Origin of the sequence: Pseudonocardia sp. (assembly GCF_050246655.1) — a bacterium.
GTDB lineage: Bacteria > Actinomycetota > Actinomycetes > Mycobacteriales > Pseudonocardiaceae > Pseudonocardia.
The window spans coordinates 1-56869 of the sequence record NZ_JBFWVQ010000013.1 but is presented as its reverse complement, the minus strand read 5'-3'; the positions used below and the strand labels follow the sequence as shown (position 1 = coordinate 56869).

Genomic DNA, 56869 nt, shown 5'->3' with positions numbered 1-56869 from the left:
GACGGCCGCGGCGGCCGCAGCGGCGGGGGTGGCGGACCGGGTGGCGGTGGAGCGCCACGACCTGGACGCCACGTTCCCGGCCGGCGGGTTCGACCTGGTGTCGGCGCAGTTCCTGCAGTCGCCGCTCGCATTCGGCCGGGAGGAGGTACTGCGCCGCGCGGCCCGCGCCGTCGCGCCGGGCGGGTCGTTGCTGGTGGTGGCACACGCCGAGCCGCCGCCGTGGGCGTGGCGCCACCACGACGCCCCGCACCCGATGCCCGCATTCCCCACCCCGGAGGGCGACCTCGCCGCGCTCCACCTCGACGGCCCGAGCGCGGCCTGGACGGTGTTGCGCTGCGGGACCGCCCGCCGCGAGGGCACCGGCCCGGACGGGCACCCGGGGGTCCTCGTCGACTCCGTGGTGCTGGTCCGCCGCAGCTGACCCGTCAGGGCGTGGGGAACACGAACCGGTAGCCCTGCTGGCCGAGCCACGGCAACAGCTGCTCCAGCGCGGCCATCGTCTGGTCGCGGTTGCCGCCGCCGTCGTGCAGCAGGATCACCGCGCCGGGTCGCATCTTCTGCTGCACCTCCGTGACGATCGCGGCGGCACCGGGGCGGCGCCAGTCCCGCGGGTCGATCGTCCAGCCCAGGGGTTGCATGCCGCCGTCGGCGGCGATGCGGGCCACCTCGGGCGACCAGTTCCCGGCAGGCGCGCGGAAGTAGGGGACGTGCACGTCGGCGACCGCCCACATCGCGTTGCGGGTGCCCAGGACGTCCTCGCTGATCTGCGCGGGCGCGCGGGTGCGCAGCTCCTCGTCGTGCGCGCGGGTGTGGTCGCACAGCCGCATCCCCGCGGCGGCGACGGCACGCACGAGGTCCGGATGCGCGGTCACCTGCCTTCCGACCACGCAGAAGGTGGCGATGGCGCCGTGCTGTCGCAGGAGCTCCAGCACGCGCGGCGTGTAGCGCGGATCGGGGCCGTCGTCGAAGGTCAGCGCGACGACGCGGTCGCCGGGGGCCACACCGGCGACCTCGGTGAGCACCGTGGCCGTGACGGGCGCGATCGGCGTGGGTGCGATGACCGGCGTCGCCGGTGGCGCCGCGGACGGCAGGAAGAACCCGAGCACGCCGAGCATCGCGGCGGCCAGGTAGATGCCGGGTAACGAGCGCCGGTCGAACCGGTGCGGTGCGGTGCGCAGCACATCTGCCTTCCTAGCCGGTCGACACGCCGAGGCGGCAGTGACACGCCCGGGTGAAACGGGCAGGTCACCGCCGCCGCGGGATCCGTCACGCCTGGCTGCGTTCCGAAGGCGTCCCGGTCGGTACATCGGTCGGTACCTCGGTCGGTACCTCGGCCGGTACCTCGGTCGGTGTCTCGGCCGTCATCTCGGCCTTCTGCCCGTTGCCGGGATGCTCGCGCACCCCCGTCGTGGGATGCGGCTTGACCGGGAGGAAGAAGCGGTCGCCGTACGTGCGGGTGCCGAAGTCGATCGAGGCCTCGACGGCCTCGACCGACCGGGCTCCCCGGCGGATGATCGGGTCGTTGCGCAGGTCCTTCGCCAGCGCGACGCAGAGCAGCACCATGATCAGGGCGAACGGTGCCGCCATGATGATCGTGATGTTCTGGATGCCGGTGAGTGCGGTGCCCTCGCCACCGCCCACGATGAGCATGATGGCCGCGATCGCGCCCATCACGGATCCCCAGAAGATCACCACGCCGCGGCTGGGGAAGATCGAGCCGCGGTGCGACAGCGTCCCCATCACCATGGACGCGGCGTCCGCGCCGGAGACGAAGAAGATGGCGACGAGCAGCATCGCGACGATGCTGAGGAACCCGCCGACCGGCAGCGTGTCCAGCAGCCCGAACAGCTGCCCCTCCGTGGACAGCGCCGCGAGGTCGGTGCCGGTGCGCTGGGCGTTGATCGCGGCCCCGCCGAAGATGCAGAACCACAGCAGGCTGACCAGGCTCGGGATGAGCAGCACGCCGACGACGAACTGCCGGATCGTGCGGCCGCGGCTGATCCGCGCGATGAACATGCCGACGAACGGCGTCCAGGAGATCCACCACGCCCAGTAGAAGACCGTCCAGCCGGCCAGCCACTCGGCGGTGGCGTCCCCACCGGTGGCGGCGGTACGGGCCGCCATCTCGGCGAGATCACCGAAGTAGGCGCCGATCGACGACGGGATCAGGTTGAGGATCAGCACCGTCGGGCCGAAGACGAACACGAACACGGCCAGGATGGCGGCGAGCACCATGTTGATGTTCGACAGCCACTGGATGCCCTTCGCGACACCGGTGACCGCGGAGAGGATGAAGGCGATCGTCAGCACGACGATGATCGTGACGAGCAGGATCTCCCCGACGTTCTCCATGAACCCGCCCGCCATGAGCCCGCCCCCGATCTGCAGGGCGCCGAGGCCGAGCGAGGCCGCCGAGCCGAAGAGGGTCGCGAAGATCGCGAGGACGTCGATGGTCCGGCCGAGCGGACCCTCCGTGCGGCGCTCGCCGAGCAGCGGCACGAAGGCCGCGCTGATGAGCTGGCGGCGCCCGCGCCGGAACGTGCCGTAGGCAATGGCCAGCCCGACCACCGCGTAGATCGCCCACGGGTGCAGCGTCCAGTGGAAGAGGGTCGTCGCCATGGCGACGTCCAGGGCCTCCGGGGAGTTGGCGGGGACGGTGCCGGGCGGCGGGTCGGTGTAGTGCGCGAGCGGTTCGGCGACCCCCCAGAACATCAACCCGATGCCCATGCCGGCGCTGAACATCATCGCGATCCACGACACCGTCCGGAACTCCGGCAGCTCGTCGTCGCGTCCCAGGGGCACGCGACCGTACTTCGAGAACGCGAGCCACAAAGCGAAGATCACGAAGCCGCTGGCGGCGAGCACGAACGCCCAGCCGCCCCCGGTCATCACGGCGCCGAGCACGCTCGAGGCGACAGCACCGAGCGACGCGGCGCTGACCACGCCCCACACGATGAAGGCGAGGACGAGTACCGCGGAGACGCCGAAGACGACGCGGTCCACGGGGTATCGCTGCTCGCAGAGGGCCTGGCCCTCCGGCACGGGTTCCGCCGATGGTGTGTCCGTTGGCCGGTCCTGGATGCTCATCGCTCCCCCAAGGAGTGCCGAGGTCGATGACGGGTCGTCATCGACCGACAAGGACGCGCCGCGACCGGGTGACCGGCCGCCGGTTCCGATCACCATGAGCGCGCGCCAGGGCGCCGTCAACCGGGAGATGCGGAATTGGAACTCCGGGTCCGGGGGATGATCGCCGCCAGCGCCCGCGCCAGCCCGCCGTCCCCGACGGGCACGACGACCAGCGGAAGATCCATGAAGGACGCCGCGGCCTGCGCCGCGGCCCGCCGGTGCGGCGTGGGGTCCTGGGCGAGCCAGACGACGCGGCGGTAGTGGCCGAAGTAGTCCGCCTTCAGCTCGGGGAAGCGGTCCAGCCCGAGCTCCGCCACCACCGACCGTTCGAACGTGACGGCCAGATAGTCCGTGAGCAGGTACGTGCCCGGCTCCTCGGCGAGCAGCGCCCGCACCCGCCGTTCACCGGCGAACACGTCGTAGCAGTGGGCACCGGGCAGCCGGGCGACGCCGAGCCGGGCGCAGACCTCGTCCAGGGCGCCGTAGGTTCCACAGTCCGCGTAGGCGACGGCGACGGCGCCGTACCCCGCGAGTCGCACCACCAGCTCCTCGACGGCGGGGGCGATCCGCTCGGGCCGGTTGTGCAGCAGGGGCGGCAGCGGGTGCACGTCGACGGGCCAGCCGAACCGCTCGGCGAGGTGGTGCACGTGCCGGGCGAGCGCCCCGCACGCCACCACCGCGACCCGGTCAGACCGGGAAGGAGAGCTGGTCGATGAACCGGTCGTTGAAGTCGGCACGGTCGGAGAGCTCGACATAGTGCACCCCCTCCACCAGGGCGGTGGCCGCCGCGCGCTCGCGCACGGACAGCAGCGCCATCTTCGCGCCCTCGCCCGCGACGTTGCCCGCGCTCACGATCCGCAGCACCGACACGTCCGGGACCAGGCCGATCCGGACGGCGCTCGCGGGCGAGAGGTAGCTGCCGAAGGACCCGGCGAGCAGCACCTGGGCGACGTCGGCGTCGACGAGGCCGTGTTCCTCCAGCAGCAGCCGCCAGCCGGTGGCGATGGCGGCCTTGGCGAACTGCAGCTCGCGGACGTCGCGCTGGGAGAGGTAGACCGCGCCCTCCATCGCCTTGTCGCCGGAGCCGCCGGAGCCGACGGAGCCGCCGGAGCCGTCCGGCCCGAAGGCGAGCACGAACACCCGCTCCTGGCCGACCTGGCGCAGCCGGTCGGCCAGCCCGGGCGACACCCCGGGGGCATCCGCAGCGAGCAACCGGCCCGACGGGTCCAGCAGTCCGGCCGCCACCAGCGACGCGACGGCGTCGACCAGCCCCGACCCGCACAGCCCCAGGGGGGCGACGTCCCCGATGACCTGCAGCGCGACGTCGTCGTCGCTGATCTTCACGCCCTCGATGGCGCCCGGCGCGGCGCGCATTCCGCACCGGATCGCCGCGCCCTCGAACGCGGGACCGGCGGGGGCGGCCGTGGCGAGCAGGCGCTCACCCGCCGCCAGGACGATCTCGCAGTTCGTGCCGACGTCGATGAACAGCCGGATCCGCCGGTCGCGGTCCATCCCCGAGGCGAGCGCGCCGGCGACGATGTCGCCGCCCACGTACGCGCCGAGCGCCGGGAACACGAACGCCGGGGCGCCGGGGTGCACGCCCACGCCGAGATCGACGGCGGTGAGCCCCTCGAACGTGCGGGAGGCCATCACGAACGGGGCGACGCCCAGCGGCTCCGGGTCGATGCCCAGCGCGAGGTGCACCATCGTGGCGTTGCCGGCGAGGGCGATCTCGTAGACCTCGCCGCGGTCGACGTCGGCCCCGGCGCACACCTCGGCGGCGAGGTCGTCGAGGCAGCCGTGCGCCAGCGCCGAGAGGCGTTCCAGTGCCGCCTCGTCGAGCATCGTGGCGCTGATCCGGGTGATGACGTCCGCGCCGAAGGGCTGCTGCGGGTTGAGCACGGACGCCACCGCCACCGGCGTGCCCGTGGCGAGGTCGAGCAGGGTGGCGACGACGGTGGTGGTGCCGAGGTCGTAGGCGATGCCGAAGCGCCGGGCGCTGGTGTCGCCCGGTTCGACGTCGATCAGCCGCTGCCCGTCGGTGGAGTCGACCACGACCGCCGTGACCTCGCCGTCCCCGTCGAGCAGGGCGGCGCGCATCGCCCGGGTGAGGTTGCGGACCGCGCGCAGGTCGGCCACGAGCTCCAGGTCCGGCAGGGCGTCGCGCAGCCTCTGGAGATCCGAGCGCTGGTCGGCGAGCGTCGGCTCGGTGAGCGTGACGCACCGCTTCTGGACGGCCGGGCGCAGGATCACCTGCCGCCCGACGCCGACGGTGGCGGCCTTGGGGCGGGTGACGAGCGGTGGCACCTCGACGGTGAGGTCGCAGGTGGCCGCGGCCGTGCACGCCAGCCGCCAGCCCGCCCGCAGCTCGTCCGGCGTGTAGGCCCGCGGGTCCAGCCGCGAGACCGCCATCTCGCCCTCGGTGACGCGCATCCGGCACTTGCGGCAGGTGCCGTGCCCGCCGCAGGTGGAGTCCACGGCGATGCCGTTCCAGCTCGCCGCGTCGAACAGCGTGACGCCGGTGGGCACCCGCACCTCGCGCGGCTGCCCGCCATCGGGATGGAAGGTGATCCGGACCCGGTCCGGGGTGGGCGGGCTCGTGCCGCCGTCGGGTGTCCCGCTCATCTCACGGGACCCTTCTCACGACGCCACGGCGGTTTGGGCGGCCTGGGCGGCCTGGGCCGCACGGTAGGCCGCGATCCAGTTCGCCCCCCAGTCGTCGTTGCCCATCAGCAGGTCGGCGGCCTTCACCGCCTCGACGATCTGCGCTGCCCGCACGTCCATGACGGCGCTGGTGAGCCCGGCGTGCATCGCCATCGGCAGGAACGCCGCCCCGAGCGCGTGCCGTCCGGGCATGCCGAAGGACACGTTGGACGCGCCGAGGGTCATGTTGAGGCCGAACTCGTCGCGGATCAGCTCGATGGTGCGCAACGTCGTCCGTACCAGCGTGGTGTCGGCCCCGACCGGCATGGCCAGCGGGTCGACGACGATGTCCTCCAGCGGGATGCCGTACTCGCCGGTGGCGATGTCGACGATCTTGCGGGTGATCTCCAGGCGCTTCTCGGGCTCCTCGGGGATCTCGTCCTCCTCGTTGGGCAGCGCGATCACCGCCGCCCCGTACCGCGCGACGAGCGGCAGGATCGCGTCGAGCCGCTCCCGTTCGCCCGTGACGGAGTTGACCAGCGCCTTGCCCTTGTAGGCCGCGAGGCCCGCCTCCAGCGCCTCGACGACGGAGGAGTCGATGCACAGCGGCAGGTCCGTGAGCTCCTGGATCATGGTGACGGCCCGGGAGAGCAGCTCGGCCTCGTCGGCGAGCGGGACGCCCATGTTCACGTCGAGCATCGTGGCGCCGCCCGCCACCTGCTGCTCGACGTCGATCGCGATGCGCGAGAGGTCCCCGCCGCGCAGCTGCTCGGCGAAGATCCGCCGGCCGGTGGGGTTGATCCGCTCGCCGATGAGGCAGAACGGCCGGTCCGAGCCGATGACGACCTCGCGGGTCTCCGAACTGATCACGGTGTGCATCACGCCACCCCCTCCGAGATGGTCACGGCTGCGCGGCGCACCGCGAGCAGCTCCTTCGCCTTGCGGACGGCCGTGGCGGCGTCGGCGGCGTAGCCGTCCGCGCCCACCGCGTCCGCGTACTCCTGGGTGACCGGCGCCCCGCCGACCATCACGATGACGTCGTCGCGCAGCCCGGCCTTCTGCAGCGCGTTGATGTTGGCCTTGAACATCGGCATCGTCGTGGTGAGGAACGCGGAGAAGCCGACGATGTCGGGGCGGTACTCCTTGATGCCCGCGATCACCTTCTCCGGCGAGACCTGCACGCCCAGGTCGATCACGTGGAAGCCCGCGCCCTCCAACATGATGTTGACCAGGTTCTTGCCGATGTCGTGCACGTCGCCCTTCACGGTGCTCATGAGGAAGGTGCCGACGGTCTGGGCGCCGGTCTCGGCCAGCAGCGGGCGCAGGAGGTCCAGCGCCCCTGCCATCGCCTTGCCGGCGACGAGCATCTCGGGGACGAAGAAGTCGCCGCGCTCGAACCGCGCCCCGACCTCCTCCAGCGCCGGGATGAGCGCGTCGAAGAGCATCGTCTCGGGCGCCAGGCCCACGTCGAGCCCCTCCCGGGTCAGCTCCAGCACGCGCGGGCCGTTGCCGACGAGAGTCTCGTCGTAGAGGCCGCGCAGGATGTGTTCGGTCATGATCAGGCCACGCCTTCCTTCCGGGGCTGGTGTCCCAAGAGCGCGGCGAGCCCGCGCAGCTCAGTCACCAGGAGGTCGCCGAGCTTGGTGATGCCGAGGTCGTTGATGCGGTTGGTGGGCCCCGACACCGAGATCGCGGCCACGACACCCCCGTCCACGGCGCGTACGGGTGCGCCCACGGCGGCGAGCCCCACCTCGAGCTCGTCGAGCGAGGCGGCCCAGCCGCGGCGGCGCACCTCCACGAGCATGTGGTCGAGCTGGGCGCGGTCCATGGGGGAGTGCGCGGTGCGGCGCTCCAGGTTGCCCCGGGGCGGGGTGAGCGCGCCGTAGGCGTAGAGCACCTTGCCCAGCGCGGTGCAGTGCGCTGGGGCGTCCACGCCCACCCAGTTCGTGGCGCCGACCACGTAGCGGCTGTCGACCTGGCCGATCTGCACGACCTGGCTGCCGCGGGGGACGGCGATGTTCACGGTCTCGCGGCAGACGTCGGAGAGGTGCTCCATGGTGGGGCGGGCCAGCTCCGAGAGGTCGTGCAGCGCGCTCGGCCGAGCTGCGTAGAGCGAGAAGAGCGCGCCGGGCCGAAACGCTCCCGCGCGGTCGCGCTGAACGAGGCGGCGGCGCTCCATCGCCTGCAGCAGCCGCGACGTCGTGGACTTCGCGAGCCCCAGCTCGTCGACGAGGGAGGTGAACGTGCGGGGCCCGCCGGATTCCACGATCAGCGCGAGCAGGGCGCTCGCGCGGTCGACGGCCTGGCTGCCCACTGGTGTCGTCATTGTTCCGCGCCTGTCTCCTCGGAAGAGTTTCATATTGTGGAACCTGTGTTCCGCGAATTGCCGTTACTGTGACGCCGGCCGGACATCGAGTCAAGAGGCCCGGCCGGCGGACCCCCGTAGAAAGTGACGAAGCATGTTCCGCAACGCCATGCCCCACTACGAGATCCTCTCCGAGGACGCGCTGGAGACGCTGGACCGTGGGTGGCGCAGGATCGTCTCCGAGATCGGCGTGGAGTTCCTGTCCCCCCGCGCGCTGGAGCTGTTCCGCCAGGCGGGCCAGAAGGTCGAGGACGACTGCGTCCGGTTCGACCCGGACTTCATCCTCGAACAGGTCGCCAAGGCTCCCCGCTCGTTCGACGTGCAGGCCCGCAACCCCGCGCGCAGCGTCCACATCGGCGACGACGCCATGGTCTTCGGCGGCGTCTACGGCCCGCCGTTCGTCCGCGAGGGGGACGTCCGCCGCGACGCGTCGATGGCCGACTTCCGCAACTTCACCAAGCTCGCGCAGTCCTTCGACGCCCTGGACAGCGCGGGTGGCGTCATCTGCGAGCCCGAGGACGCGCCGCTGGACTCGCGCCACCTCGACATGACCTACGCGCTCCAGACGCTCACCGACAAGATCTACATGGGCAACGTCGTGTCGGGGGAGAACGCCCGCGACACCATCGCCATGAGCGAGATCCTCTTCGGCGGCCGGGCGGCGATCGAGGCCACCCCGGCGACGATCTCGCTCATCAACTGCAATTCCCCGCTGCGCTGGGACGACCGCATGCTCGACGCCCAGTTCGAGTACTCCGCGGCCAACCAGGCCGTGGTGATCACACCGTTCCTGTTGATGGGCGCGATGTCCCCGGTGTCCATTCCGGCGTCGCTCGCGCAGCAGATCGCCGAGGCGCTCACCGGAATCACCCTGTCGCAATTGATCAGACCCGGTTGTCCCGTGATCTTCGGGTCGTTCCTGTCGAACATCGACATGCAGTCCGGCTCCCCCTGCTTCGGTACGCCGGAATCCGCAATCGGGCTGCTCTGTACGGGCCAGATCGCGCGCCGGTTCGGCCTTCCCGTGCGTTCCGGTGGCGGGATGACGTCCAGCCAGATGCCCGACGCGCAGGCCGGCTACGAGGGCCTGATGACGATGCTCCCGACCTTCCTCGCGGGCATCAACTGGGTCATGCACTCCGCAGGCTGGCTGGAGGGCGGCCTGGTGGCGAGCTACGAGAAGTTCGTCATCGACGTGCAGGTGCTGGAGATGCTGCAGCACGAGTTCACGCCGCTGGAGATCGACGAGGCGTCGCTCGCGTTCGAGGCCCACGACGAGGTCCGCCACGGCGGGCACTTCCTGGGTGCGGCCCACACCATGGAACGGTTCCGCACCTGCTTCTACCGGCCCTTCCTGTCCAGCTCGCAGAACTACGACCGCTGGTTGCGCGGGGGCGGGAGCGACGCCGCCGCCCGCGCCGGGGAGATCGCGCGCCGCACGCTCGACGAGTACGAGCAGCCGCCGCTGGACGACGCGGTGCGCGCCGAGCTGGAGGAGTACGTCACCCGCCGCCGCCGCGAGCTCGGCGACTAGCGGCCCCAGAGGACGATCAAGAGGACAAGGAGACCTCATGGCATCGGTACCGGCCTCCGCCCGCTGCGTCGTCATCGGCGCCGGCATCGTCGGCAACAGCCTCGTGTACCACCTGGCCCGCCTGGGCTGGCGCGAGATCGTGCAGATCGACAAGGGCCCGCTGCCCAACCCGGGCGGCTCGACGGGGCACGCGTCGAACTTCATCTTCCCCGTCGACCACTCCCGCGAGCTGGCCGACCTCACCCTGGACTCGATGCGCCAGTACAAGGAGCTGGGCGTGTTCACCGAGTCCGGCGGCTACGAGGTGGCGCGGACCGAGGAGCGGATGGAGGAGTTGCGCCGGCGCATGTCCTCGGCGAAGGCCTGGGGCATCGAGTCCGCGCTCGTCACCCCCGACGAGGTCGTCGAGAAGGTGCCGTTCCTCGACAAGGAACGGATCATCGGCGCGTTCTGGACCCCGTCGGTCGGCGTGGTGGACTCGCTGCGTGCGGGCACCCTGATGCGCGAGTCCGCGATCGACGCGGGCGCGCTCACCATCGTGCCGAACGTCGAGGTGCTCGGGATGGACGTCGAGCGCGGCCGCATCCGCCGCGTCCGCACCGACAAGGGCGACATCGAGGCCGACTACGTCGTCGTCGCCTGCGGCGTGTGGAGCCCGAAGCTCGCGCGCATGGCGGGGGCGGCGATCCCGCTCACCCCGGCCGTCCACCAGATGATCTCGGTGGGCCCGATCCCGCAGCTCGCGGAGCGCCCTGGCGAGATCAGCTTCCCGATCATCCGGGACATGGACACCTTCTGCTACGAACGCCAGCACGGCGCCGACATGGAGGTCGGCTCCTACGCCCACCGGGCGATCCTCTACGACCCCGAGGAGATCCCCTCGATCGAGCAGGCGAAGCTCTCGCCGACCGAGCTGCCGTTCACGGAGGACGACTTCGACCCGCAGCTAGAGCAGGCGCTGGAGCTCATGCCGGAGGCGCTGGGCGCGGACGGTGCGGAGATCCGCTACGCGATCAACGGCCTGCTCTCCCTCACCCCGGACGGCGCGCCGATCCTCGGCGAGACCCCCGAGGTGAAGGGCCTCTGGTCGGCCGCGGCCGTCTGGGTCAAGGAGGGGCCGGGTGTCGGGCGCGCGGTCGCGGAGTGGATGACCCACGGGCACTCCGAGATCGACCTGCACCACTCCGACATCGCCCGCTTCTACCCCCACCAGCGCACCCGCGAGCACGTCCGGTCGCGGACGTCGGAGGCGTTCAACAAGACCTACGGCATCGTGCACCCCGGCGAGCAGTGGGAGGGGGAGCGCGGCAAGCGCCTCGCCCCGATGCACGCCGCGCAGCGCGCGGCCGGGGCCGTCTTCTTCGAGACGGCCGGCTGGGAGCGCCCGTTCTGGTACGCCTCCAACGAGGCGCTGCTGGGTGAGTACGGCGAGCGGGTCATGCCGCGCGAGCACGAGTGGGACGCCCGCTGGTGGTCGCCGATCATCAACGCCGAGCACCTCGCCATGCGCGAGCGGGCCGGCATCGTCGACCTGTCGGCGTTCGCGATCTTCGACGTGGTCGGGCCGAAGGCGGCCGACGCCGTGCAGGGGATCGTCGTCGCGCAGGCGGACGTGCCCGAGGGGCGCGTGATCTACACGCCCGTCCTGGACGGCAACGGCGGGTTCCGCTCGGACCTCACCGTGATGCGCCTGGCCCACGACCGCTACCGCGTCGTCACCGGCGGCGCACACGGCATGGCCGACCTCAAGTGGTTCGCCGACCACGCGGGCGGGACCGCCGTCGTCGACCTCACCTCGGCGTACACGACCATCGGGCTGTGGGGGCCGAAGGCCCGCGACATCCTCGGCCGGCTCACCGACGACGACGTCTCCGATGCCGGGTTCCGGTTCCTGACCTGCCGCGAGATCACGATCGGCAACGTGGCGGTGCTCGCGTCGCGGATCTCCTACGTCGGCGAGCTCGGGTGGGAGCTGTACGTGCCCATGGAACAGGGCGCGCGGCTGTGGGAGCTCCTGCACTCGTGCGGCGCGCAGGACGGCGCGGTGCCCGTCGGGATCGGCGTGTACGGCACCACCGGCCGGCTGGAGAAGGGCTACCGGGCCTTCGGGTTCGAGCTCGACGCGGAGCGCACGATCATCGAGGCCGGGATGGCCCGGCCGAAGGTCAAGGCCGCGGAGTTCGTCGGGCGCGAGGCCTACCTCGCGCAGCGCGCGAGCGCACCCGCAGCCGTCCTCGCCACCCTGACGGTCGACGACCACACCTCGTCGTCGGGGATCAAGCGCTACATGCTCGGCGGCGAGCCGATCCTCGCCCGCGACGGCGGCCCGCTGGTCGACGGCCACGGCCACCACCCGTACGTCACGTCCGCGGGTTCGGCGCCCTCGCTCGGGAAGCACGTCCTGCTGGCCTACCTGCCGCCCGACCAGGCGAAGGTCGGCAACCAGCTCGCCGTGTCCTACATGGAGGAGCTGTACCCCGTGACGGTCGGCTCCGCCGACGCCACGTCCCTGTTCGACCCCACCAACGCGAGGCTGAAGTGACCGATGTTCTGGTCTGTGTCAAGCGCGTCCCGGACGTCGGTTCCGAGGTGACGCTGACACCGGATGCACAGGGCGTGGACGCCCGCCATATCGGCTTCACCACGAGCGCGCACGAGGCGTGCGCGGTGGAGCTGGCCGTCCGGATCGCCGGTGACACCGGCGGCACCGCGACGGTGCTCACTGTCGGCGACGCGGACGCGGTGGAGCAGCTGCGCACCGCGCTCGGCGTCGGCTGTACGGCCGCGACGCTGGTGGAGGCGGACGCGGCGGCGCTCGGCCCGGCCGACGTCGCCCGCGAGATCGCGGCGGTGGTGCGCGCCCACGAGGGTGAGGGGCGGCGTCACGACCTGGTCCTGCTCGGCAACGACGCGGCGGACTCCGGCGACTTCCAGGTGGGCATCCGCCTGGCGTACCTGCTGGAACGTCCCGTGGTGAACGGCGTGAAGACGGTCTCGGTGGACGGTGACACGGTCACCGCCGTCGGTGACGGCCCGGACGGGGTCGAGACGTTCCGGGTGCCGCTGCCCGCGGTGGTCACGGTGCTGGAGGGCGGCGTCGAGCCGCGCTACCCGACGATCACCGGCCGGATGAAGGCCAAGAAGACGCCGATCGAGACGCGCGAGCCGGCGGGTGCGCCTGCCGGCGCGGGACGGGTCCGGCTCACGCTGCCACCCGCCCAGCCGAGCACCGTCGAGATCCTCGGGCGTGGCCCGGAGGCGGCTCCGGCCGTCGTGGACCTGCTGGAGTCGCTGGGGGTGACCCGATGACCGTGCTCGTGTTCGTCGAGGCAGGTGCCGGAGGCGTCACCGAGGTCTCCCTGGAGGCGCTGACGTTCGCGCGTGGCACCGGGGCACCGGTGCACGCGGTGCTGATCGGCGCCCAGCCGGACGGGGTGCTCGCCGAGCTGGGCGCCTACGGCGCCGAGGAGGTCCACCACGTCACCGGGTCCGCTTTCGACGCCTACGGCGGCGCGACCTGGGCCTCCGGGCTGGAAGCGGCGCTCGCCGCGTCCGGCGCGGACACCGTCACCGCGGCGGGCACGCCGCGTGGCATGGAGATCCTCGCCCACCTCGCGGCGCGCTGCGGCGTGGCGATGGCGGCGAACGTCGTGGCGCTCGTGTCGGCGGACGGCGACACCGTCGCCCGACAGGTCGTCGGCGGCGCGGTGCTGGAGGAGATGCGCCTGCCGGAGCGGCCCGCGCTGTTCACTGTCGCCGGGCACGCCGTGGAGGCGCAGCCCGCGGCCGCGCCGACCGCGCCGCCCGTCACCGTGCTGGAGCCCGAGGTGGCGCCGCAGGACCTGGTGGCCCGGGTCGTCGCCACCGAGCCCGCAGGCCCGGACCGCTCCGGGGCGCTCACCTCGGCCCGCGTCGTCGTCGGCGCCGGGCGCGGCGCGGGCGGGCCCAACGGCTTCGACGGCGTCGTCGAGCTGACCGAGGTGCTCGGCGGGGCGCTCGGCGTCTCCCGGGTCGTGACGAGCCTGGGCTGGCGTCCGCACCACGAGCAGGTGGGCCAGACCGGCAGCCGGATCGCTCCCGAGGTCTACATCCCGTGCGGGATCAGCGGCGCGATCCAGCACTGGGCGGGCTGTGCGAGCTCCAAGACCATCGTCGCGATCAACACCGACGAGGAGGCGCCGATGGTCACCAAGGCCACCTACGCCGTGGTCGGCGACATGCACGAGATCGTCCCGGCGATCACGGCGGAGATCAGGCGGAGGGGAAGGCACGGGTGAGCATCGCAGCGAGCGTCAGCGAGCGAGGAGCGGAGCCCGTGCGGGACCCGACCATTCACGCGGAGGGGAAGGCACGGGTGAGCATCGCAGCGAGCGTCAGCGAGCGAGGAGCGGAGCCCGTGCCGGACCCGACCATTGAAGCGACCATCAGCAAGTGCAGGAGGGTGTGATGGGGTTTCCCTCGGATCTGGAGATCGCGCAGGGCGCGCATCTCAAGCCGCTCGGCGATGTCGCCGAGTCGATGGGGATCGGGTCGCATCTGCTGGAGGCCTATGGGGAGCATGTCGCGAAGATCAAGCTGTCGGCGATTGAGGAACTGCAGTCGCGGCCGAAGGCGAAGTACGTGGTCGTCTCCGCGGTGACGCCCACCCCGCTCGGCGAGGGCAAGACCACCACGACCGTCGGCCTGGGCCAGGCGATGGCCCGGACCGGCCGGCGGGCGACCATCGCGATCCGTCAGCCGTCGATGGGGCCGACGTTCGGGATCAAGGGCGGCGCTGCGGGTGGTGGCTACAGCCAGGTGGTGCCGATGGAGACGTTGAACCTGCACCTGACCGGTGACTTCCATGCGGTGACGGCGGCGCACAACATGTTGTCGGCGGTGTTGGACAACCACCTGTTCCAGGGCAACACCAGCGGCCTGGACCAGCATTCGATCACCTGGCGCCGGGTGTTGGATGTCAATGATCGGGTGTTGCGCAACGTGATCGTGGGGTTGGGCTCGCACATCGACGGGATCCCGCGCCAGACCGGGTTCGACATCACCGCCGCGTCGGAGGTGATGGCGATCTTCGCGTTGGCCCGGTCGCTTCGGGAGATGCGCGAGCGGTTGGGGCGGATCGTGGTCGGCTACACCGGGCACGGCACCCCGGTCACGGCGGAGGACATCGGCGGGGCGGGCGCAATGGCCGTGATCATGAAGGAAGCCCTGAAGCCGAACCTGTTGCAGACGTTGGAGAACACGCCGGTGCTGGTGCACGCCGGGCCGTTCGGCAACATCGCGCACGGCAACTCCTCGGTGGTGGCCGACCTGATCGGTATCCGGGGTGGGGACTACCTGGTGACCGAGGCCGGGTTCGGTGCGGACATGGGCGCGGAGCGGTTCTTCAACATCAAGTGCCGGGCATCGGGTTTGGTCCCGGATGCGGCGGTGGTGGTCACCACGGTGCGGGCGTTGAAGGCGCACTCCGGGCGGCATCGGATCGTGGCGGGGAAGCCGTTGCCGGAGGCGTTGTTCGCGGAGAACCCGGACGAGGTGCATCTGGGTGGGGCGAACCTGCGTAAGCAGATCGAGAACATCCGGTTGCACGGGGTGTCGCCGGTGGTGGCGATCAACGCGTTCCCCGGTGATTACCCGTCCGAGCATGCGGCGATCGCCGAGATCGCCGAGTCGATGGGGGCGCGGTGGGCGGTGTGCACCCACTTCGCGGACGGTGGGGCGGGCGCGACCGACCTGGCCGAGGCGGTGGCGGAGGCGGCGGAGGAGCCGTCGGATTTCCGGTTCCTGTATCCGGACTCTGCGTCGCTGCGGGAGAAGATCGAGACGGTGGCGACGCGGGTGTACGGCGCGGCGGGGGTGGACTACGACCTGAAGGCGGCCCGGCAGCTGGACTCTTACGAGCGTAACGGGTTCGGGCGTCTGCCGGTGTGTATCGCGAAGACGCACCTGTCGATTTCTTCGGATGCGTCGTTGAAGGGTGCGCCGACGGGGTGGCGGCTGCCGGTGCGTGAGGTGCGCGCCTCGGTGGGGGCGGGGTTCGTCTACCCGATCTGCGGTGACATGCGCACCATGCCCGGCCTGGGCGCCGACCCGGCCGCACACCGCATCGACCTCGACGCCGACGGCAACGTCGTCAACCTCTCCTAGACGGGGGTCGCCATGGCCCGTGAACTGTGGCCGCGTCCGAAGCGGCCCGCGCTCACACCAGCAGCCGCGTACCGGGTCCAGCCGATCGTGGCGCCCAACGGCGTCAACCGGCGGCTCGCCCGCTGGCTGGAACGCTCGCCGCGGGTGCGGCGCTGGTTCACCGCTGCCGAGCGGCGCGGCAAGGAGGCGCTGTTCGGGTGCCGGATGTGCGGGCAGTGCGCGCTGCCCGCCACCGGCTACGCCTGCCCCATGACGTGCCCGAAGCAGCTGCGCAACGGCCCGTGCGGCGGCGTCGGACCGGCGGGGGAGTGCGAGGTGCACCCCGACCTCACCTGCGTGTGGGTGGTCGCCCACGAGCGCGCGGGTGCCGCCGGCCGCGGGAGCGACCTCACCGCGCTGCAGCGGCCGGTCGACCACCGGCTGCGCGACACCAGCTCGTGGATCAACTACTGGCTGGGCCGCGACGACGACCTGTGGACGGCACCGGCGGACCCGGTGGCCGAGCCGCGCCCGTCGATCCACCGGTCGCCCGTGGACCTCGGGGTGCCGGCCGTCCCGACGACTCGGCAAGGTGTCCCGTGAGCCTGCGCGGGGCGCTGGCGACGGGCCGGTTCGCCGTGACCGCCGAGATCGGTCCGCCCCGGGGCGCCGACCCGGACGCGATCGCCCGCTCGGCCGCGCACCTGCGCGGCTGGGTGGACGCGGCGAACATCACGGACAACCAGAGCGCGCACGTGCGCCTGTCGAGCCTCGCGGGTGCCGTGCTGGCCCTCCGCGCGGGGATCGAGCCCGTCATGCAGCTGACGTGCCGGGACCGCAACCGCATCGCGTTGCAGTCCGACCTCATCTCGGCCGCGGCGCTGGGCGTCCCGAACGTCCTGCTCCTCTCCGGTGACCACCCCGTGCACGGCGACCACGCCGACGCCAAGCCCGTGTTCGACCTGGACAGCGTCCAGCTCGTGTGGACGGCCCGCACCCTGCGCGACGAGGGCAAGCTGCTCACCGGACGGACCGTGGACCCGCCGCCGCGTTACCTGATCGGGGCGGTGGAGAACCCGTTCGCCCCACCCGTGGGGTTCCGGGCTGCGCGTTTGGCCAAGAAGGTCGCGGCGGGCGCGGAGTTCTGCCAGACCCAGTTCGTGTTCGATCTCGAGGTGTTCGCCCGCTTCATGGGTGAGCTCGTCGACCGCGGGGTCACCGAGCGCTGCAAGGTGATCGCCGGTGTGGGACCGGTGCGGTCGCTGCGCGCGTACGAGTTCATCCGCACGAAGGTGCCCGGCGTCGTCGTCCCGGAGTCGCTGGGACGGCGGCTGCGGGGCGTCCCGGCCGACCTCGTCGCCGCGGAGGGGGTCACGGCGTGCGTCGAGACGATCCAGGCGCTGCGGGAGATCCCCGGGGTGGCCGGGGTGCACGTCATGGCGTTCGGCTACGAGCGCGGCATCCCGGACATCCTGGAACGGGCCGGCCTGGGTCGCCGGGTGCAGGCCCAGGCGGGCTGACCGTCGTGAACGACGTTGCGCTGATCATCCGGGCCTCCGGAGCAGCACAACGTCGTTCTCGACGGGGGGTCAGAGCCCGGCGGCCGCCCGCAGCTCGTCCGCCTTGTCCGTGCGCTCCCACGTGAAATCCTCGTCGTCGCGCCCGAAGTGCCCGTACGCGGCCGTCTTGGAGAAGATCGGCCGGTTCAGCCGGAGGTGGCGGCGGAACGCAGCCGGGCGCAGGTCGAAGTGGTCGTCCACCAGCTTGCGGATCGTCGAGAGCGGCACCTGCTCGGTACCGAACGTCTCCACCAGCAGCGACAGCGGGTGCGCCACCCCGATCGCGTAGGCGACCTGCACCTCGACCTTGTCCGCCAGCCCGGCCGCGACGATGTTCTTCGCGACGTACCGGGCGGCGTACGCGGCCGACCGGTCGACCTTCGAGGAGTCCTTGCCCGAGAACGCGCCGCCGCCGTGGCGGGCGAACCCGCCGTAGGTGTCGACGATGATCTTGCGACCGGTGAGGCCGGCGTCGCCGACCGGGCCGCCGATGACGAACCGGCCCGTCGGGTTGACGTAGAAGTTCTCCGCGAGTTCGTCGATCGAGTACAGCTCGGCCGGGATCTCGCGCGTGACGACGTGCTCCCACAGGTCCGCGCGGATCTGCTCGGTCTCGACCTCCTCCGCGTGCTGCGTCGAGATCAGGACCTTCTCCACCGACACCGGCACGCCGTCGCGGTAGCGCACCGTGACCTGGGTCTTCCCGTCCGGGCGCAGGTAGGGCAGCGTGCCGTCCTTGCGGACCGTCGACAGCCGCCGCGACAGCCGGTGCGCCAGCGCGATCGGCAGCGGCATGAGCTCCGGGGTCTCGCGGCACGCGAAGCCGAACATCATGCCCTGGTCGCCCGCGCCCGCGGCGTCCAGCTCGTCCTCGGAGAGCCTGCGGCGGGTCTCGAACGCCGCGTCCACGCCCTGCGCGATGTCGGGCGACTGCTTGTCGAGCGTGATCATCACGGCGCAGTGGTTGCCGTCGAAGCCGTACTCGCCGCGGTCGTAGCCGATCCGGTTCACCGTCTCGCGGACCACCGCGGCGAAGTCGATCTGCGCCGTCGTGGTGATCTCGCCTGCCACCACGACGAGCCCCGTGGTGATCAGGGTCTCGCACGCGACCCGGGACGACGGATCCTGCGTCAGCGCCGCGTCGAGGATCGCGTCGGAGATCTGGTCGGCCATCTTGTCGGGGTGGCCTTCCGTCACCGACTCGGAGGTGAACAGGTGCTCGTTGTCGGCCAGCGGCCTCATGGATGCTTCTCCTTCTCCGGGAGCGGTCGCTGCGGAACGCGTTCGGACGACCCTTTCACATCCTCCACGGCTCCCGCGCCGGTCCGTCCAGGTGGTCGCCCGGTGGGGCCAGGGTCACACGTGAGTGTCCGGTCCTGATGGGCGGGTCTCCCCGGCCTTCCCGCGCGACGCGGCGGCAGGGTCTACTGGCCCCATGCGGCGACCCGGCACGGCGATCGGTGCGGGGGAGCCCCTGGCGCTCACCGGCGGAGCCGACGCGTACCGCAGGGAGAACGCGCTCCTGCGTGAGCTCGTCGCCGCCTACAGCCACCTCTCCGCCCTCGCGGCACAGGACGGCGGGGTCGACGGCCCCGACTCGACACCCGACTCCGGGACCGAGTCGGGTGTTGCGGGGGTGATCGAGCTCGTGGCCCGCCGCACGGGGGCGGCCGTGGCCGTCCTGGGCCCCCGGCTGGAGGCGCTCGCCGCCGACCCACCCGACGCCGCCCGCCGGGTACGCGAGGCCGTCGGGGCGCCGCTGGCGACGGTGCTGGAGGCCGCGGCGGACACCCGCAGGCCCACCGCCGTCCCCGGCCTCGGACCCGGTGACGCCCCCGCCACCGTGCTGGTGGCGCCGATCCTCGTCGGTGACGGCGTCGCGGCGCACCTCGTCACCCTGACGGGCGGGGGGTCCGAGCTGGGGGAGGACCTCGCGCTGCTGCTCACCGAGCACGCCGCGACGATCTGCGGCCTGCTCCTGGGCCGCGAGCGGGTCGTCGCGGCCGCCGCGGGCCGCGCCCGCACGCACCTCGTCGAAGGGCTCCTGCACGCCCGCGACCGCGACGCGGCGGAGCTGGACCGCTGGGCCCGCCACCTGGGGTTCGTCCGCGGAACGCCGCACCACGTCCTCGCCGCGCGCGTTTCCGGGGCGGGCCCCGGCGCCGTCCTCGACACCGTCGAGCAGGCGGTGCACCGCCGCCTGGCCGGGGCGATCGTCGCCGCCCGGGAGACGGAGGTGGTCGCGATCGTGCCCGGCGGGCCGGACGTGGCGCGCGGGCTCGCCGAGGCCTGCCTCGCCGCGGTCGTGCAGTGCCATCCCGCGGCGGCAGGCGTCATCGGGATCGGCGGCGCGTGCGCCGAGCCCGCCGAGCTCGCCCGCTCCTACGCGCAGGCCCGCGGCGCGGTGGACGCGGCCGCCCGCATGGGCCCCGGACCGCGGGTCGTCGCCTTCGACGACCTCGGCGTGCACCGCCTGCTCTTCCAGATCCCCGATCCCGCACGGCTGCGCGCCTTCGCCGCCGAGGTCCTCGGCGCGCTGGAGGGACAGCCCGACCTCCTCGACACCCTGACGGTGTGGTTCCGCTGCACCGCGAGCCCGCAGCGCACCGCCCGCGCGCTGGAGGTGCATCCCAACACCGTCACCTACCGGCTGCGGCGGGTCGAGGAGCTCACCGGCCTGCGCCTGGACGACCACCGGGACCGCCTGATGGCGCAGGTCGCCTGCGAGATCCTCGGGGTGCTCGGATGACGGCCCGATGACGCGGTCGACGCCGTGACACTTCGGGAGCTGCTCGGCGCCCGCGTCGTCCTCGCGGACGGTGCGATGGGCACCGTCCTGCACGCCGCCGGGAACCCGCTGGAACGGGCGCTGCCGGAGCTGAACCTCTCCGATCCCGACCTCGTCCGCGGCGTCCATGCCTCCTACCTCGCCGCGGGCGTCGACCTGGTCCAGACCAACACGTTCGGCGCCGGTCGGCTGCGCCTGGACGAGCACGGGCTCGGGGAGCGCACGGTGGAGATCAACGCGGCGGGCGTGGCGCTCGCCCGGGAGGCCGTCACCGCCGCCGGCTCGCCCGCGCTGGTGGTGGGGTCGGTGTCGCCCGCGGTGGCCGTCCGCCAACGGGGACGCGTCGGGGCGCGGGAGCGGCAGGCCGCCCTGCGCGAGCAGGTCGGGGCGCTCGCCGGCGTGGATCTTCTCGTGTGCGAGACGTTCGGGCATCTCGACGAGCTGGTGGAGGCGGTCGGGGTCGCGGCTGAGGCGGGCCGGTTGCCGGTGATCGCCCAGGCGACGTTCGCCGCGGACGGCCGGACGCTCTCCGGGCACACCCCGATGGACGTGTGCCGGGCGCTGGCGGGCCTGCCGGTCGCGGTGCTCGGGACGAACTGCACCCTCGGGCCGCAGGGGGTGCTCGCCGTCGTCGAGCAGCTCGTCGCGCACACCGACCTGCCCGTGTCCGCGCTGCCCAACGCGGGTCTGGCCCGCCGGCGCGGGCCGTCGTACTCCTACGACGTCGACACCGACTACCTCGCCCGCTACGCCGAGCGCCTCGTCGCGGCGGGAGCGGCCGTCGTGGGCGGGTGCTGCGGGACGACGCCGACGCACCTCGCGGCCATCGCCGCGGCCGTGCGACCGCCGGACGGCGGCCCGGCACCGGTCCCGCCGGACGTGGGCCGTGCCGTTCCCGGCGGGGCGGCCGACCGTGCATCGGCTGCCGCCGGTGGTGCGGCGGGCGACGCGATCGGGAGTGGTGCGCCCGCACGCAAGGGCGTGCCCGGCAGCGCCACCCGGGCCGCCCGGCGGGAGCCCGCGGGTGTGGCGCCCGTCCCGGGCGGTGCGGACCGCCTCCGGCCCGATCCCGCCCGCACCCCCGCACTCCCGCGCGTCCTCGCCGAGGTCGAGCCGCCGCTCGCCGGCGGTGTGGCGGACACCGTGGCCCGGGTCGCGCAGGTCCGGGCGCTGGGCGTCGGTGCCGTGTGGGTGCCGCCGGGCGACGGGCCGCGAGCGCGGCTCAGCCCCGTCAACCTGGCCGTGCACCTGCAGAACCAGCTCGGCGTGGCGGCGATCGCGTGCCTCACCACCTGGGACCGCACGATCATGGCGCTGCAGGCCGACCTGCTCGGCGCGCACGCCCTCGGCGTGCGCCGGGTGGTGTGCGAGACCGGCAGCCCCCCGCTGCTCGGCGACTACCCGCACGCGGACGGCGTGTGGGACGTCGACTCGCTCGGCCTCGTCGAGCTGCTCGCCCACCTCAACGACGGCCGCGACCGCAACGGACTGCCCTTGGCGGGGCGGACGGCGTTCGAGATCGGGGCGCGTGTCGCGCCCGGCGGCGACGTCGATCTCGAGGCTGCGCGGGCGCTGCGCAAGGTGGCGGCGGGCGCGGAGTTCCTCGTCACCCGGCCCGTGTACGACGCGACGTCCGTGCGCCGGTTGCGGGAAGCGCTGGGTGGGCCGGTCCCGCTGCTCGCGGTCGTCCGGCCGCTCGGGTCCTTCGCCGAGGCCGAGTTCCTCGCCCACGAGGTGCCGGACGTGACCGTGCCGCCGTCGACGCTGGCGGCGCTCGCGGACGCCGAGCCCCAGGCCGTGGGGCAGGAGCTCGCCGCCGAGCTGGTGGCCGAGCTGGTGGCCGGCCCTCAGCCGCTGGTGGACGGCGTCGTGCTCGCCCTGCCGGCCGACCGGGCCGCCGCCGCGACGCTGCTCGCGGCGGCCCGCGGCGCGGAGGTGAGCGGATAGATCCGGTCAGACGTGACCGCCATCATCGTGGCGGCCTCGGCCGGTCGGCTAGGTTCCCCGCAGGGGCGGGCCGCACCGTCGCGCGGCCCCGGGGACGACGGAGGAACGCTCGTGACCCAGCGTGTGGCGATCGTGACCGGAGCGGCCCGCGGCATCGGTGCCGCCACGGCCCAGCGGCTGGCGGGCGACGGCCTGGCCGTCGCGGTGCTGGACCTGGACGAGGCCGCGACCAAGGCCACCGTGGACGCGATCGAGTCGGCCGGTGGGAATGCGCTCGGCGTGGGCGCGGACGTGTCGTCGCCCGAGGCGGTCGAGGCGGCCGTCGAGCGGGTGGTCGAGGGTCTCGGCGCGCCGACGGTGCTCGTCAACAACGCCGGGATCACCCGCGACAACCTGCTGTTCAAGATGACCGAGTCGGACTGGGACATGGTCATGAACGTGCACCTGCGCGGCTCGTTCCTCATGTCGCGCGCCGTGCAGAAGCACATGGTCGCCGCCGGGTGGGGCCGGATCGTCAACCTGTCCAGCACCTCGGCGCTCGGCAACCGCGGCCAGGCCAACTACTCCGCGGCCAAGGCCGGCCTGCAGGGCTTCACGAAGACGCTCGCGATCGAGCTGGGCAAGTTCGGCGTCACGGTCAACTGCGTCGCCCCGGGCTTCATCGTGAGCGATATGACGAAGGCCACCGCCGAGCGCATCGGCCAGGACTGGGAGGTCTACGTCGCGGCCCGCGCCGCCGAGATCCCGGTGGCCCGCGCGGGGCAGGTCGAGGACATCGCGAACACCGTGGCGTTCTTCGTCGGCGAGGGCGCGGGCTTCGTCTCCGGCCAGGTCATCTACGTGGCGGGCGGCCCGAGGACCTGAGCGGCAATCGTGGCGTCCTGGACCCTGCCGAGCTGCGCGCGTACCAGCTCGGCCGTCCGGGCCGGGGCCTCGAGCATCATCATGTGCCCGACGCCGGGTTCCTCGACGCGGCGGACGTCGGGGAGCGCGGCCTCCAGTTGCCCTGCGACCGTGTGCAGCCACCCGATCTCCAGCTCGCCGACCACCACCAGCGTCGGTGGGGTGATCTCCGCGGCGCGCTCCCGGACGTCGTACCAGAGCTGGCGGCCGGTGGCGGTGTGGTGCGCCGCCACGGTGGCCGTCGCCATCGCGCGGCAGCGTTCCCGCACCGCCGGGTCGACGTCGGCGGGCTCGCGGCGCGGACCGTCCACGCCGTAGCGCAGGAGGGCTTCCACCCAGCCCTGCGCGTCCCGCGCCGCGATCGCCGCCTCCTGCACCGCGTACCAGCGCGCGACGAAGGGGTCCTCGTGCGCCCGCGGCTCGGAGACGTCGCCTCCCAGCAGCACCAGTGCGGCGACCCGCTCGGGGTGGCGCCACGCCACGTCGGCGGAGGTCACCGCGCCCATCGAGCTGCCGACGAGGGTGGCCCGCTCGATGCCGAGCGCGTCCATGACGGCGACAAGGTCCTCGGCGGGGTGGTGGTCGCGGTGCGCGGTGGAGGAGCGGCCGTGCGAGCGGGCGTCGTAGCGGACGACGAGGTGGTCGCGTTCGAGGTCGGCGGCGAGCTCGTCCCACATCGTGAGGTCGAGCGCACCGGAGTGGGCGAGGACTCGTCCGCAGGCGCCAGCGCGTCCAGTATCTGCCGCAGCACCTTGAGGCAGGCGTCCACCTCCTCGCGGCGCAACCCGGCCGCCGCCACCGCGAGCCGTGCGTGCTCCCGTGCCACCACCGCGTCGATCGCCGCGCGGCCCCGCTCGGTGAGCCGGATCAGCGACGAGCGCCGATGGGCCGGGTTCTCCAGGCTCTCCAGGTGCCCCGCCGCGGCCGCCGAGTTGACCATCCGCTGCACGAACTGGCGGCTCAGGTCCTGCTCGCGGGCCATCTGCGGCACCGTCATCGGCCCGCTGCGGCGCAGCATGTCCAGCACCGCGCGCTCGCCTGCCGTCACCCCGGAGTTCGCCCGGTCCTCCTCGACCTCGCGCAGCACCCGCCGGTAGATCGGCCCGAGCACGAGGTAGACGTCGGCGAGACGGGCCGCGCCCTCCTCGGGCGTCATCGGCTCGGCGGGCCGGGTCGCCGCGCTCGCCGGTGCCGTCGACGAGGGGTGGGGCACGGACGGATCGGGCACGGCGCCGATCGTCCCACCCGCGCCGGGGGTTCTCCGGGCGGGAGGTGATCGCCGGTTGCGTGACTCGAGCTGCACCCGTGCACGTCATGTCACAGGGACGGCGATCACCTCAGGCGGGGAGCGACACGAACTCCCGGCCCGCCTCGTTCGCCACGACCACCGCCGCCACGTCGGTCGGCGCCACCGACGCGGACCCGCTGAGCGTCGTCCCCGCCGTCTCACCCTGGGCCGAGACGACCCACCCGGCCGCGATCTCCCGACGCCCGTCCCGGCTCACGACGATCACCTGGCAGCGTTCGTCCCTCGGGATCCCCACGACGGACACGGCCACGCGCACCCACCCGGCGGCCGGGGTGAGCGTCGCCGTCATCGCGACGGGCCCGTTGCCGCCCGAGAGCACCCGGCCGCCGGTGGGCGGCGGGGCGGGCTGGGCCAGCACCGTCTGCGGCGGAGCCGTGGCCCGGCCGACCAGCACCCCGCCCGCGAGAACCGCGCCCAGCGCGATCGCGGCCACCGCCACGATCCCGGCGAGGCGACGCCGTCGGCGCGCCGCATGCTCGTCGCGGATCCGGTGCAGGGCCCGCTGGAGCACGAGATCGGCGTCCGGGGGGCCGTCGAGGAACGCCTCGGGGGGGACCTCGCCGAGCAGGTCGGTCATCTCGCGCAGTTCCTCCATCTCGCGGCGGTAGGCCGCGTCGGCGGCGAGCCGGTGTTCGACCCGCCGCCGCTCGTCGGCGTCGGCGAGGTCCAGGAGGTAGGCACCGAGCAGCTCACGGTCCCGGGAGACGTCGAAGCCGTCGGGCAGCGCGTGCCGCGCGTTCATGCGGGCACCTCCAGCCCGTCGCGACTCCCGTCCCGTGGAGTGAGCTTCTCCCGCAGCGCCCGCAGGGCGTAGTAGGACCGCGACTTCACCGTCCCCGCGGGGATCCCCAGCGCCGCCGCCGCCTCGCCGAGGCTGCGGCCCTGGAAGTAGATCTGGTCGAGGACGCCGCGGTGGTCCTCGGAGAGGTCCTCCAGCGCGGTGAGCACGGTGACGGACGCGACGACGGCCTCGGCGTGGTCGCGTTCCACCGGCGGGTTCTCCGGAGCCTCCGGCACCTCCTGGGGGCGGGCTGCGCGGGCCCGGATCCGGTCCGTGACGAGGTTGCGGGTCACGGTGAGCAGCCAGCCCCGGGTGGAGCCGCGGCCGTTGGTGAGCACCTGGGGGTTGCGCCAGGCACGGACGAGCGTCTCCTGCACGATGTCCTCGGCAGCGACGCGGTCTCCGCCGAGCAGCCGGGTGGCGTAGGTGAGCAGCGCGCGGCCGTGCTCGGAGTAGATCGCCCGCACGAGCGCCTCGTCGGCGGGGTCGGGCATCCGCGGAACCTGCCCTTCGGTCGGTTCGGCAAGGAGTTCGGCAAGGAACCGTCACCGTAGCGAGCCGCTCTCACACCATTCGCACGGACGGGTGATGCGAACGGTTCGATCCCGGTGAACCGTTACGTGCCGCGGTTCGTGAGCGAGACAGAACACGCCGGCCCCGGCCCGCACCCCACCACACCCTTCGGGGGAGACGATGAAGCGGTACGCACCACTGCTGACCCTCGTGGCCGTCGTGATCCTCGGCGCCGCGCTGTTCACGCTGAGCTCGATCAACAACCCGGCGAACCAGGCCGCCGAGCAGGCTCAGGCCGCCGCGCCACCACCGCCCGCCGAGGCCGCGCCCCCGGCACCCGCCGTCGAGCCCCCCGTGGTGGTGGAGAAGGCCTACGCGGGCCGCTCGGCCGACCGGCGGATGACGATCGCGATCGCGGTCAAGGACGGCAAGGCCATCGCCTACGTCTGCGACGGCAAGAAGATCGAGGCGTGGCTCGACGGCACGCTGCAGGGCGACACGCTCGCGCTGACCGGCAAGGACGGGGCGAGCGTCACCGGGATCGCGAACGAGCAGTCCTCCGAGGGCGAGATCGTCGTCGCGGGCAAGACCTGGAAGTACACGGCGAAGGGCGTGGAGGCCCCGGCCGGGCTCTACGAAGGCCGCGCGGACGTGCGCGGCGTGGCCACCCGCATCGGCTGGGTCGTCGAGCCCGACGGGCAGGTCACGGGCATCCAGCAGGCCGCAGGCGAGACCAGCCCGGCGCCGCCGCTCAACCCCGCCGACCCCGCCGACGTGACCATCGACGGCGTGACCGTCACCGTGACCAGCCTCGACGGATCGACCCCGGTGGTGACCCGATGAGCGCACCGTTCGACGCCTACGACCCGAACCGCCCCACCGCCCGCATCGAGCTGCCGCGCGACCTCCAGCCACCGCCCCCGCCGCCGTCCCGGCAGCCCGCCCCGCCACCCGGTGCGGAACCCGAGCCGGAACCTGCCAAGAAGAAGGACTCCGACGGGCGGGGCACGTTCCTCGCGATCGCGATCGGCATCTCGGTCACCGTCGTCCTCGGGGTGTACGGCCGCGTGCACGAGCCGCAGCACTTCGGGTTCAACGTGGCGGGCTTCACCAACGGGGTCTCGGCGAAGGCGTGGATCGCGACGATCGCGTTCGCGTTCGCACTGGTCCAGCTCGTCTCGGCGTTGATCATGTACGGCAAGCTGCCGATCAAGAGCCCGTCCTGGATCGGGACACTGCATCGCTGGTCCGGCCGGGCCGCGGTGCTGGCGTCCGTGCCCGTGGCGGTGCACTGCCTCTACGCGCTGGGCTTCTCCAGCGGCTCGACGCGCGCGCTGGTCCACTCGATCTTCGGCACGCTGCTCTACGGCGCGTTCGTAGCGAAGATGATTGTGCTGCAACGGCCGAAGTCGCCCTGGTGGGCGCTGCCGGTGCTCGGGGGCACGGTGTTCACCAGCCTGACGGTCCTCTGGCTCACCGCGTCGCTGTGGTTCTTCACCACCAAGGGATTCGTCATCTAGCCGTCCCGCCACCGCCCGCCCCGACAGGAGCCCGACGCGCATGACCCACCACCCGAGCGTCACCCGCAGATCGGTCCTCGCCGGCGCCTGTGCGGCCGGCACCGCCCTCGTCGCCGGCTGCGCCGGCTACGGCAGCGGGCCCGCCGCGCCCCCGCCCCCGCCCCCGCCCGCCGGGGCCGCGCCGGGTGCCCTGGTCGCCACCGGGGACGTCCCGGTCGGCGGGGGAGTGATCCTCGCCGCGCAGAAGGTCGTCGTCACGCAGCCGACCGCCGGCACGTTCAAGGCGTTCGACACCACCTGCACCCATCAGGGCTGCACGGTCAACGCCGTCGCGAACGGCACGATCGACTGCCCGTGCCACGGCAGCAGGTACGCAGTGGCGGACGGCTCGGTCGTCGACGGGCCCGCGCCCGCCCCGTTGCCGGAGCAGAAGATCACCGTCGAGGGGACCACGATCAGCCTCGCCTGAGCCGGCAGGCGGCCCGGTGAATCGTGCCGGGCCTCACGTCGGCCGCGCGTCACAGGAGAGGCACCCCGCCACGCTGCGTCACTAGACTCCCCCGCACCGAGGGGAGTGGTCGATGGGCACGGTCAAGGACGACGAGGCGGCGGCTCGGGCGGTGCCGCCGGAGCCGGAGCACCTGTCGCTCGCGGCGGACTTCCCGGCCGCCGAGCGCGGCCGGTGGGTGGCGATGGTCGACCAGGTGCTGCGCAAGGCGCGCCGGATCGGCGAGGACGCCCCCGTGGGCGCCGGGGTCGACACGCTCACCCGCACCACGCCGGACGGGATCCGGGTGCCCCCGCTGCTCACGGCCGCGGACACGCCCGGCGTCGAGACCGGGGTGCCGGGCACCGCGCCGTACGTCCGGGGCGGGAGTGCCGCGGGCGTCGTCCCGGACGGCTGGGACGTGCGCCAGCGCCACGCCGAGCCGGACGTGGCGGCGGCCCGCGAGGCGATCGCGGCCGACCTGGAGAACGGGGTCAACTCGATCTGGCTCGTCGTGGGCCCTGCCGAGACCGACACCGACACCGACACCGACACCGGCGGCACGGCCGTCGCGGACCTGCCGGCCGTGCTCGCCGACGTCTACCTCGATCTCGCTCCCGTGGTACTCGATGCAGGCGGGTCCGGCGCGGGCGCGCAGGAGTTCCTCGCGCTGGCCGCCGAGCGTGGCGTCGATCCCGCCGCGCTGCTCGGCACGCTGGGCCTGGACCCGCTGGGGCAGCGGGCGCGCACCGGCGACGGGCCGGACGTCGCGTCGATCGTGCCGCTCGCCCGCCGGGTCGCCGAGGAGTTCGTGCAGGTCAAGGTGGTCGTGGTGGATGCGCTGCCAGTGCACGGCGCCGGGGCGTCGGACGCCCAGGAGCTGGGCTGGTCCCTGGCCGCGGGCGTGGCATACCTGCGTGCGCTGACCGGTGCCGGGCTCGACCTCGCCACCGCTGCGCGGCTGCTGGAGTTCCGCTACGCCGCCACCGCCGAGCAGTTCCCGACGATCGCGAAGCTGCGCGCCGCGCGACGCTTGTGGGCGCGGGTCACCGAGGCGTGCGGGCAGGCCCTTCCCCAAGCCCAGCACGCCGTCACCTCCCCGGTGATGCAGACCCGCCGCGACCCGTACGTGAACCTGCTGCGCGGCACGGTCGCCGGGTTCGCCGCGGGTGTGGGCGGTGCGGACGCCGTCACGGTGGCGCCCTTCGACGCCGCGATCGGTGCCTCCGTCCCGTTCTCCCGGCGGGTCGCGCGCAACACCCAGACGCTGCTCGTGGAGGAGTCGCACCTGGCCCGGGTGATCGACCCGGCGGGCGGCTCGTACGTCGTCGAGCACCTCACGGAGGAGCTCGCGCGCGCCGCGTGGGCCTTCTTCCAGCAGGTCGAGGCGCAGGGCGGCGCCCGTGCCGTGCTCGACTCGGGGTGGCTCGCCGCGAGGGTCGGCGAGGTGCGCGCGCGCCGGCTGCGCGACGTCGCCACCCGCCGCGCCCCGCTCACGGGGGTCTCGGAGTTCGCGGACCTGCACGAGAAGCCGGTGGAGCGCGCGCCGGTCGCCGAGCCGCCGGGCGGTGGCCTGCCGGTGTTCCGCCTCGCGGAGCCGTACGAGGCCTACCGCGACCGCTCGGACGCGATCGCCGAGCGCACCGGCGCGCGGCCCACGGCGTTCCTAGCGACGCTCGGCCCGCTGGCCGCCTACACCGCGCGGGCCGGGTTCGCGCGCAACCTGCTCGCGGCGGGCGGGGTGGACACGAGCGAGGCGGGCCCCACCGAGACCGTCGAGGACGTCGTCAAGGCCTATGTGGACCACCGCAGCCCCGTGGTCGTCCTGTGCTCGACGGACGCGCTCTATGTCGAGCGGGCAGAGGCCACCGTCGCCGCACTGCGCGAGGCGGGGGCGCGGCGCATCCTGTTGGCCGGTGCGGCCGACGTACCGGGCCTGGACGGCCGGCTGGCCGCCGGCTGCGACGCCCTGGCCGTGATCGAGTCCGTGTACGAGGCGCTGGAGGGCTCGCAATGATTGTGGTTCCCGATTTCACGACCGTCGACCTGGGCGTCCCGGCGCCTTCCGCCGGATGGGCGCCCACCGAGCGCCCGCAGTCCTGGGAGGCCCCGGAGGGCATCACGATCCCGCCGCTGTACACCGCGGCGGACCTCGACGGTGTGGACTTCCTCGACACCTACCCGGGCATCGCGCCGTACCTGCGCGGCCCGTACCCCGCCATGTACGCCACCCAGCCGTGGACGATCCGGCAGTACGCCGGGTTCTCGACCGCGACCGAGTCCAACGCGTTCTACCGGCGCAACCTCGCCGCGGGCCAGAAGGGCCTGTCGATCGCGTTCGACCTGGCCACCCACCGCGGCTACGACTCCGACCACCCGCGCGTCGGCGGCGACGTCGGCATGGCGGGCGTCGCGATCGACTCGATCTACGACATGCGCCAGCTCTTCGACGGCATCCCGCTGGACCGGATGTCCGTGTCGATGACGATGAACGGCGCGGTGCTGCCGGTGCTCGCGCTCTACATCGTGGCGGCGGAGGAGCAGGGGGTGCAGCACGCCCAGCTCACGGGGACCATCCAGAACGACATCCTCAAGGAGTTCATGGTCCGCAACACCTACATCTACCCGCCGCAGCCGTCGATGCAGATCATCTCGGACATCTTCTCGTTCACCTCGCGGGAGATGCCGAAGTTCAACTCGATCTCCATCTCCGGCTACCACATCCAGGAGGCCGGGGCGACCAACGACCTCGAGCTGGCCTACACCCTCGCGGACGGGGTGGAGTACCTGCGGGCCGGGATCGACGCCGGGCTGGACGTGGACGCGTTCGCGCCGCGGCTGTCCTTCTTCTGGGCGATCGGCATGAACTTCTTCATGGAGGTCGCGAAGCTGCGGGCCGCGCGGCTGCTGTGGTCGAAGCTGGTCGGCGAGTTCGGACCGAAGAACCCGAAGTCGCTGTCGCTGCGCACGCACTCGCAGACCTCCGGCTGGTCGCTCACCGCGCAGGACGTCTACAACAACGTCGTCCGCACCTGCGTCGAGGCGATGGCCGCCACCCAGGGCCACACGCAGTCGCTGCACACCAACGCGCTGGACGAGGCGCTCGCGCTGCCCACGGACTTCTCCGCGCGGATCGCCCGCAACACCCAGCTGCTGCTGCAGCAGGAGTCGGGCACCACGCAGGTCATCGACCCGTGGGGCGGCTCGTACTACGTCGAGCGGCTCACCTACGACCTCGCCCGCCGCGCCTGGGCGCACATCACCGAGGTGGAGAAGGCCGGCGGCATGGCGCAGGCCATCGACGCGGGCATCCCGAAGCTGCGCGTCGAGGAGGCCGCCGCGCGCACGCAGGCGCGGATCGACTCCGGCCGCCAGCCGGTGATCGGGGTGAACAAGTACCGTGTCGACCCGTCTGTCGACGGAGACGAGCAGATCGAGGTCCGTGCCGTCGACAACGCCGGGGTGCGCGCCGAGCAGATCGAGAAGCTGCGGCGGCTGCGCGAGGAGCGCGACCAGCGTGAGGTGGACGCCGCGTGCCAGGCGCTCACCGACGCCGCCTCCGCGATCGCGGAGGGCTCGGCGCGTACGGACGCGCAGAACCTGCTGCAGCTCTCCGTCGCCGCGGCCCGGGCGAAGGCCACGGTGGGAGAGATCTCGGACGCGCTGGAGAAGGTCTTCGGGCGCCACTCGGGCCAGATCCGCATCATCTCCGGTGTGTACTCCGACGAAGCCGGGCGCTCGCCCGCCGTGACCCGGGCCCGTGAGCTGGTGGACGAGTTCGCCGAGCAGGAGGGGCGCCAGCCCCGCATCCTCGTGGCCAAGATGGGCCAGGACGGCCACGACCGGGGCCAGAAGGTGATCGCCACGGCGTTCGCCGATCTCGGCTTCGACGTGGACGTGGGCCCGCTGTTCCAGACCCCCGCCGAGGTGGCGCGCCAGGCCGTCGAGGCGGACGTGCACGTCATCGGGGCGTCGTCGCTGGCAGCCGGGCACCTCACGCTGGTGCCGGAGCTGCGCGCCGAGCTGGCGAAGCTGGACCGCGAGGACATCATGGTCGTCGTCGGCGGCGTCATCCCGCCCGCGGACGTGCCGCGCCTGCTCGAGATGGGTGCGGCCGCCGTCTTCGGTCCGGGCACCGTGATCGCGGAGGCGGCCATCGACCTCGTCGGCAAGCTCTCCGCAGAGCTCCACGGCAGCTGATGGCGCGCATCCCCGACGTCCCGGCCCTCGCCAAGGGGGTCCTGGACGGGAACCGGTCCGTCCTGGCCAGGGCTGTCACGTTGGTGGAGTCGCGCCGCGCCGACCACCGTCAGGCGGCGCAGCAGCTGCTCATGGAGCTGCAGCCGCACGCGGGCGGCGCGCACCGGGTGGGGATCAGCGGGGTGCCGGGCGTGGGCAAGTCGACGTTCATCGAGACGCTCGGCACGATGCTCACCGCGGCCGGGCACCGGGTGGCGGTGCTCGCGGTGGACCCGTCGTCGACCCGTACCCGTGGCTCGATCCTCGGCGACAAGACCCGGATGGCGCAGCTGGCCAACGACCCCGACGCGTTCGTGCGGCCCTCGCCGAGCGCCGGGACGCTCGGCGGGGTGGCCCGCGCGACCCGCGAGACGATGGTGCTGATGGAGGCCGCCGGGTTCGACCGCGTGCTCGTCGAGACGGTCGGGGTGGGCCAGTCCGAGGTGGCCGTCGCGGGCATGGTGGACACGTTCCTGCTGCTCACGATCGCGCGCACCGGCGACTCGCTGCAGGGGATCAAGAAGGGGATCCTGGAGCTGGCCGACGTCGTCGCGGTGAACAAGGCGGACGGCGCCTACGAGCGCGACGCCCGCGCCGCTGCCCGCGAGCTGGCCGGGGCGTTGCGGATGATGACCCCGACCAGCGAGCACTGGCGCCCGAAGGTGCTCGCCTGCAGCGGGCAGACCGGGCACGGGATCGAGGACGTCTGGAACGCGGTGGCGGCGCACCGGGCCGCGCTGGAGGCCGCGGGGGAGCTCGCGACGCGGCGGGCGGACCAGCAGCTGGACTGGATGTGGTCGATGGTGCGCGACCGCCTCATGGACCGCCTGACCTCCGACCCCGCGGTGCGCGCGGCGCTGCCCGAGCTGGAGCGCGACGTGCGCGGCGGGGGCCTGACGCCCACCCTGGCGGCGGAACGGATCCTCGACGCCCTCGGGTCGGGTGGGGGTGCCGTCGAGAACGACGTTACGCAGCGCTGGAGGCCCTGTTGATCAGCACAACGTCGTTCTCGACGGGGCCACGGCGACCAGTGACCCCGTGCGCGAGGATGGCGCGGTGAGCGACGAGGATGGCGCGGTGAGCGAACAGAGCCTGCCCCCGCGGCCGATCGTCGGGGTGCTGCACCCGGGGAAGATGGGCGCGGCCGTCGGCTCGGCGCTGAAGCCGGCGGCGAGCGCGGTGATCTGGGCGGCCGCCGGGCGCAGCGTCCGCACGTCGAAGCGGGCCGAGATCTCCGACCTCGTCGGGGTGCCGGACACCGACGAGGTCGTTCGTCGGGCCGACGTGGTGATCGCGCTGTGCCCGCCAGAAGCGGCACGCGACCTCGCCGGGGCGGTCGCGGCCGCGGCGGCGGCGGCCGGGCGTGCGCTGCCCCCGCTCTACGTGGAGGCGAACACCGTCCCCGTGGAGACGGTGCGCGAGATCGCCGCCCTGCTCGGGCCCGAGAACGTGGTGGACGCCGTGTTCACCGGGCCGCCGACCTACGAGGAGGGGCGCACCGAGATCCTGCTCTCGGGCGCGGCGGCGGCGGCGGTGGCCGCCCTGTTCGCCGGCTCGCCGTTCGCACCGCGCATCGTCGGCGCGGCGCCGGGGGACGCGACACTCGTGAGGAGCTCCGAGGTCACCAGCCCCGGTTGATCTTGCTCGTGGTGACGGTGCCGCCACCACCGGCGAGGTTCGTGGTGTCCGCGGCGTTCCCGCCGAGGAACACCGACCCGGCAAGTACCCCCACCATGGCCAGCGTCGCCAGCAGCCTCCGTCGCATGCGGACAAGCTAGGCCTGGTGCTGTCGCTCAGTCATGTGCCTGGTGCCTATCTCACCCGGTCGGGCGGAGATGATCGCTCGGTTGCCGAGCGTAGGGCCACTTAGGGTAGCACGCGTTCCCGCTTCTGGCGTAACTCGTCGAGCCGGCCGTCAGCCAGGGCCCGCCAGAAGCGGAGCGCGGCATGCTCCATCTCCAGGCCCAGCTCCAACGTGATCATCCGAGGCTGCAGCGCCGCGGAGTCCCCGTAGCGCCGCGCCATCTCCTCGTAGACGGCGATCCGCTCCTCGTGCTGGCGGATCTGCTGCGCGGCCAGCCGCGGCACGTCCGCGGGGTCGCCGACCTCGTTGAAGAACAGCTTGAGCTCCGCGACGTCGCGCATCTCGAAGTGCTCGTCGGTGGGGACGGCGAGCCACGCGCGCAGGGCGGCCAGACCCTCGTCGGTAATCGAGTACGTCTTGCGGCGCCGCCCACGGTCCTCGACGGCGAGATCGAGCAGACCGGCCTCGGCGAGGCGGTCCGGCTCGGAGTAGAGCTGGGCGTGCGGGAAGTGCCAGAAGTAGCCGACGGAGCGCGCGACGGCCCGCTTGAGGTCGTACGGGGTGGAGGGCCCCCGCAGCGCGATCATCCCGAGCACGACGTAGGAGGTCGCGGACAGGCGCAGGGCGGGCACGTCCGGAGCCTATCGACCGGACGGTCCGGGTTGAACGTTCACGGCCGTCATAGTATCGTCAATATGGTCTGAATCAGACGATCACGGTAATCTCGGCACGAACCACGAAGTCGATCAGCGGAGACCGAGGCGTATGGATCTCGCCACCACATTGACGTGGGCCGCGGAGCGTCACCCGCACCGCCGGGCGGTCGCCGGCACCGGCCGCACTCTCACCTTTCGCGCATGGGACGCCCGGACCAACCGCCTCGCCCGGGCGCTGGCCGCGGCCGGTGTCGGCGGCGGCGACCGGGTCGCGTTCGTGACCGGTGGCGGTGAGCCGCTCGCGAGCCTGCATCTTGCCGCGCAGAAGCTGGGCGCGGTGTCGGTGCCGTTGTCCACCCGCTTCGGACCCGAGGAGCTGCGCTACTGCGCGGGCGACTGCGGTGCCACCCTCGTCGTGGTCGACGAGGCCAACGCCGGGCGCGCCGCCGCGCTCGACTCCGTGATCGACGCCAGCGCCGTACGCTCCGTCGCCGACCTGGACGGCGCCGCCGACGCCCTGCCCGACGGGCCGCTCCCCGGCGGCCCCGCCCCGCAGGACACGAGCGTCATGCTCTACACCTCCGGTACCACCGGCCGGCCCAAAGGCGTGCCCCGCAGCCATTCCGCGGAGCACGCGGCGGCCGTGGCGCAGGCCGTCCAGCTGCAGCAGCGCCACGGCGAGGTGGTGCTCGGCGTGATGCCCCTGTTCCACACGATGGGGCTGCGGACGCTGCTCTGCAGCATCGTCATCGGCGGCACGTGGGTGGGGCAGCCCGCCTTCGACGCCGCGGAGTCGCTGGAGCTGATCGAGCGCGAGCACGTCTCGGCGCTCTACCTCGTGCCCACGATCTACTGGTCGCTGCTGCGCGCCGGGCGCCCGGAGGTGCTGCGCGGCGTGGCGCGGCTGGCCTACGCCGGTGCGGCGATGACCCCCGCGCTGGCCGAGGAGCTGGTGGAGCTGGTGGCGCCCGCGGCGTTCGTCAACCACTTCGGCTCGACGGAGATCTACACCTTCACGATCGAGCCCGACGTGGCCGCGAAGCCGGGATCGGCGGGGCGCGCGGGGATCTTCTCCCGGGTGCGGCTGGTCGCCCCGGAGGTCGGCGCGCCCGCGGACGCGCTGGTCGGGCCGGGGGAGCAGGGGCAGGTGATCGTCTCCATGGCGAGCCCCGAGGCGTTCGGCGGCTACTGGAACAGACCGGACGCGGACGCGAAGGCCATCCGGGACGGCTGGTACTACACCGGCGATCTCGCCGTGGCCGACGAGGACGGCGACCTGTGGGTGTCGGGCCGCGTCGACGACATGATCAACTCTGGTGGCGAGAACGTCTACCCGGACGAGATCGAGGCCGCGCTCGTCCGCTGCCCGGAGATCGACGACGTCTGCGTCGTCGGGCTGCCGGACGAGCGGTGGGGCCAGGCGGTCACCGCGTTCGTCGTGGCGCGGGCGGGGGTGGACCCGGCGAAGGCGGCGCGGGCGGCGGGCGCGTACGCCCGGGAGGTGCTGCCGCCGCTGAAGCGGCCGAAGCGGGTGGTGGCGGTGGCGGCGATCCCACGCTCCGGGGTGGGCAAGACGCTGCGGCGCACGCTGGTGGCGGGGGAGTACGACGCGCTGGCGGACGGCGGGGCCGATGGCTGAGCAGCGGGCACACCCGATGCACGACGAGCAGCTGCGGCACGGCGAGCCGGCGGCGCAGCGGCGCTGGGTCCCGTCGCGGATCGAGGACGCCGCGCTCGTCACGGGCCGCGGCGGCTTCCTCGACGACCTCGACCCGCTGCCCGGCACGCTGGTCGCGGCCGTCGTCCGCTCGACGCAGGCGCACGCCCGGCTGCTCGCGGTCGACCTGGACGCGGCCCGTGCCCACCCCGGCGTCGTGGCGGTGATCGGGCCGCAGGAGGTCCGGGCGGCGCTGCGGCCGTTCCCGCTCTCGACGGGCGCGGCGATGGCGTACCACCCGACGGCCGTGGACCGGGTCCGCTACGTCGGCGAGCCGGTGGCGGTCGTGGTCGCCCGGGACCGCTACACCGCCGAGGACGCCGCGGACCTCGTCGAGATCGACGACGAGCCGCTTCCCCCGGTGATCGGCGCACGGGCGGCGCTGGCGGCGGACGCGCCGCTGCTGCACCCGGAGGCCGGGACGAACGTCGCGACGGACCGCACGTTCTCGTTCGGACCCGTCTCCGAGCTGTTCCGGACCGCCGATCACGTGGTGGAGGGCGAGTACGACTTCCCGCGCTACTCGTCGGTGCCGATGGAGTGCTACTCGGTGATCGCGCACTGGAAGTCGGGCCCCGAGGTGGAGGCGTGGGCGAACTTCCACGGCCCGTTCACGATGGTGCCGGTCATGGCGGGCGCGCTGGGCCTGCCGACGTCCGCGATCCGCCTGCACGTACCCGCGGACATCGGCGGCAGCTTCGGCATCAAGGCCGGCATCTACCCCTACGTCGTGCTGATGGCGCTCGCGTCGAAGCACGCGGGCGCGCCCGTCCGGTGGACCGAGGACCGCGTGGAGCACCTGCTCGCGAGCTCCTGCGGGGCGTCGCGGGTGATGCGGTTCGCGGCGGCGGTGACGGCGTCGGGCGAGGTCACGGCGCTGAAGGCCGATCTCGTGGACGACGTCGGCGCGTACCTGCGCCCGCCGGAGCCGTCGACGCTCTACCGCTGCTACGGCAACTTCACCGGGCCGTACCGGATCGGGGCGATCGAGGTCCGCGCCCGCGCCGTCGTCACGAACACGATGCCGACCGGGCTCAACCGCGGCTTCGGCGGCCAACAGCTCTACTTCGGCCTCGAACGGCTCATGGACGCGGTCGCGCACGCCACCGGGCTGGACGTCCTGGAGGTCCGGCGGCGCAACCTGGTGGCGTCGTTCCCGCACGAGACACCCACCGGCGGGGTGTACGACTCCGGTGACTACCACGCCGCCGTCGATCTCGCGGTGAAGCTCGCGGACCTGGACGAGCTGCGCGCCCGCCAGGAGACCGCCCGGGCCGAGGGTGCGTTCTACGGCATCGGCGTCGGGCTGGTCACCGACCCTTCGGGGACCAACATCGGTTACGTCGGCCTCGCCACCCCCGCCGAGCTGCGGAAACGGGGCAAGTCCGGCTCGACGGAGCACGTGCGGATCTCCGTGGACGTGCAGGGCGTGGTCACCGTCGTGCTCGGGTCGGTCCCCCAGGGGCAGGGCCACGCGACGGTGGCGCGGAAGGTCGCGGCGGACCGGCTCGGGCTGCCCGTGGAGCAGGTCCGGGTCGTGATCGACATGGACACCGCCACGACGCCGTGGACGGTCACCTCCGGCAGCTACTCCTCGCGCTTCGCGCCGCTGGTGACCAGCGCCGTCGTCGAGGCGGCCGACCGGATCGCCGGCACCGTCCGGGCCGCGGCGTCGGTGCTGCTGGACCTCCCCGCCGGGGAGCTGGACCTGGTCGACGGTGCCGTCCGCCACCCGTCGGGTGCCGAGGTGGCGTTCCGGCACGCCGCCGGGGTCGTGCACTGGGACCCGGGGACGCTGCCCGAGGGCACGCCTGCCCGGCTGTACGAGGAGGCGGCGTTCACGCCGCGGGCGCGGGCCGCCACCCGCGACGACCGGATCAACTCCTCGCTCTGCTACGGGTTCGTCGCCGAGATCGTCGCGGTGCGGATCGACCCGGACACCCTTGAGATCAGCCTCGACCGCGTCGCGTCGGTGCACGACGCCGGCACCGTCCTGCACCAGCAGCTCCTCGACGGGCAGGTGCACGGCGCGCTCGTGCACGCCCTCGGGGGTGCCGCCTACGAGGAGCTGACCTACGACGCGGACGGCCAGCCGACGGCAGCGACGTTCCTCGACTACCTGTGCCCCACCAGCGCGGAGGCCGGGTTCGACCTGCGTTCCGGGCACGTCGTCACCCCGTCGCCGCTCACCCCGCTCGGAGCGAAGGGCTGCGGCGAGGGGTCGTCCATGAGCTTCCCGGTGGCGTTCGCCAACGCCGTCGCCGACGCGCTGGCCCCGGCCGGCGTGCCGGTCGACCGCCTGCCGCTGCACGGGGACGTGATCCACCGGCTACTGGAGGGAACCCGATGGCACTGACCGGCGGGAAGGTCCTGCTCGACCGCGGGCACGACGGGCGGGTCGCGTACCTGACCCTGTCCCACGGGAAGTACACCGTGATCACCTGGGAGATGCGGCAGCGCGTCGCCGAGGCGTTCGCCGGGATCGAGCGCGACCCGGACGTGCGCGTGGTCGTCGTGCGCTCCGACGGCGAGCACTTCAGCTCCGGCGGGGACATCGCCGGGTTCATGGAGGTCGACCCGATCGACTTCACCGATCTCGGGCACAACGTCACCGCGGCCGCGCGCAGTACGCGGCCCGTGGTCGCCGCGGTCGACGGGTACTGCTTCGGCGTCGGCCTGGAGCTGGCGCTGTCCTGCGACATCCGACTGGCCACACCGCGCAGCCAGTTCGCGCTGCCCGAGATGAACCTCGGGATGATCCCCGGGTCCGGGGGCACCCAGCGACTCGCCCGGCTGATCGGGCTGTCCCGGGCGAAGTACCACGTCCTGACCGCGACGCGGATCCAGGCGCAGCAGGCGCTGGACTGGGGACTGGTCGCCGAGCTGAGCGAGGACCGGGCGGCGCTCGACGCCGCGGCGGACGCGCTCGCCGCGAAGCTGGCCGCGTTCTCCCCGGCGGCACAGCGCACCGCGAAGGAGGTGCTGGACCGCGGGATCGACGGGCCGCTGTACACCGGCATCGAGCTGGAGCGCAAGGCCTACTCGATGCTGCGGGCGACCCGCGACTTCGCCGAGGGCGTGGCGGCGTTCGGGGAGAAGCGGCGCCCGGAGTTCACGGGGCGGTGATGAGGGGATGAAGCCGGCACCGTTCGCGTACGTCCGGCCCGGCACGCTGGACGGCGTGCTCGCCGAGCTCGCCGGGGAGGACGCCAAGGTCCTGGCCGGGGGGCAGTCGCTGGTGCCGGTGCTCGCGATGCGGCTGGGCGCGCCGGCGACGCTCGTGGACGTCACGGCGGTGCCGGAGCTGCACGAGCTCGCCGCCGGTGTGGCGGACGGCGGTGGTGGGCGCCGGGTGCTGCGGATCGGGGCGGCGGTGCGGCAGCGGGCCGTGGAACGTTCGGCCGTCGCCCGGGAGGTGCCGCTGCTGGGGATGGCGCTGCCGTTCGTCGGGCACCGGGAGCTGCGCAGCCGCGGCACCGTGTGCGGCTCGCTCGCGCACGCCGACCCGGCGGCCGAGCTGCCGGCCGTCGCCGCCTGCCTGGACGCCGTGCTGGAGATCGCCGGGCCGTCCGGGCGGCGGCGGGTGCCGGCCGACGGGTTCTTCGCCGGGTTCATGACCACCGCGCTCGCGGAGGACGAGGTGCTGGTCGCCGTCGAGCTGCCGGTGGCGGGGCCGGGGGAGGGGTTCGGCTTCGCCGAGATCGCGCGGCGGCACGGCGACTTCGCGCTCGCCGGGGTCGCCACCCGCGTCCGGGTCGACTCCGCAGGCGCGGTCACCGGTGCCCGGCTCGCGGCGTTCGGGGTCTCGGACCGGCCGCTGACCTGCGACGTCACCGCGCTCGTCGCGGACGGCCCGGGCGGTGCCGACGGTGCCGACGGAACGGACGAGCGGGCGCTGCGCGAGGTGCTGGGGGACGTCGTCGCGGGGATGGTCGACACGGCAGGCGACGGGCACGCCTCGGCCGGCTACCGGCGACGGCTGCTGCGCGTGCTGGCGGCGCGGGAGCTGGCGGCGGCCCGGCGGCGGGCCGCGGGCGCCGGCGAGGCGGGCGGAGTCGGGCTCGGTCCCGGTGGCGGCGGTCCGGGCCGCGGCGGCCGCGGGGCCGACGCGAGCGGCGGTCCGGGTCCGGAGCGCGGTCCCCGCGACCGGGTCGATGCGGCCGCCGTCGCCGAGGTGACCCTGACCGTCAACGGCGCGCCCGTGACCGTCACCGTCCCGCCCCGCCAGCACCTCGCCGACACCCTGCGCGACCGCGTCCGCCTCACCGGCACCCACCTGGGCTGCGAGCACGGCGTCTGCGGCATGTGCACCGTGCTCGTGGACGGGGTGGCGGCGCGGGCCTGCCTGCTGTTCACGGTGCAGTGCGACGGCGCGGAGATCGTCACCGTCGAGGGCCTCGGCACCCCGGACGCGCAGCACCCGCTGCAGGAGGCGTTCTCCGCCCATCACGCGCTGCAGTGCGGTTTCTGCACGCCCGGGATGCTCATGAGCGCCTACGGCCTGCTGTGCGACGACCCAGCACCCGAGCAGCTCGCGCGGGACATGTCGGGGGTGCTCTGCCGGTGCACGGGCTATCGGGGCGTGCTCGCGGCGGTCGCGGACGTGGCGCAGGCCCATCCCGGCGGCATTCCGACGGCTCCCGGCGCGGTCCCGGACGGCTGATCCGGCCGGGCTGGGCGCCTCGCGCCGGAGGCGTTACTCGGCAGGCCCCCGCGGCACGTCGCCCAGCCGGTCCAGGAACGGCGCCTGCCCTTTGACGATCTTCTCCCGGGCGGTGGGGAGGTCGAACCACTCCGCGCGGTCGATCTCGGGGAACTCCTGCACCTGCCCCGAGTGCGGTGGCCACTCCATCGTGAACGTCCCGGGGGCGAGAACGGTGACGTCGAGGTCCGCGGCGAGCGCGAACACCGTGACCGCCTTTCCCGAGACGCGCAGGGTGTCCAGCTCGACCGGCAGGCCGTCCGGCACGGGAAGGCCAAGCTCTTCGGTGAACTCCCGCGCAGCCCCGGCGAGCGGGTCCTCGCCGGGCAGGAGCTCCCCCTTCGGGATCGACCACGCGCGGGCGTCCTTGCGCGCCCAGAACGGGCCGCCCATGTGCCCGAGCAGGACCTGGGTGTCACCGGCGCGGCCCGCCCGGTGCAGCAGGATCCCCGCGCTTCGTCTGGCGGCGGGGGTCATGCCGAGAACTCGATGCGTCCGGTGCCCGGATCGGCCGCGACCAGCCGCACCGTGACGGTCTCGCCCGCGGCCAGCGGCCCCGCGCACCGGGCGAGGATCGGCGGATCGGCGAGGTACACCTCGCCGGTCTCGTCGGCCGAGGCCGCGGCTCGCAGCACGACGACGGTGAACCGCTCGCCCAGCCGCCCGGCCACCGTCGCGGCCTCGGTGCGGTCCACGCAGGCCCGGGCCACCGCGTTCGCGCGGGCGTCGGACTCCGACATGATCCCCGGCAGCTTGCCGAGGGCGGCACGCAGCCACGGCGCCGGATCCTCGCCTGCCGCGACGGCGAGGCACACCTCGGTGCCGAAACGGTCCGCGAGCCGCCGCAGGGGGGCGGTGACGTGCGCGTACGGCGCGCCGATCCCACCGTGACGGGGCTGCTGCGGAGGCGGTGGCCCGTCCGGCGCGAAGGCGGCGTAGCCCGCCCCGCGCAGCAGCGACGTCGCCGCGCGCCGCAGTGCGAGCGCCGCCGGGGTGTCCCGGGGCAGCGCCGACAGCACCTCGGCGGCGCTGGCCCCTTCCGGCCACCCGACGCCCAGCCGCCGCGCGGTGTCGCGCAGGTCCGCCATCGCACCCGGATCCGGCGCGGGCAGCACCCGGAGCAGCCCGACCCCGGCGTCCAGCATCATGCGGGCCGCCGTCATGCCGGTGAGCAGCGAGATCTCCGCGTTCCACGCCTCGATGTCGAGCCGTCGCCGCACGCGGACCGACCACGTGTCGCCCGTCCGGACGACCTCCTGCTCCGGCAGTTCCAGCTCGACCGCCCCGCGCCGCACCGCGGCGGCCCGCCGCAGCGGGCCCAGCTCGGGCAGCGCGGCGATCGCCGGGTGCAGGGTCCCGCGGTCCACGTCGGCCTGCACGCCCTCGTAGGTGAGCTGCGCGTGGGAACGCACCGTCGCCCGCCGGACGTCGACGCGCTCCGGCTCACCGGCCGCGTCCAGGTCGAACGTCCACAGCACCGCGAGGCGCGGACCGTCCGGGAGCAGGCTCGCGGCGCCCTCCGACAGCACCGGCGGGTGCAGCGGGACGTTCCCGTCGGGCAGGTAGACCGTCTGCCCGCGGCGGCGCGCCTCCGCGTCGAGCGGTCCCTCGGGGACGACGGCGGCGGCCACGTCCGCGATCGCGTAGTGCACGCGGAACCCGTCCCCGCGGCGGGCGACGCCCACGGCCTGGTCGAGGTCGCGGGAACCGGGCGGATCGATCGTCACCAGCTCGACGTGCGTGGCGTCGGTCCGCGGGCCGGCCGCCGCCCGTGCGCCCGCCGCCTCGGCCAGCACGTCCGCGGGGAACCCGTCGGGCAGCGCGAACTCGGCACGCAGCTTCGCGAAGTCCGGGGCGGTCACGGACGTAGCCTTCCAGGCCTCGGGCCCGGTGGCGCGCGATGGCCGACCACTCTGGCACTCGGGTGAGGGTATGCGGCCATCCGTGGGCAACCCCATCGTCACCTGATCGCATCGTGTTACCGATCACGGGCGGAAGTCACGGTTGGGGAACGTAGATGTCACATGCCTGTAATGTGCCCTCGCCACTCTGCGCGACGGAGGTGCGGCATGCCTGAGGACGCACGACCCGAGATCGGGTACACGGGTGCGCGCTTCGGTGGAGGTGGACGCAAGCGGCGCGCGCCGGCCACACCCGTCTCACCTGCGGCCGAGCCGGCCCCGGAGGAGCGCGCCGAGCCCGAGAGCGGCGGCCCGGTCGTCGGGTACACCGGCGCCCGCTTCGGGGGGTCGTCGCGCCGCCGCACCCGCACCCGGACCGCCGAGCCTGGACCCGCACCCGAGCCCGAGCCCATCGCGACGGACCCGCCCGTGGTGGAGTGGCCGCTGTACCGACCCGAGCAGGATGCCGACATCGACGCCGATGCCGACACCGCCCTCGACGGCGACATCGATCCGGACACCCAGACCTTCACCGGCGGCGCCGCCGCGTCCCCGTCGTCGATCCGGATTCGCCCGTACATCCTCACCGGCGGGCGCACGCGCGCCGAGATCGAGCTGGAGCTCGAGACCCTGGTGTCGGCCGGGCCCCGTCCGCCGCGGGAGCACCATGCGGTCGTCGCGCTGTGCCGCCGTCCCGTGTCGGTGGCCGAGGTCGCCGCGCTCATGAACGCGCCCATCGGCGTCGCCCGGGTCGTCCTGGGCGATCTCGCCGCCCAGGGTGCGGTCACGGTGCACGCCACCGGCGTCCAGGACATCCCGGACCTCGCGTTCCTCGAGCGGGTGCTGACGGGCCTGCGCCGCCTCTGAGGGCAGGCGGTCCGCGCCGCGGTGGTCGCCTTTCCGGTGACGCGACCGTGGCAGCGGGTACCCGATCGGATACCGGGCGAAGCGGTAGTGGCGCGGCGGTGGATCGGCGGGCCATGGTCGGGGGAGCGGGTGCGATCGTCGCCGTGGGCGAGCGCTTCCGCAGCCGCTAGCATAGGTGAGGCTCACCTATTGAGGAGGACGGATGGCGGACGAACGCGGCCAGCGGGTGAACGTCGGAACCGTGCTGCGCACCGAGCGCCTCGGCCCCCACATGATCCGCGTCGTGCTGGGCGGACTCGCGGGCTTCCCCGCGGGGAGCTACACCGACCACTACGTGAAGCTGCTCTTCCCCCCACCCGGCGTGACCTACCCGGAGCCGTTCGACCTGCGCCGCATCCGCTCCGAGATGCCGCGCACCGCCTGGCCGGCCACGCGCACCTACACGGTGCGTGCCTGCGATCCGGACGCGGGCGAGGTGACGATCGACTTCGTCCATCACGGCGATGTCGGCCTCGCCGGGCCGTGGGCCGCCGCCGCCCGCCCCGGGGACGTGGTGCGCTTCGTCGGCCCTGGCGGTGCGTACGCTCCGGACCCGACGGCGGACTGGCACCTGCTCGCCGGGGACGAGAGCGCCCTCCCGGCGATCGGGGCCGCGCTGGAGGGAATGCCCGCCGGGGTGCCCGCGCACGTGTTCGTCGAGGTGGAGGGGCCGCAGGACGAGCAGAAGCTCACCACCGAGGCCGCCGCCGACATCCGCTGGCTGCACCGCGGGTCCGGGCGCTTCGGCGAGGCGCTGGTGGAGGCCGTTCGCACCTTGGAGTTCCCCGACGGTGCCGTGCACGCGTTCGTCCACGGCGAGGCGGGGTTCGTCAAGCAGCTGCGCCGTCACCTGCGCCTCGAGCGGGGCGTTCCCCTGGCGCGGCTGTCCATCTCCGGCTACTGGCGGCTCGGCCGTGACGAGGACGGCTGGCGGTCGTCGAAGCAGGAGTGGAACCAGCAGATCGAGGCGGAGGAGGCGAGGGCGCTCGCCGGCTGAGCATTCTCGCATCACGCAAGGTATATTGCGCGATGTGGTAGTAGCCGCCCCGCCGCTCCTCCCGCTGTTCCGCAGCAGGTTGCAGGGAGACCTGCTCGCGGCGCTCCTGCTCGTCCCCGACGCCGAGCACACCCTCACGGAGCTGGCCCGCCGCACCGGCGCCTCGCTCGCCGCCGTCCAGCGCGAGGTCGATCGCCTCGAGGAGGCCGGGCTGCTCCGCTCCCGGCGCGTCGGCCCCGCCCGGCTCGTCTCGGCCGACCGGGGCTCGCCCGCCGTCGCCCCGCTGACCGACCTCGTCGCCCTCAGCTTCGGTCCCGTCCAGATCCTCGCCGAGGAGTTCGACGGCGTCGCCGGGCTGGACGTGCTCGACGTCTTCGGCTCCTGGGCGGCCCGCCATCACGGCGAGCGCGGGCGCCCGCCTGCCGACGTGGACGTGCTCGCCGTCGGGGAGCCGGACCGCGATGCCGTCCACGAGGCCGCGCGGCGCGCCGAGGAGCGGATCGGGTTGCCCGTCAACGTCACGGTCGTCTCCGCCGCGCGCTGGGCGGCGGGTGAGGACGGGTTCGTCCGGCGGGTCCGGTCGGCGCCGCGGGTGCCGGTGCCGCGGTGAGTGGCTCCCGCGGCCAGTGCGGTGATCACCGGTTCCGTGACATGAGGTGTGCCCGTGCAGGTCATGTCACGCAACCGGTGATCACATCTCGAGGCGGAGCCCGGTGAGCCGGGACGGGCGAGACGTCGACGCGTTGCTCGCCGCCGGCCGCCTGGAGCGCGTCCCACCGGACGCCGAGGCCGCTGCCCGCGCGATCGACGCCGCCCGTCGCCACCTGCGCTCCGCCGAGGTCCTCGCGGACACCGACCCGGACCTCGCCTACACGGCCCTCTACGACGCCATCCGCAAGTCCTGCGCCGCGCTCCTGCTGGCCGACGGTCTGCGCGCGACGAGCCGGGGCGGCCACCTCGCCGTCCAGCAGGCGGTGACGGCCCTGCACGGTCGCGGCGGGCCGCTGCGCTCGTTCGACCGGGTCCGCCGGCAGCGCAACGCCGTCGAGTACCTGGGTGGGGAGGCCGACCCCGAGGACGTCCGCGCCGACCTGGGCGCGGCGGGAGCGATCGTCGACCTGGCCGCGCGGACGCTGCGTCGGGCGCGCTGACGTCGCGTCGAGCGCGCGTTGTCGCCGCCCGCGCGCCGGTTCCGGCGTCGGACGGTCCGCCCGGGTGGTCGGCCCTTCGCGCGTGTCGACCTGATCATGTCGACCCCGATCATGTCGTTGTCGACCTTCCACTATGGTGCTCCGCCATGTTAGCCACGCTCCCCGCGGGCAGCAGGCCGAGCCGTCCCCGACGGATCCGGGCCGGGCTGACCGTGTCGGCACTCGCGCTGCTCGCCGGATGCGGCTCGGCCGACCGTCCACTGCTGCCGAATCTCGCCGGACGGACGCTGGACGACGCCCGGACCGCCGCGACGGCAGCAGGGTTCACCGCGCTCACCTCCCGCGACCTGCTCCGGGCACGCGCACAGCTCGTCGCGTCGAACTGGCGGGTCTGCACGCAGACCCCGGCGGCCGGGCCCGTCGACGGCGACGTCACGGTCGAGCTCGGCGTCGTCAAGACCGACGAGCGGTGCCCGGGTGACGACACCGGTCTGCCCGAACTGGTCGGCGAGACGCTCCCGATCGCGGAGGATGCGGCTCGCGAGGCCGGATTCCCGAGGTTCACCTCGCACGACGCCACGGGTGAGCGCCTTCGGCTCGACGAGCAGGACTGGACCGTCTGCACGCAGACCCCGGCTGCAGGCACCACGGACCGTGAGGTCACGGTCGACGTCGGCGTCGTGAAGTCCGCCGAGCCCTGCCCGGGCGAGACCCGCGCGGCGACGTCCAGCGCCCCGACGACGACGGCGTCACCTCGGCCCGCGCCGAAACCGGCCCCGAAGCCCCAGCCGAACCCGCAGCGCGGCGAGGACCGCGACGACGGCGACGACTCTGGGAGCGGTACGGACCGGCGCACGTCGGAGCCCGATCCCGATCCGCCGTCGAAGCCCCGGTCCGGGCAGAGCGGCCACCCTTGCCTGCCCGGTGAACGCGACGGCGACAACGACGGCTTCTGCGGCGAGGGACGCTGAGCGTGGGGACGGACCGGAGCCAGGGACTCAGTACCCGCCCAGCGGCTCCACCGCCGTCACCCACACGACCGCCTCGCCCCGCTCGTCGGATGCGCCGAGGTCGATCTCGGCACTGATCGCCCAGTCCCGGTCGCCCGCCGGGTCGTCGAACACCTGGCGGACCAGCCAGCGTTGCGGCTCCTCGGTGATCGTGATCATCGACGGCCCGCGGGCGTCCGGTCCGATCCCGATCGAGTCGTGCAGCGCGAAGTAGGGCTCGAGCGCCTCGCGCCAGGAGTCGGCGTCCCAGCCGGCGTCGCGGTCCAGCTCGTCGAGCAGGTCCCACCGGCGCAGCGCCGCCAGCTCCACGCGCCGGAACATCGCGTTGCGCACCAGCACCCGGAACGCCCTCGTGTTGGCTGTGACCGCCTCGGGCCCGGTGTCCAGCGCGGGCCGTTGCACGGGCGCACCGTCCGCACCCGCGGCGAGCTTCTCCCACTCGTCCAGCAGCGACGAGTCCGTCTGGCGCACCAGCTCGCCCAGCCACTCGACGATGTCGGCGAGCTCCTCGGTCTTCGCTTCGTCAGGCACCGTCTGGCGCAGCGCGCGGTAGGTGTCGGCGAGGTAGCGCAGCACGAGCCCCTCGGACCGGGCCAGGCCGTAGAACCCGACGTACTCGACGAAGGTCATGGACCGCTCGTACATGTCGCGGACCACCGACTTGGGCGACAGGCGCGCGTCCTCCACCCACGGGTGCCCGCGCCGGTAGGTCTCCAGCGCGGCGCCGAGCAGCTCCTCCAGCGGCTTCGGGTAGGAGACGTCCTCGAGCAGCGCCATCCGCTCCTCGTACTCGATCCCCTCGGCCTTCATCGCCGCGACGGCCTCGCCGCGGGCCTTCTTCTCCTGCGCGATCAGGACGGCACGGGGATCGTCCAGGGTGGCCTCGATGATCGACAGGACGTCCATCGGGTACTCGGGCGACGCCCTGTCCAGCAGCTCGACGGCCGCGAGCGCGAACGGGGAGAGCGGCTGGTTGAGCGCGAAGTCCAGCTGGAGCCCGCCGACGATCCGCACCCGGCGGCCCGTCGCCGTGCCGTCCTCCCCACCCGCCCCGGCCAGCTCCTCCACGACCCCCGCCGTGCGCAACGCCCGGTAGATCGCGATCGCGCGCAGGATGTGGCGGCGCTGGCGCTCGCGGGGCTCGTGGTTGTCCTCCAGCAGGTGGCGCATCGCGGCGAACGCGTCCCCCGGGCGGGAGATCACGTTGAGCACCATCGCATGGGTGACGGAGAAGTGGCTGGTCAACGGCTCGGGCTGGGCGTTCTGCAGGCGCTCGAACGACCGCTCGGACCAGCCGACGAAACCCTCGGGCGGCTTCTTGCGGACGATCCGCTTCCGCTTCTTCTCGTCGTCACCCGCCCGGGCCAGGAGCCGCGCGTTCTCCACCTCGTGGTCGGGCGCCTCGGCGACCACCGTGCCGACGGTGTCGTAGCCCGCCCGGCCCGCCCGCCCGGCGATCTGGTGGAACTCGCGCGCCTTGAGGCCGCGCACCCGGGTGCCGTCGTACTTGGCGAGCGCGGTGAACAGCACCGTCCGGATGGGGACGTTGATCCCGACGCCGAGGGTGTCCGTCCCGCAGATGACCTTGAGCAGCCCGGCCTGCGCGAGGGTCTCGACCAGCCGCCGGTAGCGCGGCAGCATCCCGGCGTGGTGCACGCCGATGCCGTGGCGGACCAGCCGCGACAGCGTCCGCCCGAACCCGGCGGTGAACCGGAAGTCGCCGATCAGTGCCGCGATCTCGGCCTTCTGCTCCTTCGACGCCACGTTCACACTCATCAGCGCCTGGGCCCGTTCGATCGCCGAGGCCTGCGTGAAGTGCACGACGTACACCGGCGCCTCGTGGGTCTGGAGCAGCTCGGCGATCGTCTCGTGCAGCGGTGTCAGGACGTAGCGGAAGTGCAGCGGGACGGGCCGCTGCACCGAGGTGATCACCGCGGTCGAGCGTCCGGTGCGGCGGGTGAGATCGTCGCGGAAGAAGGTGACGTCCCCGAGCGTGGCGCTCATCAGCAGGAACTGCGCCTGCGGCAGCTCGATCAGCGGCACCTGCCACGCCCAGCCGCGTTGGGGATCGGCGTAGAAGTGGAACTCGTCCATCACGACCGACCCGACGTCGGCGCCCTGACCTGACCGCAGCGCGATGTTGGCGAGGATCTCGGCGGTGCAGCAGATGATCGGCGCCGTCTGGTTGACCGCGGCGTCCCCGGTGAGCATGCCGACGTGCTCTGGCCCGAACACGTCGCAGAGCGCGAAGAACTTCTCGCTGACCAGCGCCTTGATCGGCGCGGTGTAGAACGTGCGACGGCCCGCGCCGAAGGCCGCGGCGTGCGCCGCGATCGCGACCAGCGACTTCCCCGACCCCGTCGGCGTGGAGAGGATCACGTTCGCGCCGGTGACGAGCTCCAGCAGCGCCTCCTCCTGCGCCGGGTAGAGCGAGATGCCCTGCTCCTCGAACGCCCAGTCGGCGAACGCCTCCACCAGCGCGTCGGGATCGGGGGTGGCGGGCAGTCGCGGGGTGAGGGTCATGATGGGCTCAGTATCGCCGCACGGGCTGCTACGGTCCCGTCCGGAGGGCGGTATGACCGGGTTCCTGCGGTTCGACGGAGCGGTGGAGCTCGACCCGGCGATCGACGCCTGGTTCGCCCGGCAGCGTCCCACTCTCGCGGCGCTCGCTCAGCCGTGGTGGGCACGGATGCGCGGCTGCGGGGACGACGTCCGCGAACTGCTCCACGACGGGGTCCCGACGGCCTGTCTGGGCGACGTGCCGTTCGCGTACGTGGGCGCGTACACCGCGCACGCTGCCGTGGGGTTCTTCCACGGCGCGGACCTCGACGACCCGGCCGGGCTGCTGGAGGGTCGCGGACGGCGGATGCGGCACGTGAAGCTGCGGCCCGACGGGGTGGTGGCCGAGGCGGCGCTCGCGGCGCTGGTCGACGCGGCGTACCGCCACGCGTGTGGGCTGGTGGAGGACGGCTGACCGCGTGCCCGTGGGGCCGGAGCTGACCGTGCCCCGGGTGCGGGTGGGTGACCGTGTGCCCGTGGGACGGGCCGACCGTGTGCGCGCGGGAGCTGGCCGCGTGCCCGCCGGGCGGGTGGTTGGCCGTGTGTGCGGGCGGGAGGGTGCTGACCGCCCCCGCGGGGCCGGGGCTGGCCGTGTGCCTTCGCGGGCGAGGCGTGCTGAGGCGCCTGCGGGCGGGTGCGCGGTTCCTGACTCTGCTTCGCAGACCTCGGGCGCGCTTCGCAGATGTTGGCCCGCTGCTTCGCAGACCTTCGGCACGCCTCGCAAGGGCTGCGGCGCCTGCGAGGGGTGCGCGGGCTCTGCGAGGGGTGCGGCGGAGCTGCGAGGTGGCCAGGCCCCGTCCCGGGGCGCCGTCAGCGAAGACGCGGTGACCCGCGCGGTGAGCAAGGCGCGTGACCACCGTGACCGGGCGCGACGACCCGCGCCATCACCCGCCCGGTGACCACCCCGGCGGGCCCGCCGCCGCGGCGTCCACCGAAGGCAGCTGCGCAAGAACGGTCGGGCGCCCACCCCCCGGGTAGGCCACGCTGGTGTGCCATGAGGACCGTCTACTACACCGCCACCACCCTCGACGGGTTCATCGCCGACCCCCGGGACAGCCTCGACTGGCTGTTCGTCCAGGACCAGGAGCCCGGTGGCCCGATGAACTACGAGGAGTTCATCGCGCGCATCGGCGCGATCGCGATGGGCGCCACCACCTACGAGTGGGTCCGGGCGCGGGTCACCGGCGGCACCGAGAAGTGGGCCTACGACATGCCGTCGGTCGTGTTCACCCATCGCGACCTGCCCCCGATCGAGGGTGCCGACGTGCGGTTCGTCTCCGGTGAGGTCCAGGCCGTGCACGCCGAGCTGGTCGAGGCGGCCGCGGGCAGGGACGTGTGGGTGGTCGGCGGCGGCGATCTCGCCGGGCAGTTCGCCGACGCCGGCCTGCTCGACGAGATCGTCGTCTCGATCGCGCCGGTCACCCTCGGGGAGGGCCGGCCGCTGTTCCCCCGCCGCTACGCGCTGCGCACGGAGGAGGTGGCGCGCAACGGTGCCTTCGCCTGCGTCCGCTACAGCGTCGCAGGCCCGCGCTCCACGGACTGGACGGCGTGACGGGCCCGGGGCGGGACCGGCTGCGCGAGCTGATCGACGCCGTCCTCGACGAGGACCACCGCACCCTGCACGACATGGCCCACGGTGCGTACTCCTCGCCGTTCCACTTCAGCCGCAGGCTCGCCCGCGACGCCGGCGAGCCGCCGGTCGCGATGCGCCGCCGGGTGGCGCTGGAGCGGGCGGCCTGGCGGCTCGGCCGCGGTGCCTCCGTCACCGAGGTGGCGTTCGAGGCGGGCTACGGCTCGGTGGAGGGCTTCGCCCGCGCCTACGCCCGGGCCTACGGCCACCCGCCGAGCGACACCCCGCGGGCCGTGTCCGTGTCCGGCTCGGCGCACTGGTTGCCCGCCCCCAACGGCATCCACTTCCACTCCCCGGACGGCCTCTGGGTGGAGGGCACGGGCGGCACCTCTGCCGCCGAGGTGACGGCGCTGCTCGTGCACCAGGACGTCGACGACGTGCGCGCCCTCGTGGACCTCGCCAAGGGCCTCGACGCGGACGCCTACGCCCGCGACCGGCTACCCGGGTTCACGCTGCTGCACTGGGCCGGTCCGGAGGGCTCGATCAAGGCGCTGCTCAACCGCTGCGTCGGCACCTACGAGATCTGGCTCGCCTCGATCGAGGGTGCGGACCATCCCGGCCGCATCGCCGAGGACTCCGACGCGGGGGAGCTCTCCGCCCGCCTGGACGCCGTCGCGCCGCGCTGGCTCGGCTGGGTGCGCGAGACGGAGCGCCGGGGCGCCTGGGGCGACCGGCTCGTCGACGCGCTGTGCGACCCGCCGGAGAGCTTCGTGCTGGGCAGCGTGCTCGCCCACGTCCTGGCCTACTCCGCGCAGCGGCGCGGGCTCGTGCGGGCGCTGCTGCGCCAGGCCGGGATGGAGGTGGGGGAACCGGTACGCCCCGGCGGCCCACCCGATCCGGTCCGCGACGGTGACCCGATCGAGTGGTTGCGCCGCCACGCTCCCTGAGACCCGGACCGACCACCCGATCGGGCCCCACTAGCGTGGGACGGGTGACGGGCCGTGCAGCTTCAGGAGCCGCGGCCACCATGCCCGACCTGGTCGAACCCATGCTCGCCGGCAGCGGCGAGTTTCCCGGCGGCCCGGACTGGTCGGTCGAGTTCGCCTGGGAGGGTCTGCGCGTCGTCGCGCACGTGACCGCGCAGCGGGTGCGGCTGCGCAGTTCCTCGGGCCGCTCACTGGCGTCGATCTTCCCGGACCTGGAGACGGCGCTGCGCGCGGTCGCGCCCCGCGGCGGGGTGATTCTGGACGGGACGGTGGTGGCCCAGGGCCCCTCGGGGACGCCGCGCCGGCGGGCCCTGCAGAGCCGTGCGGGGACATTCCGGCCGTCGGAGGCCCTGATGCGGCGGGTGCCCGTCGCGTTCCTCGTCGGGGACGTGCTGTGGCACGACGGTCGCTCCACGCTCGACCTGCCCTACCGGGCGCGCCGCGAGCTCGCCGAGGGTCTGCGCACCGACGAGCCCGCCGTGTGGCTGACCCCGACCTTCCCCGCCACCGAACTGGGCCCCGTCATGCACGCCGCGGACCAGCACGGCGTCGACGCGCTCTTCGCCCGCCAGCTCGACGCGCCGTACCGGCCGGGGCGGCGGTCGAGGCACTTCCTGCGGCTGCCGGTGCGCCGGGTGCGGCAGGTCGTCGTCGGCGGGTTCAGCCCGGCCGATCCGCGCCGTCCGGAGAGCGCCATCGGCGCGCTGCTGCTCGGGGTGCCCGAGACGGGCGGGCTGCGGTACGTCGGGCGGGCCGGGCTGCGCGACGCCGCGGACCGGGGCGCGGTCGCCGCGGCCCTGCCCGGGCTGCGCCGCGCGCACTCGCCGTTCACCGCACCGCTGCCGCGCGAGATCGCCGAGTCCGCGGTGTGGATGGCGCCGCAGCTGGTGGGGCGGGTCGAGTACGCCGACCGCATGCCGGACGGGCGGCTGCGCCTGCCGACGTGGCGGGGCCTCGTCCCGGACGGCGAGATCGACCCGGCGCAGCTCGTCGAGGTGACGCCTGCGCCGCCCGCGGAACCCACCCCGGACGCGACGGCCGTCCGGCCCGCTGCGGAACCGCCGGCCGCGCCGCCGGCCGAATCGCCCGCCGGGACCGCGACCCGGCCGGCTCCCGGACCGGCTGCGGAACCGGCCGGGGAGCAGGCCGGGGCGACACGCGGCGCGCACGCGCAGCCCACCGACGAAGCCGCCGCCGAGCCCATCACCGATCCCACGGCTGAGCCCACCGACGAGCCCACGGCTGAGCCCACCGACGAGCCCACGGCTGAGCCCACCGACGAGCCCACGGCTGAGCCCACCGACGAGCCCACCGACGAGCCCACCGCCGATCCCACCATCGAGCGCAGGCGCCTGGAGCAGCACTTCTTCTACAACTCGCTCAACACGATCGCCTCCGTGATCCGCACCGACCCCGCCCGCGCCCGCGACCTCCTGCTCGGCTTCGCCGACCTCAACCGAGCCACGGACCGCACCGCGGCCACGACCACGCTCGGCGAGGAGCTGGCGGCCGTCCGCGCCTACCTCCAGCTCGAACAGGCCCGCTTCGGCAAGCGCTTGCGCGTCGACGTCGACGTGGACGAGGCCCTGCACGCCCTCGCGCTCCCGCCGCTCGCGCTGCTGGAGGCCGTCCGCGCCACCGTCCAGGAACGCATCGAGCCGCGTCCCGAGGGCGGCACGCTGGTCGTGCGCGCCGCGCTCCGGGGGGAGTGCACGATCGCGGTGGACGGCGACCCGCCGCACTCCCGCGTTCCCGTCGGGCCGGGATCGGCCTGACACCTGGCGGAACAGGGCAGAACCGTCATCCGGCGGATACCCGCGCTCCCTGATCGACTCGGTACCGTTCGCGCATGCTGGGTCTCCCCGACGGAACGCGCGCGTGCCTGTTCGACCTCGACGGGGTCATCACCGACACCGCGAGCGTCCACGCCGCAGCCTGGAAGCGGATGTTCGACGAGTTCCTGCGGCGCTGGTCGGCCGCGCACGACGTGCCGTTCCGGCCGTTCGACACCACCACGGACTACGGCCCCTACGTGGACGGGAAGCCGCGGCTGGACGGCACCCGGGGGTTCCTGGCGTCGCGGGGGATCACGCTGCCCGAGGGCGGTCCCGGCGACGCCCCGGACGCCGACACGGTGTACGCCCTGTCCGCGCGCAAGAACGCCATGGTGCAGGAGCTGATCGCCACCGAGGGCGTCGAGGTCTACCCGGGGTCGGTGCGCTACCTCCACGCCGTGCGCGCCGCCGGGCTGCACACGGCGCTGGTGTCGTCCTCGGCGAACGCCGCGACGATCCTGGACGTCACCGGGCTGGCCGACCTCATCGACGTGCGGGTGGACGGGGTCACCGCCAAGGAGCGCGGCCTGCCCGGCAAGCCCGCCCCGGACACGTTCCTGGCCGCCGCCGCCGATCTCGGCGTGTCGCGCGAGCAGGCCGTCGTCTTCGAGGACGCGCTGGCGGGCGTCGAGGCCGGCCGCGCGGGCGGGTTCGGCGCCGTCGTCGGCGTGAACCGGCTCGACCAGGCCGACAAGCTGCGTGAACACGGGGCCGACGTCGTCGTCTCCGACCTCGCCGAGCTACTGGAGGAGCGGTGAACCCGGAGCCCCGCCCGTTCGCCATCGAGCCCTGGACGATCCGCGAGACGCGGCTCTCGCTGGACGGGCTGGGCCAGACCGAGTCGGTCTTCGCGCTCTCCAACGGCCACATCGGCCTGCGGGGCAACCTCGACGAGGGCGACCCGCACGCCCTGCCCGGCACGTACCTGAACTCGTTCTACGAGCGCCGCCCGCTGCCCTACGCCGAGGGCGGCTACGGCTACCCCGAGTCCGGGCAGACAATCATCAACGTCACCAACGGGAAGATCATCCGCCTGCTGGTCGACGACGAGCCGTTCGACCTGCGCTACGGCACCCTGCGCCGCCACGAACGCGTGCTCGACATGCAGGCCGGGATGCTCACGCGCGACGTCGAGTGGGTCTCGCCCGCGGGCCGCGTGGTGCGGGTGCGCTCGGAGCGGCTCGTGTCGCTCACGCAGCGGGCGGCCGCGGCGATCGCGTACGAGGTGGAGGTCGTGGACCGGCCGGTGCTGCTTGTGGTGCAGTCCGAGCTGGTGGCCAACGAGCAGCTGCCCGAGCACGACGACGAGGGCGACCCCCGGATCGAGGAGGCACTCACCGACCCGCTGATCTCCGAGCTGCACCGCAGCGACGTCGCGGGCACGACGCTCGTGCACCACACGCGCAGCTCCGGGCTGCGGGTCGGCGCCGCCACCGACCACGAGGTGACGGGCCCCGATCACAAGATCTCCTCCGAGGCCACGGAGGACACCGGCCGCACCACGATCATCGCCCGCATCGAGCCCGGCCAGGTGCTGCGCATCGTCAAGTACCTCGCGTACGGCTGGTCGGCCCGCCGCTCCCTGCCCGCCGTGTACGACCAGGTCGGCGCCGCGCTCGCCGCCGCCCGCTACACGGGCTGGGACGGGCTGGTCGCCGAGCAGCGCGCCTACCTCGACGAGTTCTGGGCCACCGCGGACATCGAGATCGAGGGCGACGCCGAGCTGCAGCAGGCCATCCGTTTCGCGATCTTCCACGTTCTGCAGGCCGGGGCCAGAGCCGAGCGGCGCGCCATCGGCGCCAAGGGCCTCACCGGCCCGGGCTACGACGGCCACACCTTCTGGGACACCGAGACGTTCTGCCTGCAGGTGCTCACCCACCTCGCCCCCCGTGCGGCGGCGGACGCCCTGCGCTGGCGGCACTCCATCCTGCCGCTGGCCTACGAGCGCGCCGAGCAGCTCGGCCTCAAGGGCTCGGCGTTCCCGTGGCGCACCATCCGCGGTCAGGAGTGCTCGGGCTACTGGCCCGCTGGCACCGCGGCATTCCACATCAACGCCGACATCGCCGACGCCGTCCGCCGCTACGTGGCGGCCACCGGCGACGTCGAGTTCGAGAAGGAGGTGGGTCTCGAACTGCTCGTGGCGACGGCGCGGCTGTGGCGCTCGCTCGGCCACCACGACGCGAGCGGCCGCTTCCGCATCGACGGCGTGACCGGCCCGGACGAGTACTCCGCGATCGCGGACAACAACGTCTACACCAACCTCATGGCGCAGCTGAACCTGCGCGTGGCGGCGGAGACCGCCGCCCGCCACTCCCGCCTCGCGGCCCGGCTCGGCGTGAACGCCGAGGAGATGGCGAGCTGGCGCGACGCCGCGAACTCCATGCTCATCCCCTACGACGAGAACCTCGGCGTACATCCCCAGTCCGAGGGCTTCACCCACCACGAGCTGTGGGACTTCGAGGGCACCAAGCCCGCGTCCTACCCGCTGCTGCTGAACTTCCCCTACTTCGACCTGTACCGCAAACAGGTCGTCAAGCAGGCCGACCTCGTGCTGGCCATGCAGCTGCGACCGGACGCGTTCACACACGAGCAGACGGTCCGCAACTTCGCCTACTACGAGGCCATCACCGTGCGGGACTCGTCGCTCTCGGCCTGCAGCCAGGCCGTCATGGCCGCCCGGACCGGTCACCTCGAGCTGGCCTACGACTACCTCGCGGAGTCCGCGCTCATCGACCTGCACGATCTCGCGGGCAACACCGACCACGGCGTGCACATCGCGTCCATGGCCGGCACGTGGATGGCGATGGTGGCCGGGTTCGGCGGGATGGTGTGCGACGGGGACGGCCTGCGGTTCGCCCCGCGCCTGCCACCCGCGCTCACCCACGTCACGTTCGGGATGCGCTGGCACGGCAGGCGGTTGCGGGTGCACATCACCCGCGAGGAGGTCGAGTACCGGCTGATGGACGGCCTGCCGATGCGGCTGCGCCACCACAGCGAGCCCGTCGCCCTCGCGGACGCTCCCGTGGTGCTCCCGATCCCGGTGGCGGACCCCGTCGAACCGGTCGAGCAGCCGGCGGGGCGGGCCCCGAAGTCGCGCCATCCCGGGACCGTCTGACCCGAAGCGGTTCGGCGAGCGTGCACCCCGTCAGGTCCGAACCGGACTCCGTGCACACTCGGGGCAACACAGGGCAAGTCAGTCCGCGTGCTCCAGCACCGCAGCCAGCGGGCCGGGAGGCTC

49 protein-coding genes and 1 pseudogene (1 of these 50 cut by a window edge) are annotated in these 56869 nt (G+C 73.6%); 33 read left to right on the top strand and 17 right to left on the bottom strand.

All coding sequences use genetic code 11. From position 1 onward, the window contains the following. Positions 1 to 421, top strand: partial view of a class I SAM-dependent methyltransferase gene (locus tag AB7J25_RS07250; protein WP_428506377.1) — the 3' portion only. Its footprint begins 236 nt before the window's first position; 421 of the gene's 657 nt are visible here — the last part of the coding sequence; its start codon lies off the left edge, out of view; the stop codon is at positions 419 to 421. A 4-nt stretch (positions 422 to 425) separates the two neighbouring features. Here AB7J25_RS07250 and AB7J25_RS07245 read toward each other — a convergent pair whose 3' ends face one another. The 7 genes from AB7J25_RS07245 to AB7J25_RS07215 all read right to left on the bottom strand — a co-directional run bounded on the left by AB7J25_RS07245 (position 426) and on the right by AB7J25_RS07215 (position 8095). Continuing rightward, positions 426 to 1181: a polysaccharide deacetylase family protein gene (locus AB7J25_RS07245; RefSeq protein ID WP_428506375.1), complete on the bottom strand. Its 756-nt coding sequence runs from the start codon at positions 1179 to 1181 to the stop codon at positions 426 to 428. A gap of 85 nt (positions 1182 to 1266) precedes the next feature. Then, entirely contained in the window at positions 1267 to 3003 is a 1737-nt protein-coding gene (locus AB7J25_RS07240; protein WP_428506373.1) for a BCCT family transporter, read from the bottom strand. Between the two features lie 200 nt (positions 3004 to 3203). After that, positions 3204 to 3803, bottom strand: a complete 600-nt coding sequence (locus tag AB7J25_RS07235) for a DUF1638 domain-containing protein (RefSeq protein ID WP_428506371.1) — start codon at positions 3801 to 3803, stop codon at positions 3204 to 3206. Positions 3804 to 3813: 10 nt separating this feature from the next. Next, a complete protein-coding gene (locus AB7J25_RS07230) occupies positions 3814 to 5751 on the bottom strand; it encodes an ASKHA domain-containing protein (protein WP_428506369.1) in 1938 nt (645 codons plus the stop codon). A gap of 15 nt (positions 5752 to 5766) precedes the next feature. Next, positions 5767 to 6648, bottom strand: coding sequence for a dihydropteroate synthase (locus tag AB7J25_RS07225; protein WP_428506367.1), 882 nt, complete (start codon positions 6646 to 6648; stop codon positions 5767 to 5769). Continuing rightward, the gene (locus tag AB7J25_RS07220) at positions 6648 to 7325 is read right to left on the bottom strand and encodes a corrinoid protein (RefSeq protein WP_428506365.1); all 678 of its coding nucleotides are present in this window, start codon (positions 7323 to 7325) and stop codon (positions 6648 to 6650) included. Before AB7J25_RS07220 ends, AB7J25_RS07225 begins: the two co-directional genes overlap by 1 nt. A 2-nt stretch (positions 7326 to 7327) precedes the next feature. Then, on the bottom strand, positions 7328 to 8095 hold the full coding sequence (locus AB7J25_RS07215; RefSeq protein ID WP_428506363.1) for an IclR family transcriptional regulator: 768 nt from the start codon (positions 8093 to 8095) through the stop codon (positions 7328 to 7330). Between the two features lie 133 nt (positions 8096 to 8228). Between AB7J25_RS07215 and AB7J25_RS07210 the strand changes: the two genes are divergently transcribed. The 7 genes from AB7J25_RS07210 (at position 8229) to AB7J25_RS07180 (ending at position 17311) form a co-directional block, all read left to right on the top strand. Next, positions 8229 to 9668: a trimethylamine methyltransferase family protein gene (locus AB7J25_RS07210; protein ID WP_428506361.1), complete on the top strand. Its 1440-nt coding sequence runs from the start codon at positions 8229 to 8231 to the stop codon at positions 9666 to 9668. Between the two features lie 37 nt (positions 9669 to 9705). After that, positions 9706 to 12210 (top strand): GcvT family protein, encoded by a 2505-nt coding sequence (locus AB7J25_RS07205; RefSeq protein ID WP_428506359.1) that lies wholly within the window; start codon positions 9706 to 9708, stop codon positions 12208 to 12210. Then, positions 12207 to 12977 (top strand): electron transfer flavoprotein subunit beta/FixA family protein, encoded by a 771-nt coding sequence (locus AB7J25_RS07200; RefSeq protein ID WP_428506357.1) that lies wholly within the window; start codon positions 12207 to 12209, stop codon positions 12975 to 12977. The genes AB7J25_RS07205 and AB7J25_RS07200 overlap by 4 nt, the downstream gene beginning before the upstream one ends. Then, positions 12974 to 13945, top strand: coding sequence for an electron transfer flavoprotein subunit alpha/FixB family protein (locus AB7J25_RS07195; RefSeq protein WP_428506355.1), 972 nt, complete (start codon positions 12974 to 12976; stop codon positions 13943 to 13945). The genes AB7J25_RS07200 and AB7J25_RS07195 overlap by 4 nt, the downstream gene beginning before the upstream one ends. A gap of 169 nt (positions 13946 to 14114) precedes the next feature. Continuing rightward, entirely contained in the window at positions 14115 to 15812 is a 1698-nt protein-coding gene (locus tag AB7J25_RS07190) for a formate--tetrahydrofolate ligase (RefSeq protein ID WP_428506353.1), read from the top strand. Between the two features lie 12 nt (positions 15813 to 15824). Continuing rightward, positions 15825 to 16394 (top strand): methylenetetrahydrofolate reductase C-terminal domain-containing protein, encoded by a 570-nt coding sequence (locus AB7J25_RS07185; RefSeq protein WP_428506351.1) that lies wholly within the window; start codon positions 15825 to 15827, stop codon positions 16392 to 16394. Beyond that, positions 16391 to 17311, top strand: a complete 921-nt coding sequence (locus AB7J25_RS07180; protein ID WP_428506349.1) for a methylenetetrahydrofolate reductase — start codon at positions 16391 to 16393, stop codon at positions 17309 to 17311. Before AB7J25_RS07185 ends, AB7J25_RS07180 begins: the two co-directional genes overlap by 4 nt. 69 nt (positions 17312 to 17380) lie before the next feature. Here the strand turns inward: AB7J25_RS07180 and metK are convergent, their stop codons facing one another. Then, positions 17381 to 18592: a methionine adenosyltransferase gene (gene metK / locus AB7J25_RS07175; protein ID WP_428506347.1), complete on the bottom strand. Its 1212-nt coding sequence runs from the start codon at positions 18590 to 18592 to the stop codon at positions 17381 to 17383. Between the two features lie 193 nt (positions 18593 to 18785). On the opposite strand from metK, the gene AB7J25_RS07170 reads away from it, so the two are divergent. The 3 genes from AB7J25_RS07170 (at position 18786) to fabG (ending at position 22949) form a co-directional block, all read left to right on the top strand. Then, positions 18786 to 20099 carry a PucR family transcriptional regulator gene (locus AB7J25_RS07170; protein ID WP_428506345.1) on the top strand — a complete coding sequence of 438 codons (1314 nt, stop codon included), beginning with the start codon at positions 18786 to 18788 and terminating at the stop codon, positions 20097 to 20099. 24 nt (positions 20100 to 20123) lie between these two features. Continuing rightward, positions 20124 to 22085 carry a homocysteine S-methyltransferase family protein gene (locus AB7J25_RS07165; RefSeq protein WP_428506343.1) on the top strand — a complete coding sequence of 654 codons (1962 nt, stop codon included), beginning with the start codon at positions 20124 to 20126 and terminating at the stop codon, positions 22083 to 22085. Between the two features lie 111 nt (positions 22086 to 22196). Beyond that, positions 22197 to 22949, top strand: coding sequence for a 3-oxoacyl-ACP reductase FabG (gene fabG, locus AB7J25_RS07160; RefSeq protein WP_428506341.1), 753 nt, complete (start codon positions 22197 to 22199; stop codon positions 22947 to 22949). Here the strand turns inward: fabG and AB7J25_RS07155 are convergent. The 4 genes and pseudogenes from AB7J25_RS07155 to AB7J25_RS07140 form a co-directional block, all read right to left on the bottom strand. Continuing rightward, on the bottom strand, positions 22922 to 23665 hold the full coding sequence (locus tag AB7J25_RS07155) for an alpha/beta fold hydrolase (protein ID WP_428506339.1): 744 nt from the start codon (positions 23663 to 23665) through the stop codon (positions 22922 to 22924). The genes fabG and AB7J25_RS07155 overlap by 28 nt on opposite strands. Before the next feature lie 209 nt (positions 23666 to 23874). Then, a pseudogene (locus AB7J25_RS07150) lies at positions 23875 to 24144 on the bottom strand (MarR family transcriptional regulator); the annotation flags it as partial. A gap of 181 nt (positions 24145 to 24325) precedes the next feature. Next, the gene (locus tag AB7J25_RS07145; protein WP_428506337.1) at positions 24326 to 25039 is read right to left on the bottom strand and encodes an anti-sigma factor; all 714 of its coding nucleotides are present in this window, start codon (positions 25037 to 25039) and stop codon (positions 24326 to 24328) included. After that, positions 25036 to 25572 carry a sigma-70 family RNA polymerase sigma factor gene (locus tag AB7J25_RS07140; protein WP_428506335.1) on the bottom strand — a complete coding sequence of 179 codons (537 nt, stop codon included), beginning with the start codon at positions 25570 to 25572 and terminating at the stop codon, positions 25036 to 25038. Before AB7J25_RS07140 ends, AB7J25_RS07145 begins: the two co-directional genes overlap by 4 nt. Before the next feature lie 199 nt (positions 25573 to 25771). Between AB7J25_RS07140 and AB7J25_RS07135 the strand changes: the two genes are divergently transcribed. From AB7J25_RS07135 to AB7J25_RS07105, 7 genes are all read left to right on the top strand, one after another. Beyond that, positions 25772 to 26434, top strand: coding sequence for a hypothetical protein (locus AB7J25_RS07135; protein WP_428506333.1), 663 nt, complete (start codon positions 25772 to 25774; stop codon positions 26432 to 26434). After that, a complete protein-coding gene (locus AB7J25_RS07130; protein ID WP_428506331.1) occupies positions 26431 to 27111 on the top strand; it encodes a DUF6529 family protein in 681 nt (226 codons plus the stop codon). Before AB7J25_RS07135 ends, AB7J25_RS07130 begins: the two co-directional genes overlap by 4 nt. Before the next feature lie 40 nt (positions 27112 to 27151). After that, complete coding sequence (locus AB7J25_RS07125) at positions 27152 to 27580, top strand: Rieske (2Fe-2S) protein (protein ID WP_428506329.1); 429 nt, start codon at positions 27152 to 27154, stop codon at positions 27578 to 27580. Between the two features lie 112 nt (positions 27581 to 27692). Next, positions 27693 to 29615: a methylmalonyl-CoA mutase family protein gene (locus AB7J25_RS07120; RefSeq protein WP_428506327.1), complete on the top strand. Its 1923-nt coding sequence runs from the start codon at positions 27693 to 27695 to the stop codon at positions 29613 to 29615. Continuing rightward, entirely contained in the window at positions 29612 to 31798 is a 2187-nt protein-coding gene (gene scpA / locus AB7J25_RS07115; RefSeq protein ID WP_428506325.1) for a methylmalonyl-CoA mutase, read from the top strand. The genes AB7J25_RS07120 and scpA overlap by 4 nt, the downstream gene beginning before the upstream one ends. Beyond that, on the top strand, positions 31798 to 32829 hold the full coding sequence (gene meaB, locus AB7J25_RS07110; protein ID WP_428506323.1) for a methylmalonyl Co-A mutase-associated GTPase MeaB: 1032 nt from the start codon (positions 31798 to 31800) through the stop codon (positions 32827 to 32829). Before scpA ends, meaB begins: the two co-directional genes overlap by 1 nt. A 64-nt stretch (positions 32830 to 32893) precedes the next feature. Next, positions 32894 to 33475, top strand: coding sequence for a hypothetical protein (locus tag AB7J25_RS07105; protein WP_428506321.1), 582 nt, complete (start codon positions 32894 to 32896; stop codon positions 33473 to 33475). Here AB7J25_RS07105 and AB7J25_RS07100 read toward each other — a convergent pair. Both AB7J25_RS07100 and AB7J25_RS07095 read right to left on the bottom strand, forming a co-directional pair. Beyond that, on the bottom strand, positions 33459 to 33602 hold the full coding sequence (locus AB7J25_RS07100) for a hypothetical protein (protein WP_428506319.1): 144 nt from the start codon (positions 33600 to 33602) through the stop codon (positions 33459 to 33461). The genes AB7J25_RS07105 and AB7J25_RS07100 overlap by 17 nt on opposite strands. Positions 33603 to 33703: 101 nt before the next feature. Further along, a complete protein-coding gene (locus AB7J25_RS07095; RefSeq protein WP_428506317.1) occupies positions 33704 to 34273 on the bottom strand; it encodes a PadR family transcriptional regulator in 570 nt (189 codons plus the stop codon). 133 nt (positions 34274 to 34406) lie between these two features. On the opposite strand from AB7J25_RS07095, the gene AB7J25_RS07090 reads away from it, so the two are divergent. The 4 genes from AB7J25_RS07090 to AB7J25_RS07075 are packed head-to-tail and all read left to right on the top strand — an operon-like array spanning position 34407 to position 40677. After that, positions 34407 to 35936, top strand: coding sequence for a class I adenylate-forming enzyme family protein (locus tag AB7J25_RS07090; RefSeq protein ID WP_428506315.1), 1530 nt, complete (start codon positions 34407 to 34409; stop codon positions 35934 to 35936). Beyond that, on the top strand, positions 35929 to 38370 hold the full coding sequence (locus AB7J25_RS07085) for a xanthine dehydrogenase family protein molybdopterin-binding subunit (RefSeq protein WP_428506313.1): 2442 nt from the start codon (positions 35929 to 35931) through the stop codon (positions 38368 to 38370). The genes AB7J25_RS07090 and AB7J25_RS07085 overlap by 8 nt, the downstream gene beginning before the upstream one ends. After that, on the top strand, positions 38361 to 39140 hold the full coding sequence (locus tag AB7J25_RS07080; protein WP_428506311.1) for an enoyl-CoA hydratase/isomerase family protein: 780 nt from the start codon (positions 38361 to 38363) through the stop codon (positions 39138 to 39140). Before AB7J25_RS07085 ends, AB7J25_RS07080 begins: the two co-directional genes overlap by 10 nt. Positions 39141 to 39147: 7 nt before the next feature. Then, positions 39148 to 40677, top strand: a complete 1530-nt coding sequence (locus AB7J25_RS07075) for an FAD binding domain-containing protein (RefSeq protein ID WP_428506309.1) — start codon at positions 39148 to 39150, stop codon at positions 40675 to 40677. A 33-nt stretch (positions 40678 to 40710) separates the two neighbouring features. Here the strand turns inward: AB7J25_RS07075 and AB7J25_RS07070 are convergent, their stop codons facing one another. Both AB7J25_RS07070 and AB7J25_RS07065 read right to left on the bottom strand, forming a co-directional pair. Next, complete coding sequence (locus tag AB7J25_RS07070) at positions 40711 to 41193, bottom strand: NUDIX domain-containing protein (RefSeq protein WP_428506307.1); 483 nt, start codon at positions 41191 to 41193, stop codon at positions 40711 to 40713. After that, positions 41190 to 42578, bottom strand: coding sequence for an RNB domain-containing ribonuclease (locus AB7J25_RS07065; protein WP_428506305.1), 1389 nt, complete (start codon positions 42576 to 42578; stop codon positions 41190 to 41192). Before AB7J25_RS07065 ends, AB7J25_RS07070 begins: the two co-directional genes overlap by 4 nt. Positions 42579 to 42785: 207 nt before the next feature. Here AB7J25_RS07065 and AB7J25_RS07060 point away from each other — a divergent pair, with 207 nt between their 5' ends. From AB7J25_RS07060 to AB7J25_RS07040, 5 genes are all read left to right on the top strand, one after another. Continuing rightward, positions 42786 to 43484 (top strand): DUF742 domain-containing protein, encoded by a 699-nt coding sequence (locus tag AB7J25_RS07060; protein WP_428506303.1) that lies wholly within the window; start codon positions 42786 to 42788, stop codon positions 43482 to 43484. Positions 43485 to 43686: 202 nt separating this feature from the next. Then, positions 43687 to 44520 (top strand): siderophore-interacting protein, encoded by an 834-nt coding sequence (locus AB7J25_RS07055; protein WP_428506301.1) that lies wholly within the window; start codon positions 43687 to 43689, stop codon positions 44518 to 44520. A 34-nt stretch (positions 44521 to 44554) separates the two neighbouring features. Beyond that, positions 44555 to 45130, top strand: coding sequence for a MarR family transcriptional regulator (locus AB7J25_RS07050; RefSeq protein ID WP_428506299.1), 576 nt, complete (start codon positions 44555 to 44557; stop codon positions 45128 to 45130). 103 nt (positions 45131 to 45233) lie between these two features. Beyond that, positions 45234 to 45671 carry a hypothetical protein gene (locus tag AB7J25_RS07045; RefSeq protein WP_428506297.1) on the top strand — a complete coding sequence of 146 codons (438 nt, stop codon included), beginning with the start codon at positions 45234 to 45236 and terminating at the stop codon, positions 45669 to 45671. Positions 45672 to 45817: 146 nt separating this feature from the next. Beyond that, positions 45818 to 46642, top strand: coding sequence for a PASTA domain-containing protein (locus AB7J25_RS07040; RefSeq protein ID WP_428506295.1), 825 nt, complete (start codon positions 45818 to 45820; stop codon positions 46640 to 46642). Positions 46643 to 46669: 27 nt separating this feature from the next. On the opposite strand, the gene AB7J25_RS07035 is transcribed toward AB7J25_RS07040, so the two are convergent. Further along, the gene (locus AB7J25_RS07035) at positions 46670 to 49204 is read right to left on the bottom strand and encodes a DEAD/DEAH box helicase (RefSeq protein ID WP_428506293.1); all 2535 of its coding nucleotides are present in this window, start codon (positions 49202 to 49204) and stop codon (positions 46670 to 46672) included. Between the two features lie 52 nt (positions 49205 to 49256). Between AB7J25_RS07035 and AB7J25_RS07030 the strand changes: the two genes are divergently transcribed. The 6 genes from AB7J25_RS07030 to AB7J25_RS07005 all read left to right on the top strand — a co-directional run bounded on the left by AB7J25_RS07030 (position 49257) and on the right by AB7J25_RS07005 (position 56746). Next, complete coding sequence (locus AB7J25_RS07030) at positions 49257 to 49655, top strand: DUF1801 domain-containing protein (RefSeq protein ID WP_428506291.1); 399 nt, start codon at positions 49257 to 49259, stop codon at positions 49653 to 49655. 579 nt (positions 49656 to 50234) lie between these two features. Then, positions 50235 to 50792 (top strand): dihydrofolate reductase family protein, encoded by a 558-nt coding sequence (locus AB7J25_RS07025; RefSeq protein WP_428506289.1) that lies wholly within the window; start codon positions 50235 to 50237, stop codon positions 50790 to 50792. After that, positions 50789 to 51757: a helix-turn-helix domain-containing protein gene (locus AB7J25_RS07020; RefSeq protein WP_428506287.1), complete on the top strand. Its 969-nt coding sequence runs from the start codon at positions 50789 to 50791 to the stop codon at positions 51755 to 51757. Before AB7J25_RS07025 ends, AB7J25_RS07020 begins: the two co-directional genes overlap by 4 nt. A gap of 80 nt (positions 51758 to 51837) precedes the next feature. Then, positions 51838 to 53571, top strand: a complete 1734-nt coding sequence (locus AB7J25_RS07015) for a histidine kinase (protein ID WP_428506285.1) — start codon at positions 51838 to 51840, stop codon at positions 53569 to 53571. 74 nt (positions 53572 to 53645) lie between these two features. Further along, positions 53646 to 54389, top strand: a complete 744-nt coding sequence (locus AB7J25_RS07010; RefSeq protein WP_428506283.1) for a beta-phosphoglucomutase family hydrolase — start codon at positions 53646 to 53648, stop codon at positions 54387 to 54389. After that, complete coding sequence (locus AB7J25_RS07005; RefSeq protein ID WP_428506281.1) at positions 54386 to 56746, top strand: glycoside hydrolase family 65 protein; 2361 nt, start codon at positions 54386 to 54388, stop codon at positions 56744 to 56746. The genes AB7J25_RS07010 and AB7J25_RS07005 overlap by 4 nt, the downstream gene beginning before the upstream one ends. Positions 56747 to 56869 lie beyond the last annotated feature (123 nt).

Excerpts from the sequence above, each read along its gene's own strand:
- AB7J25_RS07230 (WP_428506369.1), bottom strand. The coding sequence starts at position 5,751 with ATGAGCGGGACACCCGACGGCGGCACGAGCCCGCCCACCCCGGACCGG.
- AB7J25_RS07225 (WP_428506367.1), bottom strand. The coding sequence starts at position 6,648 with ATGCACACCGTGATCAGTTCGGAGACCCGCGAGGTCGTCATCGGCTCG.
- AB7J25_RS07220 (WP_428506365.1), bottom strand. The coding sequence starts at position 7,325 with ATGACCGAACACATCCTGCGCGGCCTCTACGACGAGACTCTCGTCGGC.
- AB7J25_RS07215 (WP_428506363.1), bottom strand. The coding sequence starts at position 8,095 with ATGACGACACCAGTGGGCAGCCAGGCCGTCGACCGCGCGAGCGCCCTG.
- AB7J25_RS07210 (WP_428506361.1), top strand. The coding sequence starts at position 8,229 with ATGTTCCGCAACGCCATGCCCCACTACGAGATCCTCTCCGAGGACGCG.
- AB7J25_RS07205 (WP_428506359.1), top strand. The coding sequence starts at position 9,706 with ATGGCATCGGTACCGGCCTCCGCCCGCTGCGTCGTCATCGGCGCCGGC.
- AB7J25_RS07195 (WP_428506355.1), top strand. The coding sequence starts at position 12,974 with ATGACCGTGCTCGTGTTCGTCGAGGCAGGTGCCGGAGGCGTCACCGAG.
- AB7J25_RS07190 (WP_428506353.1), top strand. The coding sequence starts at position 14,115 with ATGGGGTTTCCCTCGGATCTGGAGATCGCGCAGGGCGCGCATCTCAAG.
- AB7J25_RS07185 (WP_428506351.1), top strand. The coding sequence starts at position 15,825 with ATGGCCCGTGAACTGTGGCCGCGTCCGAAGCGGCCCGCGCTCACACCA.
- metK (WP_428506347.1), bottom strand. The coding sequence starts at position 18,592 with ATGAGGCCGCTGGCCGACAACGAGCACCTGTTCACCTCCGAGTCGGTG.
- AB7J25_RS07170 (WP_428506345.1), top strand. The coding sequence starts at position 18,786 with ATGCGGCGACCCGGCACGGCGATCGGTGCGGGGGAGCCCCTGGCGCTC.
- AB7J25_RS07155 (WP_428506339.1), bottom strand. The coding sequence starts at position 23,665 with ATGTGGGACGAGCTCGCCGCCGACCTCGAACGCGACCACCTCGTCGTC.
- AB7J25_RS07145 (WP_428506337.1), bottom strand. The coding sequence starts at position 25,039 with ATGAACGCGCGGCACGCGCTGCCCGACGGCTTCGACGTCTCCCGGGAC.
- AB7J25_RS07140 (WP_428506335.1), bottom strand. The coding sequence starts at position 25,572 with ATGCCCGACCCCGCCGACGAGGCGCTCGTGCGGGCGATCTACTCCGAG.
- AB7J25_RS07135 (WP_428506333.1), top strand. The coding sequence starts at position 25,772 with ATGAAGCGGTACGCACCACTGCTGACCCTCGTGGCCGTCGTGATCCTC.
- AB7J25_RS07130 (WP_428506331.1), top strand. The coding sequence starts at position 26,431 with ATGAGCGCACCGTTCGACGCCTACGACCCGAACCGCCCCACCGCCCGC.
- AB7J25_RS07125 (WP_428506329.1), top strand. The coding sequence starts at position 27,152 with ATGACCCACCACCCGAGCGTCACCCGCAGATCGGTCCTCGCCGGCGCC.
- AB7J25_RS07120 (WP_428506327.1), top strand. The coding sequence starts at position 27,693 with ATGGGCACGGTCAAGGACGACGAGGCGGCGGCTCGGGCGGTGCCGCCG.
- scpA (WP_428506325.1), top strand. The coding sequence starts at position 29,612 with ATGATTGTGGTTCCCGATTTCACGACCGTCGACCTGGGCGTCCCGGCG.
- meaB (WP_428506323.1), top strand. The coding sequence starts at position 31,798 with ATGGCGCGCATCCCCGACGTCCCGGCCCTCGCCAAGGGGGTCCTGGAC.
- AB7J25_RS07100 (WP_428506319.1), bottom strand. The coding sequence starts at position 33,602 with ATGCGACGGAGGCTGCTGGCGACGCTGGCCATGGTGGGGGTACTTGCC.
- AB7J25_RS07090 (WP_428506315.1), top strand. The coding sequence starts at position 34,407 with ATGGATCTCGCCACCACATTGACGTGGGCCGCGGAGCGTCACCCGCAC.
- AB7J25_RS07085 (WP_428506313.1), top strand. The coding sequence starts at position 35,929 with ATGGCTGAGCAGCGGGCACACCCGATGCACGACGAGCAGCTGCGGCAC.
- AB7J25_RS07080 (WP_428506311.1), top strand. The coding sequence starts at position 38,361 with ATGGCACTGACCGGCGGGAAGGTCCTGCTCGACCGCGGGCACGACGGG.
- AB7J25_RS07075 (WP_428506309.1), top strand. The coding sequence starts at position 39,148 with ATGAAGCCGGCACCGTTCGCGTACGTCCGGCCCGGCACGCTGGACGGC.
- AB7J25_RS07070 (WP_428506307.1), bottom strand. The coding sequence starts at position 41,193 with ATGACCCCCGCCGCCAGACGAAGCGCGGGGATCCTGCTGCACCGGGCG.
- AB7J25_RS07060 (WP_428506303.1), top strand. The coding sequence starts at position 42,786 with ATGCCTGAGGACGCACGACCCGAGATCGGGTACACGGGTGCGCGCTTC.
- AB7J25_RS07055 (WP_428506301.1), top strand. The coding sequence starts at position 43,687 with ATGGCGGACGAACGCGGCCAGCGGGTGAACGTCGGAACCGTGCTGCGC.
- AB7J25_RS07040 (WP_428506295.1), top strand. The coding sequence starts at position 45,818 with ATGTTAGCCACGCTCCCCGCGGGCAGCAGGCCGAGCCGTCCCCGACGG.
- AB7J25_RS07035 (WP_428506293.1), bottom strand. The coding sequence starts at position 49,204 with ATGACCCTCACCCCGCGACTGCCCGCCACCCCCGATCCCGACGCGCTG.
- AB7J25_RS07030 (WP_428506291.1), top strand. The coding sequence starts at position 49,257 with ATGACCGGGTTCCTGCGGTTCGACGGAGCGGTGGAGCTCGACCCGGCG.
- AB7J25_RS07025 (WP_428506289.1), top strand. The coding sequence starts at position 50,235 with ATGAGGACCGTCTACTACACCGCCACCACCCTCGACGGGTTCATCGCC.
- AB7J25_RS07015 (WP_428506285.1), top strand. The coding sequence starts at position 51,838 with ATGCCCGACCTGGTCGAACCCATGCTCGCCGGCAGCGGCGAGTTTCCC.
- AB7J25_RS07010 (WP_428506283.1), top strand. The coding sequence starts at position 53,646 with ATGCTGGGTCTCCCCGACGGAACGCGCGCGTGCCTGTTCGACCTCGAC.